Source organism: Candidatus Methanoprimaticola sp. MG2 (assembly GCF_047501175.1).
Taxonomy (GTDB): domain Archaea; phylum Thermoplasmatota; class Thermoplasmata; order Methanomassiliicoccales; family Methanomethylophilaceae; genus Methanoprimaticola.
Genome location: NZ_JBEQWH010000001.1, coordinates 115,344 through 173,014, shown reverse-complemented (window position 1 = coordinate 173,014; position 57,671 = coordinate 115,344). Strand labels below are relative to the sequence as shown.

The 57,671-nt window shown below is 57.6% G+C and carries 45 protein-coding genes and 3 pseudogenes; 20 read left to right on the top strand and 28 right to left on the bottom strand.

Features of this window, described 5'->3' with window-relative positions; genetic code table 11:
- The first annotated feature begins 110 nt into the window (after window positions 1-110).
- From V5D86_RS00780 to V5D86_RS00755, 6 genes are all read left to right on the top strand, one after another.
- Window positions 111-1,118 carry an ABC transporter substrate-binding protein gene (locus V5D86_RS00780; RefSeq protein ID WP_414594793.1) on the top strand — a complete coding sequence of 336 codons (1,008 nt, stop codon included), beginning with the start codon at window positions 111-113 and terminating at the stop codon, window positions 1,116-1,118.
- A 99-nt stretch (window positions 1,119-1,217) separates the two neighbouring features.
- Window positions 1,218-2,327, top strand: coding sequence for a FecCD family ABC transporter permease (locus V5D86_RS00775; RefSeq protein ID WP_414594792.1), 1,110 nt, complete (start codon window positions 1,218-1,220; stop codon window positions 2,325-2,327).
- Complete coding sequence (locus V5D86_RS00770) at window positions 2,324-3,106, top strand: ABC transporter ATP-binding protein (RefSeq protein ID WP_414594791.1); 783 nt, start codon at window positions 2,324-2,326, stop codon at window positions 3,104-3,106. Before V5D86_RS00775 ends, V5D86_RS00770 begins: the two co-directional genes overlap by 4 nt.
- Window positions 3,106-4,143 carry an ATP-binding protein gene (locus V5D86_RS00765; RefSeq protein ID WP_414594790.1) on the top strand — a complete coding sequence of 346 codons (1,038 nt, stop codon included), beginning with the start codon at window positions 3,106-3,108 and terminating at the stop codon, window positions 4,141-4,143. The genes V5D86_RS00770 and V5D86_RS00765 overlap by 1 nt, the downstream gene beginning before the upstream one ends.
- The gene (locus V5D86_RS00760; RefSeq protein WP_414594789.1) at window positions 4,113-5,996 is read left to right on the top strand and encodes a VWA domain-containing protein; all 1,884 of its coding nucleotides are present in this window, start codon (window positions 4,113-4,115) and stop codon (window positions 5,994-5,996) included. Before V5D86_RS00765 ends, V5D86_RS00760 begins: the two co-directional genes overlap by 31 nt.
- A gap of 30 nt (window positions 5,997-6,026) precedes the next feature.
- Window positions 6,027-9,848 carry a cobaltochelatase subunit CobN gene (locus V5D86_RS00755; protein ID WP_414594788.1) on the top strand — a complete coding sequence of 1,274 codons (3,822 nt, stop codon included), beginning with the start codon at window positions 6,027-6,029 and terminating at the stop codon, window positions 9,846-9,848.
- Window positions 9,849-9,979: 131 nt separating this feature from the next.
- Here V5D86_RS00755 and V5D86_RS00750 read toward each other — a convergent pair whose 3' ends face one another.
- From V5D86_RS00750 to V5D86_RS00730, 5 genes are read right to left on the bottom strand one after another with little or no spacing between them, the layout of a single operon-like run.
- Window positions 9,980-11,116 carry an energy-coupling factor ABC transporter ATP-binding protein gene (locus V5D86_RS00750; RefSeq protein ID WP_414594787.1) on the bottom strand — a complete coding sequence of 379 codons (1,137 nt, stop codon included), beginning with the start codon at window positions 11,114-11,116 and terminating at the stop codon, window positions 9,980-9,982.
- Window positions 11,113-12,228, bottom strand: coding sequence for an energy-coupling factor ABC transporter ATP-binding protein (locus tag V5D86_RS00745; RefSeq protein ID WP_414594786.1), 1,116 nt, complete (start codon window positions 12,226-12,228; stop codon window positions 11,113-11,115). Before V5D86_RS00745 ends, V5D86_RS00750 begins: the two co-directional genes overlap by 4 nt.
- Window positions 12,228-13,040, bottom strand: coding sequence for an energy-coupling factor transporter transmembrane component T family protein (locus V5D86_RS00740; RefSeq protein ID WP_414594785.1), 813 nt, complete (start codon window positions 13,038-13,040; stop codon window positions 12,228-12,230). The genes V5D86_RS00745 and V5D86_RS00740 overlap by 1 nt, the downstream gene beginning before the upstream one ends.
- Window positions 13,041-13,050: 10 nt before the next feature.
- Window positions 13,051-13,389 (bottom strand): energy-coupling factor ABC transporter substrate-binding protein, encoded by a 339-nt coding sequence (locus tag V5D86_RS00735; RefSeq protein WP_414594784.1) that lies wholly within the window; start codon window positions 13,387-13,389, stop codon window positions 13,051-13,053.
- Complete coding sequence (locus V5D86_RS00730; protein ID WP_414594783.1) at window positions 13,386-14,072, bottom strand: energy-coupling factor ABC transporter permease; 687 nt, start codon at window positions 14,070-14,072, stop codon at window positions 13,386-13,388. Before V5D86_RS00730 ends, V5D86_RS00735 begins: the two co-directional genes overlap by 4 nt.
- Before the next feature lie 350 nt (window positions 14,073-14,422).
- Here V5D86_RS00730 and V5D86_RS00725 point away from each other — a divergent pair, with 350 nt between their 5' ends.
- Window positions 14,423-15,421 carry a hypothetical protein gene (locus tag V5D86_RS00725; RefSeq protein WP_414594782.1) on the top strand — a complete coding sequence of 333 codons (999 nt, stop codon included), beginning with the start codon at window positions 14,423-14,425 and terminating at the stop codon, window positions 15,419-15,421.
- 26 nt (window positions 15,422-15,447) lie between these two features.
- Here V5D86_RS00725 and V5D86_RS00720 read toward each other — a convergent pair whose 3' ends face one another.
- Together V5D86_RS00720 and V5D86_RS00715 are read right to left on the bottom strand one after the other, a co-directional pair.
- A complete protein-coding gene (locus tag V5D86_RS00720; protein WP_414594781.1) occupies window positions 15,448-16,008 on the bottom strand; it encodes a manganese efflux pump MntP family protein in 561 nt (186 codons plus the stop codon).
- Window positions 16,009-16,031: 23 nt separating this feature from the next.
- The gene (locus V5D86_RS00715; protein ID WP_414594780.1) at window positions 16,032-16,949 is read right to left on the bottom strand and encodes a DUF1848 domain-containing protein; all 918 of its coding nucleotides are present in this window, start codon (window positions 16,947-16,949) and stop codon (window positions 16,032-16,034) included.
- Between the two features lie 117 nt (window positions 16,950-17,066).
- Between V5D86_RS00715 and V5D86_RS00710 the strand changes: the two genes are divergently transcribed.
- Window positions 17,067-17,537 carry a methylated-DNA--[protein]-cysteine S-methyltransferase gene (locus V5D86_RS00710; protein ID WP_414594779.1) on the top strand — a complete coding sequence of 157 codons (471 nt, stop codon included), beginning with the start codon at window positions 17,067-17,069 and terminating at the stop codon, window positions 17,535-17,537.
- Entirely contained in the window at window positions 17,534-18,217 is a 684-nt protein-coding gene (locus tag V5D86_RS00705) for a DNA alkylation repair protein (RefSeq protein WP_414594778.1), read from the top strand. The genes V5D86_RS00710 and V5D86_RS00705 overlap by 4 nt, the downstream gene beginning before the upstream one ends.
- Here the strand turns inward: V5D86_RS00705 and V5D86_RS00700 are convergent.
- From V5D86_RS00700 to V5D86_RS00680, 5 genes are read right to left on the bottom strand one after another with little or no spacing between them, the layout of a single operon-like run.
- Window positions 18,198-18,761, bottom strand: coding sequence for a hypothetical protein (locus V5D86_RS00700; protein ID WP_414594777.1), 564 nt, complete (start codon window positions 18,759-18,761; stop codon window positions 18,198-18,200). The genes V5D86_RS00705 and V5D86_RS00700 overlap by 20 nt on opposite strands.
- Window position 18,762: 1 nt before the next feature.
- A complete protein-coding gene (hypD, locus tag V5D86_RS00695) occupies window positions 18,763-19,848 on the bottom strand; it encodes a hydrogenase formation protein HypD (protein WP_414594776.1) in 1,086 nt (361 codons plus the stop codon).
- Window positions 19,848-20,228 carry a hydrogenase maturation nickel metallochaperone HypA gene (hypA, locus tag V5D86_RS00690; RefSeq protein ID WP_414594775.1) on the bottom strand — a complete coding sequence of 127 codons (381 nt, stop codon included), beginning with the start codon at window positions 20,226-20,228 and terminating at the stop codon, window positions 19,848-19,850. The genes hypD and hypA overlap by 1 nt, the downstream gene beginning before the upstream one ends.
- Complete coding sequence (locus V5D86_RS00685) at window positions 20,149-20,940, bottom strand: endonuclease III domain-containing protein (protein ID WP_414594774.1); 792 nt, start codon at window positions 20,938-20,940, stop codon at window positions 20,149-20,151. Before V5D86_RS00685 ends, hypA begins: the two co-directional genes overlap by 80 nt.
- A complete protein-coding gene (locus V5D86_RS00680; protein WP_414594773.1) occupies window positions 20,853-22,193 on the bottom strand; it encodes a bifunctional folylpolyglutamate synthase/dihydrofolate synthase in 1,341 nt (446 codons plus the stop codon). Before V5D86_RS00680 ends, V5D86_RS00685 begins: the two co-directional genes overlap by 88 nt.
- Window positions 22,194-22,231: 38 nt before the next feature.
- On the opposite strand from V5D86_RS00680, the gene V5D86_RS00675 reads away from it, so the two are divergent.
- Entirely contained in the window at window positions 22,232-23,089 is an 858-nt protein-coding gene (locus tag V5D86_RS00675) for a RimK family alpha-L-glutamate ligase (protein ID WP_414594772.1), read from the top strand.
- Entirely contained in the window at window positions 23,086-23,865 is a 780-nt protein-coding gene (locus V5D86_RS00670) for an ATP-grasp domain-containing protein (protein WP_414594771.1), read from the top strand. Before V5D86_RS00675 ends, V5D86_RS00670 begins: the two co-directional genes overlap by 4 nt.
- Here V5D86_RS00670 and V5D86_RS00665 read toward each other — a convergent pair.
- Window positions 23,844-24,638: an asparagine synthase C-terminal domain-containing protein gene (locus V5D86_RS00665; RefSeq protein ID WP_414594770.1), complete on the bottom strand. Its 795-nt coding sequence runs from the start codon at window positions 24,636-24,638 to the stop codon at window positions 23,844-23,846. The genes V5D86_RS00670 and V5D86_RS00665 overlap by 22 nt on opposite strands.
- A gap of 148 nt (window positions 24,639-24,786) precedes the next feature.
- Between V5D86_RS00665 and nikR the strand changes: the two genes are divergently transcribed.
- Together nikR and V5D86_RS00655 are read left to right on the top strand one after the other, a co-directional pair.
- Window positions 24,787-25,227 carry a nickel-responsive transcriptional regulator NikR gene (gene nikR, locus V5D86_RS00660; protein ID WP_414594769.1) on the top strand — a complete coding sequence of 147 codons (441 nt, stop codon included), beginning with the start codon at window positions 24,787-24,789 and terminating at the stop codon, window positions 25,225-25,227.
- A gap of 764 nt (window positions 25,228-25,991) precedes the next feature.
- Complete coding sequence (locus tag V5D86_RS00655; RefSeq protein WP_414594768.1) at window positions 25,992-28,376, top strand: DNA topoisomerase I; 2,385 nt, start codon at window positions 25,992-25,994, stop codon at window positions 28,374-28,376.
- A 79-nt stretch (window positions 28,377-28,455) separates the two neighbouring features.
- Here V5D86_RS00655 and V5D86_RS00650 read toward each other — a convergent pair whose 3' ends face one another.
- From V5D86_RS00650 to V5D86_RS00610, 9 genes are all read right to left on the bottom strand, one after another.
- Window positions 28,456-28,644 carry a hypothetical protein gene (locus tag V5D86_RS00650; protein WP_414594767.1) on the bottom strand — a complete coding sequence of 63 codons (189 nt, stop codon included), beginning with the start codon at window positions 28,642-28,644 and terminating at the stop codon, window positions 28,456-28,458.
- Window positions 28,645-29,020: 376 nt separating this feature from the next.
- A complete protein-coding gene (gene eno, locus V5D86_RS00645) occupies window positions 29,021-30,289 on the bottom strand; it encodes a phosphopyruvate hydratase (protein WP_414594766.1) in 1,269 nt (422 codons plus the stop codon).
- Window positions 30,290-30,294: 5 nt separating this feature from the next.
- Window positions 30,295-31,218 carry a response regulator gene (locus tag V5D86_RS00640; protein WP_414594765.1) on the bottom strand — a complete coding sequence of 308 codons (924 nt, stop codon included), beginning with the start codon at window positions 31,216-31,218 and terminating at the stop codon, window positions 30,295-30,297.
- Window positions 31,219-31,362: 144 nt separating this feature from the next.
- Complete coding sequence (locus tag V5D86_RS00635) at window positions 31,363-31,512, bottom strand: 50S ribosomal protein L40e (RefSeq protein WP_414594764.1); 150 nt, start codon at window positions 31,510-31,512, stop codon at window positions 31,363-31,365.
- Window positions 31,513-31,564: 52 nt separating this feature from the next.
- Window positions 31,565-31,900 carry a zinc ribbon domain-containing protein gene (locus V5D86_RS00630; RefSeq protein WP_414594763.1) on the bottom strand — a complete coding sequence of 112 codons (336 nt, stop codon included), beginning with the start codon at window positions 31,898-31,900 and terminating at the stop codon, window positions 31,565-31,567.
- Between the two features lie 94 nt (window positions 31,901-31,994).
- Complete coding sequence (locus V5D86_RS00625; RefSeq protein WP_414594762.1) at window positions 31,995-33,485, bottom strand: hypothetical protein; 1,491 nt, start codon at window positions 33,483-33,485, stop codon at window positions 31,995-31,997.
- A gap of 208 nt (window positions 33,486-33,693) precedes the next feature.
- Window positions 33,694-34,629 (bottom strand): sugar phosphate isomerase/epimerase, encoded by a 936-nt coding sequence (locus V5D86_RS00620; protein WP_414594761.1) that lies wholly within the window; start codon window positions 34,627-34,629, stop codon window positions 33,694-33,696.
- 2 nt (window positions 34,630-34,631) lie between these two features.
- Entirely contained in the window at window positions 34,632-35,216 is a 585-nt protein-coding gene (locus V5D86_RS00615; RefSeq protein ID WP_414594760.1) for a DUF4443 domain-containing protein, read from the bottom strand.
- Between the two features lie 204 nt (window positions 35,217-35,420).
- Window positions 35,421-36,644: a methionine adenosyltransferase gene (locus tag V5D86_RS00610; protein ID WP_414594759.1), complete on the bottom strand. Its 1,224-nt coding sequence runs from the start codon at window positions 36,642-36,644 to the stop codon at window positions 35,421-35,423.
- A gap of 89 nt (window positions 36,645-36,733) precedes the next feature.
- Between V5D86_RS00610 and V5D86_RS00605 the strand changes: the two genes are divergently transcribed.
- The gene (locus V5D86_RS00605; protein WP_414594758.1) at window positions 36,734-37,297 is read left to right on the top strand and encodes a CBS domain-containing protein; all 564 of its coding nucleotides are present in this window, start codon (window positions 36,734-36,736) and stop codon (window positions 37,295-37,297) included.
- Here the strand turns inward: V5D86_RS00605 and rnz are convergent.
- Together rnz and V5D86_RS00595 are read right to left on the bottom strand one after the other, a co-directional pair.
- A complete protein-coding gene (gene rnz / locus V5D86_RS00600) occupies window positions 37,284-38,207 on the bottom strand; it encodes a ribonuclease Z (protein ID WP_414594757.1) in 924 nt (307 codons plus the stop codon). The two genes, V5D86_RS00605 and rnz, sit on opposite strands and share 14 nt — an antisense overlap.
- Complete coding sequence (locus V5D86_RS00595; protein ID WP_414594756.1) at window positions 38,207-38,419, bottom strand: hypothetical protein; 213 nt, start codon at window positions 38,417-38,419, stop codon at window positions 38,207-38,209. The genes rnz and V5D86_RS00595 overlap by 1 nt, the downstream gene beginning before the upstream one ends.
- 237 nt (window positions 38,420-38,656) lie before the next feature.
- Between V5D86_RS00595 and V5D86_RS00590 the strand changes: the two genes are divergently transcribed.
- The 3 genes and pseudogenes from V5D86_RS00590 to fen form a co-directional block, all read left to right on the top strand.
- On the top strand, window positions 38,657-40,099 hold the full coding sequence (locus tag V5D86_RS00590; protein ID WP_414594755.1) for an ATP-binding protein: 1,443 nt from the start codon (window positions 38,657-38,659) through the stop codon (window positions 40,097-40,099).
- Window positions 40,100-40,173: 74 nt separating this feature from the next.
- Window positions 40,174-40,836: a ribulose-phosphate 3-epimerase gene (rpe, locus tag V5D86_RS00585; protein ID WP_414594754.1), complete on the top strand. Its 663-nt coding sequence runs from the start codon at window positions 40,174-40,176 to the stop codon at window positions 40,834-40,836.
- Between the two features lie 4 nt (window positions 40,837-40,840).
- Window positions 40,841-41,866: pseudogene (gene fen / locus V5D86_RS00580) on the top strand (flap endonuclease-1); the annotation flags it as partial.
- A gap of 72 nt (window positions 41,867-41,938) precedes the next feature.
- On the opposite strand, the pseudogene V5D86_RS00575 reads toward fen, so the two are convergent.
- The 3 genes and pseudogenes from V5D86_RS00575 to V5D86_RS00565 form a co-directional block, all read right to left on the bottom strand.
- Window positions 41,939-42,331, bottom strand: a pseudogene (locus tag V5D86_RS00575) (DUF3793 family protein); the annotation flags it as partial.
- Between the two features lie 270 nt (window positions 42,332-42,601).
- Window positions 42,602-43,867 carry an ATP-binding protein gene (locus V5D86_RS00570; RefSeq protein WP_414594753.1) on the bottom strand — a complete coding sequence of 422 codons (1,266 nt, stop codon included), beginning with the start codon at window positions 43,865-43,867 and terminating at the stop codon, window positions 42,602-42,604.
- 135 nt (window positions 43,868-44,002) lie between these two features.
- Window positions 44,003-44,329 (bottom strand): PD-(D/E)XK nuclease domain-containing protein, encoded by a 327-nt coding sequence (locus tag V5D86_RS00565; protein ID WP_414594752.1) that lies wholly within the window; start codon window positions 44,327-44,329, stop codon window positions 44,003-44,005.
- 76 nt (window positions 44,330-44,405) lie between these two features.
- Here V5D86_RS00565 and V5D86_RS00560 point away from each other — a divergent pair, with 76 nt between their 5' ends.
- From V5D86_RS00560 to V5D86_RS00550, 3 genes and pseudogenes are all read left to right on the top strand, one after another.
- Window positions 44,406-44,876 carry a VOC family protein gene (locus V5D86_RS00560; RefSeq protein ID WP_414594751.1) on the top strand — a complete coding sequence of 157 codons (471 nt, stop codon included), beginning with the start codon at window positions 44,406-44,408 and terminating at the stop codon, window positions 44,874-44,876.
- Window positions 44,849-45,535, top strand: a pseudogene (locus V5D86_RS00555) (TatD family hydrolase); the annotation flags it as partial. The gene V5D86_RS00560 and the pseudogene V5D86_RS00555, both read left to right, overlap by 28 nt.
- A 61-nt stretch (window positions 45,536-45,596) precedes the next feature.
- The gene (locus V5D86_RS00550; protein WP_414594750.1) at window positions 45,597-46,328 is read left to right on the top strand and encodes a ThiF family adenylyltransferase; all 732 of its coding nucleotides are present in this window, start codon (window positions 45,597-45,599) and stop codon (window positions 46,326-46,328) included.
- Between the two features lie 110 nt (window positions 46,329-46,438).
- On the opposite strand, the gene V5D86_RS00545 is transcribed toward V5D86_RS00550, so the two are convergent.
- Window positions 46,439-56,080 carry a beta strand repeat-containing protein gene (locus tag V5D86_RS00545; RefSeq protein ID WP_414594749.1) on the bottom strand — a complete coding sequence of 3,214 codons (9,642 nt, stop codon included), beginning with the start codon at window positions 56,078-56,080 and terminating at the stop codon, window positions 46,439-46,441.
- Window positions 56,081-57,671: the final 1,591 nt, after the last annotated feature.

Below are 57,671 nucleotides of genomic sequence, written 5' to 3'. Positions count from 1 at the left end.
TGCATAATCATAACTTCTCTTTGAAATTTATACCTAAAACTAAGTTGGATTATTAATCCATATACGTTATATAGATGTTGGATTATTAATCCAACTAAGAGGATAGACTCATGGATAATAAGATTGTAGCAATATCTGCGGTAGCGATATTGTTGGTAGTGGGTATAGCTGCAGGACTCCTATGGAATTCTGATGAACCCGAGGAAGATGGTCCGATCACCGTGACCGCCAACGGAAAAACAGTGACTTTTGACGAACCTGTAGAAAAGATGGTCATATATAGCAAATACATAGCAGAAGCCGTCATACTCATGGGTGCCACAGACAAAGTGGTGGGTGTATCCAAAACAATCGCCAATGATACAAACTATAAACCATACTACTCAAACGCAACGAACCTCGGAGCAAACGCTCCCTCTGAAGGATTCGATACTGTCATCAAACTTCAACCTGACGTCATCATCACGTACAGCACCTACGACAATGACAATGCATACAATTCAGACATCCCTGTTTTGGAGATCGGTGCATCGAAATCCTCAGAAGTACAAACAGATGTCGAGATTCTTGGCAAGATCCTCGGAATGGAGGACAAAGCCCAGAAGATTCTAGATTGGTTCAACAAATACTACGACATCGCAACCTCTGCGAAGAATGTGGACGATACCAGATTCTTGATTGAATCTGCATCGAAGAGCAAACTAACTCTTTGCGGACCCGAATCCACGATGGGCGCGAACCTGGAGCTCATCGGAGGCAATAATGTCGTAACAGAGGGCAAATATCAATACTGGTCTGCCGACACAGTCATACCAACAGACCCCGAAATCATTCTGATTGTTGAATACAATGCGAATTGGAATGAGGAATATCTCGAATCATACAGGGATTCTGTCTGTTCGAGATCCGGATGGGATCAGATATCCGCCGTGAAGAGTGGCGAGGTATATTCGGTATCCAACGACATCTTCGGAGGTATCCGCAGCGTCGTCGGTGCAGTGTTCATGCTATCCCTTATAGATTCGAACTATGCGGACCTTGATGTGGCAGACATCATTGACGAATACAATTCGATTGCGGGAACCGACTTCAACAATAAGCTGGTCTACAAAAACTGAGGAGGAAGGGGGTCCCCTCCCCCTCCTTCGTTCCCTATCGGAAGTGACCTGATGGCAAACCATCTGCACAGTTTTCTTGACATCCTAAGAGGGAAAGGCGTGGATAATACCGCCCGCGGGAAATACCTGAATTCCACCCGCAGGAAGATCATCCTGATCCTATCCCTGACAATCACTCTTGCAGTGGCATCCATCGCCGTGCTGGGAATTGGTGGCGTCAACGTCGATTTCATCAACACGTTCAGAGTGATCTTCCACCCGATATTCCCCGATCATATAGCACAACCAGACTTTCCATACTACACGAACATCATAGTGGACTATCGTATGCCCCGTGTGCTACTGGGCATTCTAACCGGAATGTGTCTCGCGGTTGCGGGAGCGTCGATGCAGGGCATCATGAAGAATCCTCTGGCAGACCCGTTCACACTGGGATTGTCATCGGCAGCATCCTGTGGTGCGGGAGTGGGGATAATTCTGGGACCGACGATACTCGGTTCCCTATATTATTCCAACATATCGTTCTTCGGAGAAGTCGTCGGGGTCAGCTCGCTGTTCATGGTAATGACCGCGTTCGTATTCGGATTGGTCAGTGTGGTCATACTGCTGTCCCTGACAGGCCGCCGTCAGGTCAGCCAATCCACATTGATCCTGACAGGAGTAGTGATAGGATATCTGTTCTCTGCGGTCCTGTCATATCTCAAATACATATCCGACGAGGAAGCACTCAAGGACATCACACTCTGGCTTCTCGGAGGGATGTGGGGGTCCTCATGGAGCGCGGTAATCATCGTCCTACCCATAGCCATCCTGGGCATCATACTGCTGGAGACATATGCGGTGGACCTGAATGCTTTGTCCAGTGGCGATGATGTCGCCAAGAATCTAGGCGTGAACGTCCAATCCCTGAGAAGACGCATCCTGATAATCTCCGCATTAATGACATCGGCCTGCATGGCATTCACCGGGATAATCGGCTTCATAGGCCTGATGGCACCCCATATCGTCCGTATGCTGATCGGGAATGATCATCGCTACCTGATTCCCGTCTCGGCGCTGATGGGCGCATTGATCCTAGTATTATGCGATACGGTGGCCAGAGTCATAGTGGCTCCATCCGATCTGCCTGTAGGGATCATCATGTACGTCCTTGGAGGGATGTTCTTCATGTTCCTCATAAAGAAGATGAGAGGAGGCTACGAGATTTGAAGATAGAAGTGAAGAATCTCGTCCAAGGCTATGGGGACAATATCGTCTTGGACGATATCACTTTCAGTGCGGAGAGTGGCGAAGTCCTGGCCTTGCTGGGACCCAACGGTTCTGGAAAATCCACGCTCATCAAGGCGATATGCGGAATAGCCGACCCGAAGTCCGGATCCATATCCTTCGATGGTACGCCCATCGAGGAGATCGATGTGACGGATCTAGCCAAAATCGTATCATACGTACCTCAATCCACCACGTCAGGAGTCTTCACGACCGTCATGGATACCGTCCTTCTTGGACGCAGACCGTATGTCAGCTGGTCCTATCGTGACAAGGACATCGACATCGCCATAGAATCGATGGAACGCATGCGTGTAGACAAGTACTCCGACCAAAACGTGTCCGATCTCTCTGGAGGACAGAGACAGAGGGTCTTTCTTGCCAGGTCCTTGGCACAATGCCCCTCGTTCTTCATATTCGATGAACCGACCAGCGCATTAGACCTCAAACATCAGATGAACACCATGATCACCATGAACGATCTGGTACACAACGTCAATGCAGGCATGATAATCGCCCTGCATGACATAAACCTGGCCCTGAACTACTCGGACAAAGTCCTGATGATCAAGAACAAGAGGATCCATTCTTTCGGAACCCCTGAGGATGTCATAACCGAAGAGAGCATCAAAGAGGTCTATGGCGTTGAATCCCAGATCGTCCAGACTGACAAGGGCCGCTTCATTCTACCTATGAGACCGTTTAACGAAGGTGATGATTGATGACTGCAAGGAAAACATACCCGTTCGCTGCAATAGTCGGACAGGACGAGATGAAGGAAGGACTTATCCTGAACACAATCAACCCCTCGATCGGAGGAGTGCTCATAAGAGGTGAAAAGGGCACTGCGAAATCAACCGCCGTCAGAGCACTGGCTGCATTGCTTCCTGAAAGAGAGGTTGTCAAAGGATGCGCGTGCGGATGCCAATGGGGCAGATGGGAATCCCTGTGTCCAGACTGCATGGAACGCAGAACATCTGGAGGTCTGGAGATGGACATCCGCGCGATGCAGGTGGTTGAACTGCCCCTTAGCTCCACCGAGGACCGCGTAGCGGGGACATTGGATATCGAACATGCGATAAGTACCGGCAAGAAGAAATTCGAACCTGGGGTCCTTGCCAAGGCCAATGGCAACATCCTGTATGTCGATGAGATAAACCTGCTTGACGACCACATCGTGGACCTCCTGCTGGATTCTGCAGCCATGGGCATGAACTTCATCGAGAGGGAGAGCGTGTCCTACTCCCATCCTGCCAGGTTCATCCTGATCGGGACCATGAACCCCGAAGAAGGGGACCTGCGCCCGCAACTTCTTGACAGATTCGGCCTGATGGTCGACATCAAAGGTGAATACGATGATAGGAAGCGGGCAGAGATCATCCGCAGACGTTTGGCCTTCGAAAAGGACTCCGATGGATTCTGCTCAAGTTATGCGGATCAGAACACGGAGATCAAGAAAAGGATAATCGAAGCCAGAGCCATAATGGACACAATCGAACCGGATGACAGGACCATCGACATGGCAGTCAAGGTATCCCTCCACCTCGGTGTCGATGGGCACCGTGCCGACCTGACCATGGTCAAAGCCGCTTGCACATACGCAGCCTGGCAAGGAAGGGATCAGGTCACACCATACGACGTGATCCATGTATCGGGATTGGTGCTCCCGCATCGTATGAGGCGCAATCCTTTCCAGGATTCCACCCTCGATACGATGGAATTGAAAAGATGGATGGAAGCCACGGCGGAAACCCTATGAGGCACCTCTTTCCACCAGTGGCCGTTGTGAACGGTGACCGCATACTCAAGGCACTTGCCATAGGTCTGATCTCACCGGACATACATACCATCCTCATACGCGGACCTGTAGGCTCCGGAAAATCCGTGATCGCCAGAGGGATCGAGCATATCTCTGGGGACAGAAGGGTGGTCGAGATGCCACCAGGGATAGCCGTGGAGGATCTGTTCGGATCCATGGACATAGAAGTTGCGATCTCCACCGGAAAAAAGAGGGTCTCAGACTCCCTGCTGGAACGTGCGAATGGGAACATCCTGATTGCCGACAACATCAACCTTCAATCTAAGGAGGTCCTCCACACACTTCTGAACGCGGTCCTGGAGGGCAAAGCCGTCGGAGAAATGTCGGGAGTGTCAGTGAACCGCTGCTTCGATACCCTCCTGATAGGCACCATGGACCCTGCAGAAGAGACCCTGGATGAAGTGCTCATGGACAAATTCGACATCTGTGTCGATATGGATCCGATTGTGTTTCCCGAAGACAGACGCGAGGTGATCCTCAGATCCCTGCACTTCGAGAAAGATCCCGGAGGATTCATATCATCATTCTCCGAACAGACCTCCGACCTCATTTCCAAGATAAGATGTGCAGAATGCGAAAAGATCGAAATACCCGAGGGACTGCCGACCATGATCTCAGAGATCAGCAGGGAGATGTTCGTGGAAGGGCATCGTGGCGACATCGCCACCATGAATGTCGCTAGGGCATCCGCAGCGCTGGAAGGACATCCGAAAACTACGCAGGACGATCTGAAATGCGGTGTGATCATGTGTCTACAACACCGCAGACGTGAAATTCCACCCCCACCGGTGGATGAGGAGAACGACATCGAACCTGACGAATCAGAGGTGGACGATCCTGAAAAGCCGAATCAGGAGGATCAAGGGCAATCGCAACCGGATCGCGAGCGTCCTTCCGAACCGGACGATACTGAACATGATGAGAACCATCCGGGCCCATCTGGAGACACTGTGTTCGAAGTAGGCGAGAAGTTCGACGTCAAAGACTACATACCGCCAGAGAACAGGAACAATCGCAACCGCAGATCGGGAAGACAGGACTCCTCCTTATCCAAAGACGGATCTGGCAGAACGATCGGATACATGATACCACGTGGGAAGGTCCGCGATATAGCACTCGTTCCGAGCATACACGCGGCCGCCCCCTACCAAAGGACGAGGGATCACTCCATGGTGACGATAGCTCTCGAAAGGAATGACCTTCGTGACAAGGTCAGGATCAAACACAAGGGGACGACGGTTCTCTTTGTCGTAGACGGATCCGGATCCATGGGTGCCCAAAGCAGGATGGTTGCTGTCAAAGGTGCCATACTGTCGATGTTGGATGATGCGTACAAACGTAGGAATCTGGTGGGCCTTGTCATATTCAAAGGCGAATCTGCCGAAGAGATCCTACAACCGACCCGTAGCATTCTGACAGCATATCGCACCATGGAAGAGCTCCCGGTCGGGGGGAAAACCCCCCTGTATGCAGGCATCCAGGAAGGATACAGGATCCTCAGCAGGGAGGCAAGATCCGGATTGGAGCCGGTTATGGTGATACTTACGGACGGCAGAGGCAATGTCAAACCGGAAGGGTGCACGAACCTGGACACTGCCCTGAAGGACATGGCGGAAGCGATCGCAGAGGCAGGCATCCGCACCATCGTGGTCGATACCGAAATTGGACTTGTCCGTTTCGGCAAAGCGATGACCTTGGCCTCGATGCTGGATGCCACATACATACAGCTGGAGGATCTGGATGCCAAGAACTTGTCAACTTCGGTCAAAATGGCCATGAACGCTTTCGAATGATAATCCGATTTTTCCTTGGAGTGTGATCAGATGAATGACAGAAAGAAGGTTATGACTATCCTCTGGAAGAGCCACACGCCTATACTGGAGCGCATACGTGATAGATTAGGTGTGGTTTTGGAGATCGTCCAACAAAGCACTGACGATAGGACGGGGGAATTCGTCGATGACGTGGTCGCCAAGATGAAAGAGTGCGATGCCGTCGTGATATATAGACAGAACACACAGTTTGGTGCGGACCTCGAAGACCGCATCCTGCCGATAAAGAACTCCATGAGAATCGTGAGCTTCGGGGTCGATCCGACCATGTGGGCCATGACCTCTGTCGATCATAGTCTGGCGATAGACCTCTACAGATACATGCAAGAAGGCGGGGATGAGAACTTCATACGCATGTTCGATGCATTGGAGAAGGGGCTGGGATGGAAATGCGGAGAACCTCTCCCTCCAGAGAACATCCCGTGGCAAGGGATCTTAGACCCGACATCCGGGATCGTATATGACAGCACGGAATCCTATGTCGAAGGGACAGGCATCGATCCCAACAGACCGTTCGTGGGGATCATAGCATCGAGGCCCACATACCTCATGGATGGCCTTTCATTGGAAAGGGAGCTGTGCTCCGACCTAGAGGAACTGGGATTGAATCCTCTGCTGTCATTCGTGTCGTTCTCCAAGAAGGAGGAGTTCGGAGCCATGAGCCATGGCGAGGTCATAAGGAGATTCTTCACACGTGATGGGACGGCCATCGTGGATGCAATGATCAAGCTCTCCACCGGTTTCATCGGAAGCAGCATGACCTCCGACCCACAAGACCCAGACTCGCTGAACCTTCTCAAAGATCTCAATGTACCGATCTTCCAGCCGGTGGTCATGGCCCGTATGTCGGAAGAGGAATGGAGACAGAGCATAGGTCTGACATCCGACATAACATGGCAGGTGGCTTTCCCGGAGTTCGAGGGAATAATCGAACCGATCGTCATCGGTTCGGACGTCGGGCATTCCAGGGACAAGGACAATGTCAGGACATCCTTCCCCGATCGTCGCGAGATGTTCGCCAGACGCATACACAACATCATAAAGTTGCGCCACAAGCCCAGGTCGGAGAGAAGGGTCCTGATCCTTCTAAACAACTTCCCGTGCAACGGTGTGGAAGCCAACGTTGGTAACGCAGCCGGCCTGGACAGTTTGGAGAGCGTGGCAGACATCATGAAGAGGTTGAGAGCAGAAGGATACCATGTTGAGCCACCCGAAGACGGGAAAGACCTGATCACACGCATACTCGACTCCAAAGCATTATCCGAATTCAGATGGACCACCTCTGTCGAAATGAAGAAACATGGAGGCGTCATCCACGAGATGGACCTGGACGAATACAACCAGTACTTCTCCACCCTGTCGAAAAGAACACAGGACGATATCGTCTCCACATGGGGCGTGCCTCCAGGAGAGGGGATGGTCCTCGACGGCAAGATCCTGATCACAGGCATATCATTCGGCAACGTCATCGTCGCGGTTCAGCCAAAACGCGGTTGTTTCGGCACACGTTGCGACGGACAGGTCTGCAAGATCCTCCACGATCCTGCGTGCCCGCCAACACACCAGTATCTAGCCACATACCACTACTATGAAGATGTATGGGGTGCGGATGTGGTGATGCACACAGGCACACACGGAAGCATGGAGTGGACTCCCGGAATGGGCATCGGCATGACACAGGATTGTTATCCAGACATATGCATGCGCAATGTTCCCCATGTATACATCTACAACTCGGACAACCCGTCAGAAGGGCTGGTGGCCAAACGCAGGTCATATGCCACCTTGATAGACCATATGCAGCATCTGATGACCGGCGTGAACCTTTACGGTCCGTTCGCGGAGCTGGATGGTCTTCTCTCCGAATACTCGACGGCAAGGAACGACCCGACCCATTCGGAGGAACTGAGGAAGAAGATCCTCGACAAGGTCCATGAAGCAAATATGGACGATATAGGATTGACGGATGACACGGAGCTTCAAGAGTGCGTCCGCATATGTCACGAGGCCCTATCAAGACTTCGCAATTCTCAAATGAACAAAGGAATGCACATATTCGGCAGGATGCCGACGGGCCCGAACAGGACAGAGGCCGTGAACTCCATCGTCAGATATGGTGAGGAACACGATTCCATCCGTGATTGCATCTCGGACATCATGGGCTTCGATCTGAGTGAACTTTACAGAGATCAAGGGCGCATCGATGAGGAATCGGGCAAATCATATGGAGAATTGATAGAGACGATAGGGAAGAATACCCGCGATTTCGTAGGATGCATCCTGGCAGGACTGTCCGTGGAGGAATCCCTCGCAGATATCGGAATCTCAGCCACACCAGAACAGGTCGAATCATTCTCCAAATACGTGGACATGATCCATGATGTGAACTCCCGTATCGATAATTCCGATGAAATTGGTTCCCTATTGAACGGTTATAATGGAGGGTACATATGTCCAGGACCATCAGGATACATAACCCGTGGAAGATATGACATCATGCCTACCGGACGCAATTTCTACGCCATGGATCCCTATTCGGTCCCATCCAAAACAGCTTGGACGGTAGGTTGCAGGATTGCCAGAGAGACGATTGACAAATATCTGGATGAGGAAGGCAAGATGCCCGAGAGCATCGGCCTGTTCTGGACCATGGGTGAGCTGATATCCACGGGAGGAGAGACCATGTCGGAAATCATGTCCCTGCTCGGTGCCGAACCTATCTGGGAACCGGACGGAAGGGTCAAGAGTTTCCACATCATCCCATTAGAGGAATTGGGCCGGCCCAGGATAGACATCTCAATCAACGTCTCATGTATCCTCAGGGACAACATGATGAACGTCATCGACTTCATCGATGAGGTGGTCAACGAGGTAGCAGGATTGGATGAACCCGATGACATGAACTTCATACGTAAACACAGCATGGAATCGATGAAATCAGGTATGACTCCCGAAAAGGCGAACACGCGCATGTTCGGTGCACCTCCGGGAACATACACATCTGGGGTAAATCTGGCAGTTTTTGCCAGTGCATGGAAGGAAGATAAGGATCTGGCAGACATCTTTGTCAGAGTCAAGGGGCATGGCTACGGTGGGAAGAGGAACGGACAGCCGATGTACAAACAATTCGCAACAGTTCTTTCCAGGAACGACATCGTCTTCGATCGTACAGTATCAGACGAGACAGACATACTATCATGCAGCTGTCATTTCAGCAATATAGGTGGAATGGTCTCTGCATCACGTTACCTGTCTGGGAAAGACGTGAAATCATACTACGGAGACACCAGGGATCCGCGCGAACTGACGATCGGGACTCTCGCCGAAGAATTCCGTAGAGTCATGAGGACCAAGACACTGAATCCGGAGTGGATCTCCGCCATGAAAGAGCACGGATACAAAGGTGCCAATGAGGTTGCCAAACGCGTGACCCGTCTGTTCGGATGGCAAGCCACTACGCACGAAGTGGATGGTTGGCTATTCGATGAGATCGTGGAATCGTTCCTCAAGGATGAGGAAATGCTAGGATTCTTCCAGGAAAACAACCCTTACGCTCTGGAAGAGATGTCCAGACGTCTCCTCGAGGCACACTCCAGAGGACTTTGGGAGACGGATGACGAGACATTGGGATTCCTGCAGAATGTCTATCTGGATATCGAATCGGATATGGAGGAACGTGCAGGCGAAGGGGAATATCAGGGTGGCAGCATTGACATATATGATTCCAAAAGCGTACCCTCATGGAATGAAGGCATGTCCTCTTTATCCGACATGACCTCGAAATTCCGTGAATCCGAGACAAAAACTAAGTGATAAACAGGGCGGTCACTAACCGCCTTTTTACTTCATCCCCTCTCCCTTTTAAATCTCGAACCTGACTTTGTGAATATCATGGAATATGCCGATAATCTATCTGCTATCATAGGTAAGCACTCAATGAACGATTATTCGGACAGGATCGTGTAGTCTATGGGCTCCCCGAAGTCCGACATCTTCCAGATCTTCAGCTTCACCAGGTCTATGCAGTCCGGGTCGCATATCAGCAGGGAGTCCTCCCCGACCAGGACACGGGACATGCATGATTCGAACCCTCCGAATATGAAGTCCACGGGGAATCCGTTGGCGGTCGTCGCCCTGCGCGTGACGGACCCGAATATCCCCACGGAGTCGACCTCCTTGTTGAGCTCCTCCACCAGGTCGCGGTCGACGTGCTCGGACATCGGGAGGACCGTGAGGTTGCCCCTCTTCCCGTCCACCGCTTTGGCGATGAGCTCCGGCTCCGTCTGCGGATACGGCCTGGGGTCCTTCCCGCGCATCTGCGAGACGGTCTGGTTTATCTGGAACATGGAAGGCTGGAGGAGTCCCGCGGAATAGGTCAGGAGCGGATCGGAATAGAACCCCTCCTGCTCCCCGGAGTACACCTTCTCCCCTCCCCTGAGCACGTGGATCTCATCCGCCCACATGTATGCCAGATCCACATCGTGCGTCGAGATCACGATGTCGGTACCGCTGTGATGGAGCTGTTCAGCGAGCTCCATGACCTCCAGGGCCATCTGCGGATCCAGCCCGGCGGTGGGCTCGTCGAGGATCAGTATGTCCGGACCCATGGCGAGTGCGCCGGCGAGGGACAGCCTCTTCCTCTGCCCGTAGGACAGCTGGAGCGAGTTCCTGTCCCTGAGCTCCCAGAGACCCACCTGCTCCAGGGCGATGCGCGCCCTCTCGTCGACCTCCTCCTTGGGAAGCCCCATGTTCTTGGGTCCGTAGGAGGCATCGGCAATGACCGTCTGACCGAATATCTGGTCGTCCGGATTCTGGAGGACGACCGCGACATTGGAGCGGAGGGCCTTGAGCGCCTTCTTCCTGTATGACATGCTCTCGCCGCGATAGAGGACCTCTCCCTTGGAGGGCCTGCAGACGCCGTTCAGCTGATAGAACAGCGTGGACTTCCCGGCGCCGTTGGCTCCGAGGATCGCGGTCTTCACGCCCTTCTTTATGGTGAGCGACACCCCGTTCAGGGATGGCTTGGTGTTGTTGTCGTAATAGAAGACCACCGACCTGGTCTCCAGGATGGGCTCCGTCAAAGTATCACCTTCGGGCTTATGCCGTACGTGCCGAGACTCCTGACGCGCTCCGCCACAGGCTCCGCGATGGACGCATCGCAGTACAGCACCGTGTCTATGCCCTTGACGGCATCGATCATGCACATCTCCACCGCGTCGAAGACGTAGTCCGGATTGATCTCCGAATCCCTCATCGCCTTCTTCGCGGCGAACCCGTACGCCCCCGATGTCTGACCGTCGGCCTTCGAAGGGACCGACCCCTCCGCGACCGGGACGATCCTGACGACCCCGGGCTCGACGCTCCCGGACATCATCCGGGCGAGGAGCTGGCTGTTGGTCTTAGGGTAGGGGATCTCGTCCTGCCCGCGTATCTGCATCATGTACGAGTTCAACGAGAAGGAGTGGGGTCTGCACAGTCCCGCGAACGCGGTCTGCACCGGGTCCCTGAAGAATCCCTCCGGCATCCCCGAGTAGACCAGCCTCCCGAGCCTCAGCACATCGACGTCGTCCGCCCAGGCGTAGGCCAGGTCGACATCGTGGGTTGAGACTATGACACTGGTGCCGGTGAAGCACAGCTGATCTATCAGCTCCATGACCTCCTGGGACATCTGGGGGTCCAGTCCGGCGGTGGGCTCGTCGAGGATCATCACCTTCGGGTTCACCGCGAGGGCGCCCGCCAGGGACACCCTCTTCCTCTGCCCGTACGAGAGCTGCGTGGACGGACGGGAGCGGAATGCCGTCATCCCGACCATGTCCAGGGCATCGGTTATGCGTTCCTCGACCTCGTCCCTGGAGAGTCCGAGGTTCAGGGGTCCGAACGCGACGTCCTCCTCCACGGTGGACGAGAATATCTGCTCGTCCGGGTTCTGGACGACCACGCAGACCTCCGAACGGAGCTCCCTGAGCGCGTCCTTCGAATAGTCCAAGGGAACGCCCCTGTACAGGACCTCCCCGGACTGGGGCTTGAACACCCCGTTGAAATGGTAGAACAGGGTGGACTTCCCGGCACCGTTGGCTCCGAGGATCGCGGTGCGCCTGCCCTCCCCTATGGATATGGACACCTCCTTGACTGAAGGACGCTCCTGACGGGAATTGTACCTGTAGCTGATCTCATGGGTCTCCAGGATGGACATCAGGCCACCCCCAGGAGAGATGCCATGTCGATCAGGCCCTCCGTGTAATGCCCGAACACGTAGATCGCGGCCGCGAGGATGGCGATTGCGACGATCCATTTCAGCCCGACCTTGGCGGGCTCCTTGTAGACCGGGAAGTATCCCCTGTAGTTCCTGCAGTCCAGGGCGACCTGCGCCTTGTCCGATAGGTTCGTCGACTGGACGAATATCCCGACCGCGATGGACGCCACCGTGTTTATCTTGGTGCGGACCCCGTTGAATCCCATCCTGCTGTGCGCGGCATTCCACATCGCCTCCATCCTCTCGAGCAGGAGGAACGCGTAGCGGTAGATCAGGACGACGATCTCCGAGACCTCCACGGGCAGATGGATCTGCCTCAGGGCCAGCGAGATGTGCGGGATGGGGGTGGATGTCGCGAAGGCGAGCATCACGGATATGCCCGCGACCCCCCTGAAGAGGATGAGCCATGCCTCGTTGAAGCTGTCCACGGTCATATGGAAATGCATCCACAGGAAGTCCGTGTCCCAGATGACCTCCCCGGAACTGCCGGAGACGGAGATCATGCCGCATCCGAACACGAGGATCACAAATGCCTCCGCTATGGCGAGGGCTATAATGAAAGGGATTTTGAAATTGGTTGAGTAGGCCATCAGCCCGAGGCCGATGGCCAAGGTGACGAATGGTACCAGCATCGAATCGGTCACGATGTTGATGACCAGTACCACTATCACCAGAAGAAGTTTCCCTAGGGGTGCCCAACCGAGCATCCGAGAGCTGTACGCGAGCGCGTCCATCTGAGTCTGCTCGGACATCGGGACCCACTCATTCCGTCTTATCGGCAGCGGTCACTTCCGTGGCGTTGGAATTCGCTGCCTCCTTCTGACGAGTGTACCTTCCTATGAAATATCCGATGATCACGGCGCCGATGGCTGCCTGCAGTGCGAACAGGAGACTCTCGGTCTCACCGGGGAGCTCGTAGTCTCCCCAGATGCCGGAGGTCCAGGGCTCGTAGTCCGGGTCCTGCTCTCCCACGACGCCTTCCGCGGCATCGTCGGCTCCGCCGAACTCGAATCCTGCACCCGTGCCGTATGCGAGGGTCACTATGACCATGACCGCGATGATCGCGAACCCTCCGATGTAAACCATAGTATTCTTCTTCATGCGGATGAATCCTCCTTCTTCTTTCCGATCTTGGGCGCTCCCATGTCCTGGGCGATGTCGAAGATCTCGGGCTTGTTGTTCATGAGGTAAGTGGCGAACATGAAGAAAAGGATTCCTTCGATGATTGCGAGCGGGATCTGAGTGACCGCATAGTTGGACAGGAAGTTGACGAAGGCGTCGACGGACGCTCCGTGGTCGATGGCCATCTGGAATGCGGTGATTACGTATGTGAACAGGTTGGCGATGAGCGCCGCGCAGAAGAGACTGGCGGGAACGCCCACGTTGGCCCCCCTGAGGACGGACCAGAGCAGGACCGCTATGAAGGGGCCTGCGATACCCATGGAGAATATGTTCGCTCCGAGTGTAGTGAGTCCTCCGTGTGCGAGCAGAAGTGCCTGGAATATCAGGACGATCGTCGCGAGGAACGAGGTGGCGCATACCCCGTACAGGACGGCAGAGAAGCCTGTTCCGGTGGGGTGAGAGCTGGAACCCGTCACGGACGGGAGCTTCAGCGAGGACAAAAGGAAGATGAACGCTCCCGCAAGGGCGACGGTCATCTTCTGCTCTGGGTGCTGACGGACCAGATCGATGATTTTCTTGGCTCCCAATATTACGCACGGGATGGCGATGATGAACCACACCACACACCATTCCGGACTAAGGAACCCTTCCATTATGTGCATTTTTTCACCTTTGAAGCTTCCGAACACCTGACTGGGCGCTCTTCACTTGCCGGATTAACAATTCCAGTACTGATATTTCAATAGTTGGATAATTCATCCAATTGCACAGACACATACAATATATATCATGTATCAGAAATATACCCCCCTCCCGTATACTGGCACAGATTAGTCATTGTCAGAACTATAAAACAGAAAACTGATGTTGTCACGATCCGTATATCAGAAAATGTCCATATCTGCCATGATGCCAGACACCCGTAATAATAAACGTGGGACGTGAAATCCTACGACCCCCCAGTCAGGAAAAATAAGCAACCATATTATAGCCATAGCTGAATCCGACCTACATGGATTTCGTTCCCATGTCCTGCCCGTACTGCGGCAGGGCTGTCGATCCCATCGACTCCAGGAAATACGTTTGTAGCAGCTGCGGAAAGTTCGTCTACACCGACCGCGCGGACGTACGGGCGTTCATACGCCCCAGCGAGATAGAGGACCGCTTCAACGGCATCTTCGAATCCCTCGCCGATGGGAACGAAAAAAAGGCGATGGACATCGCAGGCGACCTCGTCGACTCCACGGACTGCTGCGACCACGACAGCCTCTTCATGAGAGGATACGTCTATGCGCAGATCGGAGAGGACGGGAAAGCGTTCACCGATTGGAAGAAAGGGCTCGAGATGCTCTCCAACGATGTGAACCTCGACGCCTATGTCTGCCTGATGAGCAAGGCCGTCTTCGACATGATCCTCCTGAAGGAGAGGGAGTTTGTCGAGTTCAACGTTCTCGGATACATCGACAAGCTCTGCGAGGAGACCGATGCGTCGACCGGGATGTCCTGCAAGGCATTCTTCTACTACACCGTGTACCGCGACTGCCTCAAGCATGTCACGGAACCGGACATCGACGACGTGAACATCCTGAAGGACATCATACCCAAGATCTTCAAAAGGGTCGTCGCGTACCACCGCGACTGCACGTGCCTGTCCCGCATCATCGCGGAATACCTCGACCACGTGGGATACAAGGCGGAGACGTTCGAAGAGGACGACAACGAGATCCCCCACGTGTACGACCTCATCCGCATCTGCCTGGACGAGCACGTCTCCAGGATGTCCGAGGAGGACAGGATCAGGGTCTTCGACCGCTGGGACGACAAATCCCTCAAGGAGAGCCTCGAACCCATGCTGGAGGCGATGGTGGAGCCGAAGAAGGGCATACTCAGCAAGATCCTGAAGAAGGACGCCATAGACGTCGCCGGACACGACGAGACCATCCACGCGTACGTGGACAGATATCTTCTGATAGACGGGCCCGAAGAGGAACCTGTCGCCAAGACGGAATGATCCGCATTGGGGTGCGTCCTCCGACCTCAGATGAACCCGAGGTGCTCGAACAGGATCTTGCATCCGATGGCTATGAGGATCAGGCCTCCCGCGATCTCGGCCTTGGAGCCGAACCTGTCCCCGAAGACACTCCCGATCCTGACACCCAGCACGCTTATCAGGAACGTCACCACGCCGATGATCAGCGCGGACGAGTAGATCGACCCCTCTGTCATCGCAAGGGTTATACCGACCGCGAGGGCATCGATGCTGGTCGCAACGGCGAGTACGAGCATCGTCCTGAACCCGGTGCTGGCATCTATCCCCTCCTCCTCGCCGGAAAGGCCCTCGCGGATCATGTTGACACCTATTACCGCCAGGAGTATGAACGCTATCCAATGGTCGAAGTCGGAGATCGTGTCGTACAGCGCATCCCCGAGGAGATAACCGATGACCGGCATCAGCCCCTGGAACACTCCGAACCACAGACCGATGACCAGCATGGACCTCACGGTGGGCTTCCCCATCGCCAACCCCTTGCAGATGGCGACCGCGAAGGCATCCATCGCAAGACCGATCGCTATGAGGAATACCGCGACGACGTCCATGTTGCACGGAGAGCGATACGGTATTAGAACTCATCGAGACGCGTGCAGTCGCGTCCGCGCGTATCCACTATGCGGTCCCTGGGCATCACCACACCCCGGAGCAGCTCGGAATCCTCACAGTACAGCCTCGCACGACGGTCCTTCGGGTCCGAATGGTTCGCATAGCAGTACACACAGTCGTGACCGCACGTATCGTAGTCCCCGATGTCCAGGGAGCGGACGCATCTGCAACCGTCCCGGATCGGAACACCTTGTGTCTCATAGGGTATGTTCAGAGAGCGCATCATGGCCGTGTCCATGCATCCCCTCGGCTCGATCCCATAGGCCGACAGGTCCGTCTTGGAACAGCAGCAGCTCAGTGTGAGCCCGTACTCCTCCGCCGTCCTGGAGGCCATCCTGCAGAAGCGGTCCCGCTCGGACTCATCCAATGCGCGGAACATGCCGGCCCTGGACAACAGCTTCCCATAGACGTCCACGAAACTGAACACGCAGCGGTCGGTCCACTCGGACGCCTCCCTGCACATCATGTCGAACTTCCGGGCATGGTATTCCATGCCTATGGTCCTGGTGAACAGGACGGGATCGTACCTCCACACCATCCTGTCCCTCCCGATGCGGTCGGCTATCCCGATGCACGAGTCGTTTATGTCCGCCTTGAACGGGACCCCTGGCTCCAGGTCCCTGCCATAGGGTGTGATGGTAACCTGGAAGACGTACATGTGGCCCATCGCACCCAGTTCCCCCAGGTACGGGACCATCGGTCTCGGGTCCTTGGTCATGAACTGTATGCAGTCCACGTTCCTGCGGGTGAGGTCTATGCGATGCAGCGTTGTGCGGGACACCGGATTCCTCACCAGGCAATGCCCGTCGCGCAGACGATTCATCATCCATCTGGAATGGAACGCCGGGATGTCGGTGCGGCGACTGGCACAGATGATCATGCAAATGAGATGGCACACAACGAAATCATCTTTGCGTCCGGCATAGGTCCATCTGCTGGCACTGCATGTGTCCGCGCAACGGCAGTGACAAATACAGCGAGGAGTCATCCCATCCACATGAGAGATCCCTGCATCCACTCTTTCATCACGATCATCGGCAGCGTCAGCGTTACCGAGGACGGGGAGGGCAACATAACAGGGGTCTTTCTGCCCAATCAGAACCTCCCCCCTATGGACGAGCGCGACTCGGACATACTCGTGGAAGCGGAGGCACAGGTCAACGAATACCTCTCCGGGAGAAGGACGCACTTCGACCTTCCGCTGTCGATCGAGGGCACCGGATTCAGGATGGCCGTCCTGGAGGCGATCTCGGAGATACCTTTCGGGGAGACCCGCCACTACAGCGACATAGCCGTATCGGTGGGAAGCCCCAGGGCATACCGTGCGGTCGGGACCGCATGCGCCGAGAACCCGGTCCCTCTGATAATCCCGTGCCATCGCGTCGTACCGATGACGGGCATAGGGAGATATGCGGGAGGGGTGTCCCTGAAGAGGAGGCTCCTGGACATGGAGTGCGAGAGGAGATGACGGATTACATCGCCGAACTGCACTCGCATGCCGAGCCGAAGCTGGCAGAGTTCTCGTCCAAGCTGAACCCGGGGAAGGGCGACGTCATAGGCGTCCGCATACCCACGATCAGGGAGATCGCGAAGAGGATAGTCAAGGACGATTGGAAGGCATTCCTGGACATAGAGCCGGAGTGCTTCGAGGAGGAGGTCCTGCACGGACTCGTGATCGCGACCGCTCCCATGGAAATCGAGGAGAGGATCGCCCTGACCGATGGGTTCCTGCACATCGTGGACAATTGGGCCACCTGCGACATATTCTGCGTCTCGTGGAAATTCAAGAAAGCGGATGCCGACCGTGCCTGGACCTACTTCTCATCGCTGATCGACTCGGATGACGAGTTCAGGATGAGGGTCTCCGTAGTGGCGAGGTTCAGCCTGTTCAAGGATGCGGGACATTCGAAGAAGCTCCTCGAGGACATAGCCACGCATGACCATCCCGGCTACTATTACAGGATGGGGAGCGCCTGGGCGGTGTCGACGATCTACGTCAGATGCCCGGAGCCGGTGGTGTCCCTGCTGGAATCGGGCCGCGTGGAGACCTGGACCCACAACAAGTCGATACAGAAGATATGCGAGTCCCGCCGTGTGACCGACGGGGACCGCATGTTGGTGAAAGGGCTCAAGCGCAGAGAAGCCTGATCTGCCTCTCTATCTCGTCCGCGTTCTCGTTGCCGACACGGGCGCCCCTGCGCTCCAACCAGGACCATCCGCGCCTCTCGCACTCGTCCCTGAACCTCTCCGACGTGACCGCGATGAGCCTCCCGTCGGGGATCTCGGCCTTCTCGAGGAACATGGCGAACATGTCGTTGGGGACGCACAGGACCACCTTGTCGAACGGCCTCATCAGGAACGCGGTCTGCTCGATGAAGTTGCGGGCCTCGTCCGCCGCCTCGTACTCGGCACGGTTGGACATCACGTTCGGGTAGTCGGTGATCTGGTAGTTCCCCGGGACGAACCCGAACTGAGTCGTTATGACCCCGAACGAGACGTCGCACAGCTTGCTGCCGTCCTCCTTCGTGGCGGTGTCGAGGCGCTTCACGAGGTTCTTGACCTCCGTTACGCGCCCGCCGAACATCTCCCATGGGGTCGCCAGCCTCCCCTTCTCCAGGAATACGGTGGAATCGTTCGTCACTATGAGGATCCTCTTGCCCATCCTCATCTCCGTGTACACGCTTCCGGACATGTCAGAGCCTCTTGGATCCGAGACGGTATGCGATCGAACAGTTCCCCTCGGCGGACACCATGCACGGTCCCATGGGGTTCATGGGCTTGCACACCTTCCCGAACATGGGGCACTGCTCGGACTTGATTATCCCCCTCAGCACGTCCCCGCACTTGCATCCGTGCGCCTCGGCCTCGACCTCGGGGGTCGTACTGAGGATGTCCTCGTGGACCTTCGTGGCGTCATGGCTCTCGAACTCGGGCCTGAGGGCCAATGCGCTCTTCTTTATGACCGGGAACCCGCGCCATGCGCGGTCCACCGGGGTGAACGTCTCCTCCATGAGCCTCATGGCCGCGGGGTTCCCCTCGGGACGTACGAGACGGGTGTACTCGTTCTCCACCTCTGCGCGACCCTCCTTGATCTGCTTGCAGAGCATGTAGATGGACATCAGCATGTCCAGGGGCTCGAAGCCCGCTATGACCTGCGGGACATGGTGCTGCTCGGACACGGGCTCGAACATGGCGGTACCGGTGATGACCGCGACGTGGCCGGGCATGATGAACCCGTCTATGCGGTTCTCCCCGAGGTCGAACAGGGTCTCGATGATCGGGGGGCAGATCCTGTGACAGCTATAGACGCTGAAGTTCTCCGGACAGTCGTCCCCATGGAGCGGCACGCACGTCGACGGGGCGGTGGTCTCGAACCCCACCCCGACGAACACCAGGTCCCTGTCGGGCTGGTCGCGGGCCATCTGGACCGCATCGTCTATGGAGTACACTATACGGACATCGGCACCGTCCGCCTTGGCCGAGAACAGGGAGCCGATCGTCGTGGGCACGCGCATCATGTCCCCGAACGCGGTGACGGTCACGCCGTTCCTGGCGAGGGTGATGGCGTCCGCGATCTCGTTGCTGGTGGTCACGCAGACGGGGCATCCGGGCCCCTGGGCGATCTGCACGCCGACATCGTTCAGCATCTCCTCCAGGCCGAACCTGACGATCGTGTCCTGATGGGTGCCGCAGATGTGCATGAGACGGACGTCGACGTCCATGGCACCGATGTGCTCCAGAATCTTCTTGGCTGTTGCCTCGTCCCTGTACTTGAACATCATTCGACCTCCTCGATATCCATGCACTTGACCGTGCACTCCATGCCCTTGACGACCTTGATGTCCCCCTTGCACTCAGGACAGGACAGGATCGGGACGGAGTGTGTCTCGTAATCCGGGTCGGTGAGCATGCTGACCGGCCCCCAGTATCCGCACGACTCGCATCTGACCTCGACCGGGACGTGCTCTATCACGAGCTCCGATCCCTCGAGGACCGTTCCGCGGGTGACGATCTCATACGCGAACTGCATCTGCTCGTCGCCAAGGTTCGTCAGAGCCCCGACCATGATGGTGACGGAATTAACCTTCTCCAGATTGTACTTGGACAGCTCGTCGATGACGGCATCGACGATACTCGTGACGACAGAAACCTCGTGCATCGGGACGGGTATCCGCCGTCTGGCTTATAACCAATCGGTTCTCGCCCGTCTTCCCCGGACCGTGTTCCTCGTAGTACTTGCAGTACCGGGTGACCTTGCACCGTTCGCAGTGGGGATGGTTCGGGAGGCAAGCGACCTGACCGTGACGGACCAGATAGCGGTTGATGTCGTTCCACCTGTCCTCGGGGGTGATCGCCATCAGGGCGTACTCCGTCTCCTCCGGGTTCCTAGTGCTGACGAGTCCCATCAGGTTCGAAATCCGGTGGACGTGCGTGTCCACGCACACGGACGGGATGCCCATGGCGTACGAGCGGACACAGGCCGCGGTCTTGCGGCCCACCATCGGCAGAGAGGTCAGCTCCTCCGTGTCGCTCGGCACGCAGCACCCGAACTCGTCCCGCAGGACCTTGCAGCACTCGACGATGGCGGCACCCTTCTGCTTCGGGAACCCGGCGGGACGCACGAGCTCCGCCACGACGGACGGGTCGGCCTCCGCGATCTCCTCTATCGAGTTGTACTCCCTGAACAGGTTGTCGGATGCCTTGCGCGTGTTGTCGTCCCTGGTGCGCTGCGAGAGTATCGTCGCTATCAGCACATGGAACGGGTCCGCCGGCCACTCCGGGTTCAATCCCTCCGAATTGCGCCCCGGATATGCTCCGCCCAGGTATTCCTTTGAGAGTATGTCGAGAATCGGGACGATCTTGCTATCCATTTCAGAACCCCCTCCGCCATGCGGAACGAACCGGTCACGAGGATCACCTCGTCCCCCCTGGCGTCCATCGCGGCGCCCATGGCCTCGGTCAACGAACGGTATGTCCCGTCGACCTCATGATACTTGCCCATGGTCTCCGCCACCAGATCCGCGGACATTGCCCTCGGGGAGTCGGGCTGCGTCGCGAAGACCTTGGAGCAGATGGGCGCGAGGGCCCGCGAGACGGCATCGACGTCCTTGTCCGACAGCATCCCGAAGACCAGCACCACCTTCCCGTACAGCTCGGACACGTCCCTTGCGAGGCACACGGCTCCCCCCGACGTGTGGGTCACGTCCACCACGATGGGGTGTGCCAGGAGCTTCTGCATCCTGCACGGCCAGCTGACCTCCTCCAGTCCGTCGAATACGTACGGCTCGATGCGGTCGCGGTAATCCCCGAGGAGCCTCACCGCCTCTATGGCCAGCACCGCGTTCCTGGCCTGATGCCTTCCTGGTATCCCGACCGTGTATGCGAACCCGCGATAGCCTATCTCCACCGAGTTGATGTTGCTCGAGACCACGGAGATCTCGGAGGGGTCCACCCTCAGCATAGGACAGCCGACCTCCTCCGAATGCCTCAGAAGATGCACGAAGACCTCGTCATCGTTCAGGGTGACGCACGGGACGCCGGGCTTCATGATGCCCGCCTTCTCCATGGCTATGCTCTCGATGGTGTCGCCCAGGAACCTGGTGTGCTCCATGCCGATGTTGTTGATCACGGTCACGTCCGGCACTATCACGTTCGTGGCGTCCAGACGGCCCCCCATGCCCACCTCCATGACGGCGATCTCGGTCGAGACGGTCTTGAAGAACAGGAGCGCGGCGGCGGTCAGGACCTCGAAGCTCGTGCACTCCCTGCCCTCCCGGGCCATCGCGTCCGCATGCACGCGGACATCCCCGAGTATCTGCTCCAGGTCTGCATCGTCGATCTCGTTGCCGCAGAGCCTTATGCACTCGTTGACCCTGGAGATCTCCGGAGATATGAACGAGCCCACGGTCATCCCCGACCTCACGAGTATGGACTCGATCATCGCACACACGGACCCTTTCCCGTCGGTTCCCGCGACGTGTATGAACCTTACATGGTCCTGGGGCCTGCCCAACCTCTCCAAAAGCTCGATCTCGTTGTCCAACCCAGGCCTTATGCCTCTCGAGGACAGATTCCCGTACCATAGAACGTTGGGCCCGGCCGCCATCTTCTCCCCCTTCGGCATGACGGCTCGGCTTATATGGGTAACGCCATCCCCGGAGCATGCGCGGCATCTTCGTCTCCAATGCGTTCCTCGAAGGACGCAAGTTCGATGAGCCAGCAGCGATGTTCGGAGAGGCCGCCGAGAAGGTCGGGATCGACCTGGTGGCGACCGACAACTCCGAGCTCATGTCCCCTATAGGGACCATGCCCCGCATCGGTGATGTGGATTTCGTGCTGTTCTGGGACAAGGACGTGAGATGCGCCCGCAACCTGGAGGTCTGCGGCGCGAGGGTGTTCAACCCCTCATCCTGCATAGCCGTCTGCGACGACAAGGCCCTGACGCACCTCGCCCTCAGGTCGCATGGAGTCCCGTCGATAGAGACGATGTCCTGTCCCCTCAGCTTCGGACCCTACGGAGACCTGGGATTCCTGGACCGTGCGTCCGAGACCCTCGGGTTCCCGATGGTCGTGAAGGACTGCTTCGGATCGTTCGGACAACAGGTGTCCCTCGTGAACGACATAGATGGTCTGAGGGAGAGGTCCCGCGGACCCTTCGTCCCGCGCATCCTGCAGAGATACGTGGAGTGCGGACGCAGGGACATCCGCGTGGAGGTCGTGGGCGGGAGGGCCGTCGCGGCGATGTCCAGGGTCGCCCCTCCGGGGGACTTCAGATCGAATGCGACGATAGGCGGAACGATATCCGCCCATTCGCCCACCGATGAGGAATCGGAGCTGGCGATACGCGCATGCGAAGCGGTCGGGGCGGACTTCGCCGGAGTTGACATCCTCCGCTCGGACGAGGGGGATGTGGTGTGCGAGGTGAACTCCAACGCGCATCTGAGGAACCTCCTGGACTGCACCGGCGTGAACGCGGCGGAGATCATTCTGGAACATGTCATGGACAGCGTGAGAGGATGAGGTGCTGGATAGCGTACTCCCGCAAGGACCTGGAGACCAACGGGTTCTTCGCCGATAGGATGGCGGAGCACGGCAGGGACCTCGGGATGGATGTGTCCGTGGTCGTCACGGACGACCTACCCTCCGGGATCCCCGACATTATGATCAACCGCAGCAGGGACTGGGCCCTGGCGAGGAGGATGGAATCGCAGGGGACTGCAGTATTCAACTCGTCCGAGGTGTCCCGCATATCCAACGACAAGTTCGAGACATACCGCATGGCCGACAGACTGGGCGTACCGCACATGGAATGCTCCCTTCCTGGGGAGAGGCTCCCTGCCGGACCGCCGTGGGTGGTCAAATCGCGCACGGGGCACGGTGGCACCGAGGTGTTCCTGACGGACTCGGAGGAAGGGGTCACAGAGCTCTGCAGGACCATCGACGACCCGCTCATCCAATCCACGGCGGACCTCGGGAGGGACATGCGCGTCTACGTCCTGGACGGAAAGGTGCTGGCCGCGGTCATGAGGAGCAGCGACAGGGACTTCCGCGCGAACTACAAGCTCGGAGGGAGCATAGGGCTCTGCGAGCCGACCCCCGACGTCGAAAGAATGGTTGAAGCGGTTTGTTCGGAGCTCCGGCCCACCATGGTCGGGATGGACTTCGTCTTCTCCGACGGGAAGGCCCTGATCAATGAGATCGAGGATGCGGTCGGGACCCGTATGCTGTACTCCCTCACGGAGCTGGATCCCGCCCGCCTCCTCATGGAGACCGTTCACTCGAAGATGTCCCTGTAAATGGAATCCACGAGCTCGGGGTACGTCATGCCCTTCTTCTTCGCGACGCTGCGGACGAGGTCCATGGTACCGGAACCGTACTGGGCCGCCTTCTTCCTCTTGTCCGCGATGAACGGATACCCGAGGTTCCTGGCTATGTCCCTGAGGAGCATCTTCCTGGAGTCGCCGTCCCTGGGCTTGAGCACGTCAAGGTCCATGGCGTTTACCTGCATGGTCACGAGCGGGTCCATGTACGGATAGAAGATCTTCTTGTTGAAGTGGTTCGCGACCATCGTCTCATGGGGGATGGTGGACGTTATCAGCTTCCCGAGGTCCGCCTTCCTCGCCCTCTCCAGCTCGTCGTCCGGGAGACCGACGTACTTGTTGTAGCCGTAGAACAGCTCGTCGGAGCCCTGTCCCCCGATGATGTACTTCTCGTGGACGGTCCTGCAGACGAAGAACATCGGCAGCTCGAAGGACAGCGTCAGCGGTGACGAGGTCCCAGTGATGGTGATCATCTCCTTGAGCCTGGCCTCGATGTTGTCCTCGGTGATAGGTATGTGGAGCCAGGGGAGCCCGAGCTGTTCGGACATCTCCTGTGCCATCACGACATCGTAGGACTGGTCCCTTCCGGACGTGTAGAGCGTGACGGACCTCGCATAGTCCTTGGATATCGCCGCGACGAGACCGGAGTCCAATCCTCCCGAGAAAGCAACGGCGATGTCCTGATCCTCAACGTCATTCCTGATGGCCGAAACAATGGCCCTCTCCAGATTCTCGAACTCAGCCGACATCGGACTATGTATCATCGACCGCCTTTTAAGATGTGCGCATCCGACCGGTATGTCATGCGTCGTTCAGACGTTTGACCTGGATATGGTGCCGTACGTATGCACGACGCCTCACAAAAGTGTTAATATCCTCCGTATCGGATAACCCTTCATGGAAGGTGTGACACGCATCGGCGTCTCTCTCGAACCGGAGCTTCTCAAACAATTCGACGAATCCATCTCCAAAAAAGGGTATGTGAGCAGGTCTGAGGCCATCAGGGACCTCGTGCGCGACTCCCTCGCCGAATCCGAATGGAAGAACGACGACGAATGGATGGTCGGGACCATTGTGACCGTCTACGACCACACCGCGTCGTCAGTCGGCGACAAGCTCACCGACATCCAGCACGACCATCATTCCCTCGTGAACACGTCCGTCCACGTGCACCTGGACCATGACAAGTGCATGGAGATCATGATCTGCGAGGGGAAGCTGAGGGAGCTGAAGGCGTTCGCAGACGAGGTCACATCGATAAAGGGTGTCCTGAGAGGAAGGCTCACCATGGCCGCCCCCAGCACCGGAAACCTTCACCACGTCGGCCACAGGAACTGATCCGGGCTGATCCGTCAGCCCGTCGACCCCCAGGATCACGGTCGACATCATCCTGTCGACCATCCCGTAGACCGCGTTGAGCATGTCCGCCGACTCCGGCGAGGGATAGAACAGCCATGGTTCCGTCCCCTCCGGGACGTCACACTCCATCCTGCATGCCTTCATGACCATGCGGACGTCATGCGGTTCGGCGAGATGCGGATATAGGACGAAGCACTCGGAGAGCCAGATGACGTCGTCGCGGTCCTTGAACCGCGGCATCATCTCGGAGGTCACATCATGGCCTATCGTGATCCCGCGGTCATCGACGAGTTCCATCGTTATGCATTTCGGACGGGGGAACCTTATGTCGCAGAACAGTACGAACACGTCGTCGCGGGACGTGCATGTCACTATCCCCGAATTGTCCATCCTGAGACCGCAGGAAGCGCTCCTTATCGACTCCTCGCATCTGACGACGCTCTCGACCCTGTCACGGGACAGGTGCTCGACCCTCAGGACCCCGGGCGTCTTCTCCAACCCCTCCACGAACGCGTCGAACCTCACGGTTGGAATATACATCCAACTACTATAAAACACAAGTGGAAGCGGTATCGAGGAACCGTTCCCCGGTCATGGATCGGCACAGTCCCACAGCGTCCGAGGAAACATTGCCATCGGGTCCGAAATGCATCCGGAAACCGCAACGGGACGGAGGACGCCTTGTCCGGATGATGGATGAGCCTGCGAAAGTCATTAAAACAACTAATCCTGTCCTGTTCCAGATGAAGAAGCTGATTATCACCGAAAAGGCGAATGCCGCCCGCAGGATCTCGACGATCCTATCCGACGGCAAGTCGAAGTCCACCTCCTCCGGAGGAGTGACGGTGATATCCTTCGAGGCGGGAGGAGACGAGTACAAGGTCGTATCCCTCCGCGGACACATCATAGAGCTGGACTATCCCGAGGAATACAACGACTGGAGCGCCACGGACCCCGCGGAGCTCGTCCACGCCCCTCAGGTGAAGACCGTCAAGGTCAAGTCCATTCTCAATACGATCAAGGAACTGGCGTCCATCGCCGACGAGGTCATCATCGCGACCGACTACGACCGCGAAGGAGAGCTCATCGGGATGGAGACCGTCAAGGAGATCGGCGTCGACCTCGGGTCCGTCAAAAGGGCCAAGTTCAGCGCTCTGACGAAAGGGGAGGTCGAAGCGGCCTTCGCCGACCTTGCGGAGCCCAACGAGAGACTGGCCGACGCGGCCGAGGCCAGACAGATCATCGACCTCTCATGGGGAGCCGTCCTGACACGCCTCATATCGCTGTCCTCTGGACAGATGGGGAAGAACTTCATGTCGGTCGGAAGGGTCCAGAGCCCCACGCTGAAGCTCCTCGTGGACAGGCATGAGGAGATCGAGAAGTTCGAGCCCACGCCGTTCTGGGACATCGTCGGGAAGTTCGGGATGCTGGCGTTCAAGGGCAATCACTCCGAGAACCCGTTCTGGGACAAGGACCACGCGGATGCCATCATGGCCATCGTGGAGGATGCCAAGGTCGGGACCGTCACGTCCTACAACGTCGAGATGAAGGAGGAGTACAGGCCGGCCCCGTTCGACACCACCCAGATGCAGGTCGAGGCAAACAAGATAGGCATCCCTCCTACCACGGCCATGAAGCTGGCCGAGGACCTGTACACCGGAGGATACATCTCATATCCCCGTACAGAGAACACCGAGTACCCCAAGAGCCTCTCGCTCAGGGCCGTCCTGGAGAAGCTGAAGGACGGGGCGTTCAAGAACGAGGCCGAGGAGATCCTGTCCCAGGAGAAGATAATACCGTCCAGGGGCAAGAGGCGTACCACCGACCACCCTCCGATATACCCGACCGCGGGAGCATCCCCCGACAAGATGAAGGGCGACAAGTGGAAGCTCTACGAGCTCATCGTGAGGAGGTTCCTGGCTACGGTCGCGCCCAACTCGGAGGCGGAGATCACCACATGCACCATCGATGTCGCGGGCGAGAGCTTCGATGCCGAGGGGTATGTCCTCAAGAAGAAAGGATGGAAGAAGTACTACGGGAAGTACCTGAAGCCAAACGACGCACGCCTCCCGGCCCTCAACGTGGGGGATGATGTGGACATCAGGTCCATGACGCTCGTGGAATCGGCCACGAAGCCGCCCTACAGGTACAACCAGGGTTCTCTGATCCAGGAGATGGACAGGCTCCAGCTGGGCACGAAGTCCACCAGGCACGACATCATCGGGAAGCTGTACTCCAGGAACTACGTCCAGGGGAACTACATGATCCCTACCCCCAGCGGGATCGCGCTCACGAAGGCGCTTGAGAACCACGGTGGAGGCATCACGGAGCCCGACATGACCGCAAAGCTGGAGGCGGACATGATCAGCATCAGCGACGGCGAGAGGACCCTGGATTCTGTCGTCAAGGAGTCCCAGGACATGCTCTACAAGGTGGCGGTCCAGATCTCGGCGGACTCCGAGGACATAGGGAGCGAGATCAAGGCGGCCCTGCACTCGCAGCAGCACATCGGGATCTGCCCGTCCTGCGGGAACAACCTGAGCATAAAACGCTCGAAGAACGGCAATTTCATAGGATGCGACGGATACCCGGACTGCAAGCGCGCGTATCCGATACCGAGGGGAGCCCTCATACAGACCACGGAGACCACGTGCGAGGTCTGCGGCCTCCCTCATCTCAAGATCATCAGGAAGGGGATGCCCCCGTCCATACAGTGCATAGACCCCAAGTGCACCAGCAACACCGAGAGGAACGATCTCGGACCGTGTCCCACATGCGAGAAGGGAAGGATCAGGATCATGTACTCGAAGGCCGGGAAGCGCTTCGCCGGCTGTTCGGAGTGGCCCGCCTGCACGCAGACGTACCCGCTCAGGCCCAGGGGCAGCCTGTCCTATGCCGGACGCCAGTGCACCATATGCAAGTCGCCCATGGTGAACCTCGGGAACACGGAGGAGTGCATCAATCCCGACTGTCCGGGACGCAAGAAGCCCGCCAAGCCGAAGGCGAAGGACGAGGGCGAGACTGCGGAGAAGGAGAAGAAGACGGTCAAGAAGAAGACGACAGCCCGCAAACCGGCGAAGTCCAAGGCCGCGAAGAAGAGTGATGAGACACAGGACGAATCGTCCTGAAACCCCCTTCATCCCTCAATTTTTCAGTAACATGAATGAGTTATTCGTGTTACTTTTTTGTTTTTCCAGAACGGTGTTCTCAGGGTCGGAAGAGCACCTCGTCCGACTCCTCTATCCCATTGAAATGATCGTTCATCGCATCGATCTCCTGGGAGATCCTCTGGTTGCGGCAGGACGTGCACTCGAGCTCTTTTCCGAGACCGAGCCTCACACGCATCTCCGAACGATCCAGAACCACTATGCGACCGCAAGGACAGTATACACTCATCATAGATGCCTCCGCCATGGTGTCCAATGTGCGAAGATATCCCCTTTGCGACGCGTAGCTAACGCTGTTATATTCCTCTTCTGTCCTCAATCCTCTCCCCCGAGATCGGCGTTATTCCGGTGACCTACCATCCATAGAAGTCATTCCCGAACGCAGTCTTAGGCTAATTGACGTGGGCATATAAGCCTTCCGAGAGTTGGATACAATGACCCTTGGAATGAGCATGGAACATAGCCGTTTTCCAGTGGAAACGCAGGGGTTTTTCAAGTGTTATATTTAAATAGTAAAAATATCGCCCGAATATGGGTATAATCCCATAGGATAACAGATGCCATGATAAGGTCCGGCCCCGGGAACGGGACCGGACCGTTTGGGATCAGATGCTGAACTTGGACAGCCCGGGGAACCTTGCCTTGGACCCCAGTTGCTCCTCGATCCTCAGGAGCCTGTTGTACTTGGCGGTGCGCTCCCCGCGTGCTGGAGCTCCCGTCTTGATCTCTCCGCTTCCCCATCCCACGGACAGGTCTGCAATGGTCGTGTCCTCCGATTCCCCGGACCTGTGGGAGACGACGACGTTGTAGCCGTTGTCGAAGCTCATCTGAGCCGCCTCGCCGGCCTCGGTGATCGTACCGATCTGGTTGACCTTCAGGAGCAGCGCATTGGCAGCGCCCTCGTCGATTCCCCTTCTGAGGCGCTTTGAGTTGGTGACGAACAGGTCGTCGCCCACGATCTGGACGCGCTTTCCCACAGCCTTCGTGAGCTCCGCCGTGGTCGCGAAATCATCCTCGAAGAACGGGTCCTCGATGCTTATCAGAGGGTGGTCCTTGGTGAGCTGCACGTAATGGTCGGACAGCTCCCCCGCGGAGAGCTTCAGCCCGTCCACGTTGTAGACGCCGTCCTCGAAGAACTCGGACGAGGCGGCATCTATGGCGAGGAATATGTCCTTCCCGGGCGCGTATCCCGCATCGGACACTGCGTCCGTGATGGTCGTGAGCGCCTCGTCGACGGTGTCGACGGGAGGGGCGAACCCGCCCTCGTCCCCGATGTTCACGGCACTGACGCCGTATTTGTCCTTCAGGAGGGACTTGAGGCTCATGTAGACCTCGGAAGACATCCTGAGGCACTCCGAAAAGCTCTTGGCGCCCGCGGGGATGATCATGCACTCCTGGATCTTCAGATTGCCGCCGGCATGCTTCCCGCCGTTGATGATGTTGAGCATCGGGACGGGAAGGGTCGCATGGTCCCTGCCGATGTGCTCGTACATGGGGATGCCCTCGGCGAACGCTCCCGCCCTCACGGCCGCAAGGGATACCGCGACCATGGCGTTCCCGCCGAGGTTCGATTTGTTCTCGGTGCCGTCGAGCTCGATCATGGCACGGTCGATCGCCTCCTGGTCGGAGGGGTCCATGCCCACGAGGGCCTTCGCGATGGGGCCGCGGACGTTCTCCACTGCCTTTAGGACGCCTTTCCCGCCGTACCTGGACTTGTCCCCATCCCTGAGCTCCAGCGCCTCCCATGTCCCCGTAGAGGCACCGGAAGGGGCGATCGCCGAGATGGTGTGCCCTTTGACCTTTATCTCCGCCTCCACCGTGGGATTTCCCCTGGAGTCGAGGACCTCTCTTGCCCATACACTCTCAATCTGCATCTTGTTCACTCCTGTATCTTGTATTCAATCGTATTGTGCATAAGGATCGCCATGTCCTTCTTCGTCAGCACGGTCGGGTCGACGGAGATGCCGAAGGTGCACGCCCTGCTCTTCCCGGACATGAGCTGCTGGAGCATCAGGAAGGACATGTTGATGCCGTCCACGGCTATTATCTCGCCGAAGGTGTCGAAGATGACCACGGGGCGCTCGTGCCCCTCGATGAAATGGCGGATGTTCGCGGTCATGGTCCCGAGCTCCTGGATGTCCATCGTGCCGGACTTGCCCCTCCCCGAGAGGGACAGCACCTCTATGGAATCGTAGGAGAAGCGCTCCTTGACCGCCTTGGCCTTGCCGGCCGTGACTATCAGGACGTCGCACTTGTCCTGGATGAACAGGTTCACGAACCTGTAGATGCCGCGCGGGACCTGCTCGAAGATGACGTACGACCTGCCGAAGGTGAGCCCGTCCTCCTCCAGGGTCCCGTCCATGGGGACGTCATCCTTGGACCTCCTGCGGAACAGCCCTTTCTTGGGCTTGTTGCGGGCCTTCTCGGTGGAGACGGTCTCCTCGGTCCTGTCCGCCTCCTGTATGGTGCGGAGGGCGTCTATCATGTCGGACGAGCGGAACGGCTTGTCCATGCTCGCCTTGATGTACGGGTTGTCCGTGGGGGCGAGCTCCGTGCCTCCCTTGAGAAGGATGACCTTCAGCTCCTCCGGGGTACGGTCAGCGCTGATCTCCGACAGGATGTGGAACCCGTCGTCGTCGCCAACCTTGGAGTCCAGGACGACGACGTCCGGATTGAAGTCCGAAACCTTCTGCACTGCCTCGGCGGCCGTTCCAGCGACACGGACGTTGTGTCCCTCGTCCACCAGGATGTCCTTTATGATCTCCTGGATGGCCACATTGTCATCGACGATAAGGATCTTCATTCAATGGCTCCGCCGGACACATGCACATCGTCGTTAATATGAGGTTCGCAAAGGCACTGGTCGTGTGGAACACCATAGCTCACGCTGACTGTTCATTGACCGGCCCATGTGGGCCGTAAGAAAAACAATCCGGCGTAAGCAGAATCACTGCTTCCTGCTCTCTTTGGCCTTGGGCCTGAGATCGCCGCTTCCGCACTTCCTGCATCTGGACGCCTTTTTAGGGTTTGTGGCGTAGCAACTCATGCAGACGGTCTTATCGAGGAGCCTGTGCTCTGCCTCTTTGAAGCGTGCCATTTTTAATTCCTCTGGCCCGAGTAATTAGAGGAGGTATAAAAAGAATAGGTTTTCAACGCTCGACCGTTGAAATCCTGTCTCGATCCTCCCTGGTCCTCCTGCCGCATTTGGGGCAGAACTCCTCGCCCGGAACGAGCTTCGCATAGCACTGCTGGCAATGCGTCCCCTTACCGGCCTTCGCGGCGAGATAGTCTACCGCGCCCCTCCCGAAGATCAGGACTATCAGGACGATGCCGATGATCAGGAAGACGTTCAGGACCGTCGAGAACAGCTGCCCCTCCGGTGTGGAGACGAACAGCGACGAGTATAATCCCAGGCGGACAAGGACGATAATCAGCCATATCGCGGAGATCGCGAGACCAATCCTTGAGAGCGTATCCCCGTTCATGGGACCGACTTCGCACCGGTCTTAAAAAATGTGCCGATTGACCGTTCGTAAAGGTTGACGGCCCCGTCCCTCGGCAGGGACGGGGTCGCCGGTTTCAAGCGAGTGCCTTTATCCCGAGGTCGTCGAGATAGGTCACATCGTCGTCATCGTCGATCTCCTCCCATATGATCCAGTTGGATCCCTTCTGGGTGACGATGATGAACTCGTCCCTGTCGTCCTTGTCGGCGTACTTCATCCCGTTATGCACAGCCCCCTCGAAGCTGTAGCTCGAGTTCAGAGCGCTGTCCGTGATCAGGATGTCGTCGAGGAACTCGTTCGCGGACATCCTCTCGTACTCGACCTCCGTCCTGTTTCCATCGTACTCCGTCTCCTTGACGGTCAGACGGTTCCCGTCGATGGCCACGATCTCGTAGACGGTAGAGTCCCCGTCGTCATCTGCGATCTCGTAATGGTCCCCTACGACGAGGTCCACGCCGTACCTGTTGTCCGCGGGCGCGGAGGGCTTCGCGGGTGCCTCGGAGAAGAGCGATGTCCCGGACAGGTCGTTGGTGGTGGAGTCGCCGTCGCCCTCGATCGCCTGGAACCTGTAGATCACCTTGCCGTCCGAGGATGCCCAGATCTTGACCTTGAACCGGTCGTCGTTGTCATCATCATCGTCGTCATCGTCGTCATCATCATCGTCGAGGTTCTGCATGAACGCGAAGTAGTCGTTGTCCTCGTACACGTTGCAGGCGATGGTCCCGTGTATCGTGTCGATTGTCTCCGTCGAGGAGACGGGGGCGTTGCCATCGTACATGATGAACTTGAGGAACTGGCCCTTCGTCATGGTGATGCCGTCATCATCGAGCATGACCATGTCCCCGCTGATGGCGACGATCGTGGCCCTCTCCCTGTCCAGGTCATCGTCGTCATCGTCGTCCCTCTCGGTGAACTCGATGAAGTCCCCGACCTGCAGGTCTGTCCTTATGTCCGTTCCGACGGACGGCTCCTCGGGGATGACCTCCCCGGAACCGCCTTCGATCATGTTGGTGTCGTGAAGCGTGGTCACGAACGCCTCCTTGGTCCCGAGCGTGGAGTATTCGATCAGGACCTTGTAGATGATGTTGGTACCCTCGCCGATCCACTCGTACGTGGTGACGGTGGTCGTGTTCCCGATGATGTCCGTGTCGGAGTAGATCCAGCACTCCACATCACCGTAGGTCGATGTCTTGAGGGTCTCGGTGCCGAGGTACTGTCCCTCGATCTCCCCGTTTATGACGCAGATATCGTCGAGGTACTCATCCTTCTGCATCGTGTCCGTGGTGGTGGTCCCGCCTTCGGTCGTCTTCACCACCACCGACGTGCCATCGACATCGATGACCTCGCGGGTGATGGAGGAGTCGTTGTTCGCACCGGTGGTCTGCACGCTCTGACTGCTGTAAGACGTTGCCAGGGTGTAGGAGTCGCCCTTCTGGACGTCCGTCCCTATAACGTTTCCAGAGGGTGCATCGTCATTGTCGCCGAGCTTGTCTATCGCGACGTATCCAACGACCGCGACAAGAAGTACGGCCACAACGGCAATTGCTGCAACCTTGACTGATGTCATAGGTTGACACATCGGCATTCGTCGACTTAAAGATGTTCCGCTAAAGAGGAAGATCGATGACTTCCCGGCGATCCTGGCATATCATATATTTAATGAACAGGCGAAAAAGTACGAATATGTTATGGGATCGGTCGGTCGACAATTGACTTATACGAACATGATAAAAACAAGTTCGACCATTCGCAACTTCCGCATTGCCCACGGCCGTTCACGGCAGTAGGGAACGTTGCTTGCGGAAGTCCTCGAGTATGCCCGCCTCCGAGCCGGGCATCTCGTGGATGACGTAGTCCGGCCTCAATGCATCGAGGAGCTCCCTGCACCTGACGGACGTGAACGGGAGGTGCCGGTCGATGTTCATCACATGGGAGTTCGCGTCCGCTATGAACCTCGATGCCGGAGGCTCGAAGTCCCTCTCCTCGAACGTCGTGCGGTACGCGTAGGTCGCGCTCCAATGGAAGTGCACCCCTGTTATGCGCCCGATCAGGTCATCGGAATATCCGGAGAAGACGTCCAGCAGCCTGTCTATGCCATCGGTCTCGGAGACCGTGGGGAGACAGGCCAGCATGTGGCCGGTGTCGATGCATATCCCCCAATCGTCGAACTCCAACCTGTCGCGGAGGATGTCGAACCCCCTCCCGTCCAACAGCCTCAGTCCCGGCCACCACAGGTTCTCGAAGAGTATCCTGAACGGCGGCTCCCCGCCGTGCATCCCCCCGACCACGGTGTTCATGAGATCGCAGAGCTCACGGACGACCTCGTCGTCCGAACGGGTGTATCTCCTGTGGAAGATCTCCTCTATGTCGGCGTTGCACGCGTGGAACACCCCGTGCGCCGGTCTCAGGACCGATGCCGCGTCTATCGCCCTCGTCACGTTCGTGACGACGTCCTCCCTGCCCCTGCCGTACATGAAGTAGAGGGAGTCCTCCTCGGACATGTCCGCCGGACGGTCCTGCCATGCGGCGAGCCAGTCGGGAGCGTACGGGAGGTGCACGGTCTCGGTCAGGTCCGCATATGCCATGTCGGGCGGCCCGTAGGACGTCAGGAGCTCGAGCCCGTCGCACCCCATCCCGCCCAGCGTGGCCCCTGGATCGTCGCCGAAAAGTGAGAGGTCCTGATAGACCGAATATGACAGAAGATGGCGCATCTTCAGAACATCTCTAGCGCGGCCGTGAGGGCGGCCTCGACCGCGGACGTGACCGTGTCCCCGCCGCCGATGATCAGGGCATCGTCCTGCGTCAGCTCGGTCTCCTTCCTTATGCGGTAGGCGACCTCGGGCATGTTCTCGTCCAGGTTCCAGTCGGGAGGCACCATGAGCTTCCCGTCGCGGATGACGATGGTCGTGCATCCCTGTCCCCCGACCTTTATCCCGGCGTCCCTCTGCTCCATCCCGTTGTTGACGCGATTGGCGCAGCCGAGGACGATGACACCCTGCTGGAACTTCCCTACGACGCTCCCCTCTACGAACACATCGACGGGCCTTATGGGGATGTTGTTCAGGAACGATATCCCGGCTTTGGTGATCGTGATGCCGGTCTGGCGGATCTCGATGAACTCCCACTCCTTCAGGGTCTCGATGATCCTCCTCATGCTGCCCTCTCCGACCCCCACCTCCTCCGCAAGCCTCTTGCGTCCGAGACGCCTTCCGCTCGAAAGGACATATAGGGACCAGTAGACGTTGGCGTCATTGAAACGGAACATCGGTCCGAACTGGGGCTCGTCGATTATCTTCATCACATACTGAACTAGGATGTTAGATTATAACGTTGTTGGAGCAATCCTCCCATAACGTCCGAATTCGTCCATACGGTAGATCTGGAAAAAGGATACCCAGGCGATGCACGGGGGCATCCGGAAAACCGATGGGAAGGATGGTCCCCGGCCTTCGCCGGGGATGGTGATGGTTTGGGGCCCGTTCTCCGAACGGGCCGTCCTGGATCAGAACGTGCGGACCTTTCCGCTCGTGATCATGTCGCTGACCTTGTCGACGTTGTCGAGCCAGTCGGCGGTGATGGCCTCCGCCTCGGACCTCCACTTGGAGAGGTTCGGGTTCTTCTCGGCATCGGGCAGGACGATCTGCACGGACGCGTTGAGGGGCTCGGAGACGGGCTTCCCGATCTGAGAGAGCAGCCTGACCCTGATCTCGGCCTCGTTGGTGACCTTCTTGGCGACATCCTCGGCGATGAGCTTGGACATGATGTTGTAGATCTTCCCGATGTGGGTGATGGGGTTCTTTCCGGAGGTGGCCTCCATGGACATGGGCCTGTAGGGCGTGATCAGACCGTTGCACCTGTTGCCCCTTCCGACGGACCCGTCGTCCCCCATCTCCTGGGAGAGTCCGGTGCACGTGAGGTAGTAGACGTGGCGGTCGTAGTCGTCCCCGGTGTTGATCTCGAGGTTGAACTCCATCTTCTCGTCGCCGATGATCTTCAGGGCGTTGTCGTAGACCTTGTTATACATGTCCTCGCACACGGCCTTGTACGCGGTGGCATCCTCGACGTGCTTGTCGATGATGGCGCAGGCGATGGTGGTGGTCAGCTTGTTGCCGACCCTGGAGGTCATGACCTTGACGTCCTGACCGGTCTCGGGCAGTGCCTCCTTCATCTTCCCGTTGATGTACTCCTCGGTCTCGAGGGTGATCCTGTCGGTGATGGAGTAGGGCGCGTATCCGACACCGAAGGAGGTGTCGTTCGCCATGTGTCCGGATGCCTTGTAGACGCCGGTGAGGTCGTCGGATCCCATTCCCAGCTTGGCGTCGAGGATGATCTCGGAGTCGACGTCGAGGTTGGGGAAGGTCTTCTTCAGGTACTCCCTGGCGGCCTTCAGGGCGACGGGCTTGCAGGGCAGGGACTTGAGGTCCTCCCCCTCTCCGACGTGGGTGGTCGCACGTCCGACCAGAAGGATGTATGCGGGATCGATGATGGCCCCTCCGCCGAACCTGGGGGCGGCGGCCCCGGCGGCGATCTGGGTCTCGTCGGTGTTGTGATGGAGGACGTGTCCGAACTCCTTCTTGTACATCTTGCAGAGGGCGCGGGAGACCTCCTCGGCAAGTGCGTCAGCGACACTGTCGGGGTGTCCGATTCCTTTGCGTTCAACGATCTCGATGTCCTTCATGGGGACGGGGATCTCGTTGAGACCCTCGACATAGATATTTTTGGCCATTTGCAGTAACCTCTGGATGTTATGGAACGATTCGATGTATATAACTAACATGGCATAAAATATTCTTATAGGAATACGATAGCCCCAGCGTGAAATTCCCTCCCATATCCGAGATCAAGCGCCTCAGGAAGTCCCTCGACATAACCCAGGCATCGCTGGCGAAGGAGTCGGGAGTGAGCCAGAGCACCATCGCAAAGATCGAGGGCGGACGCATGTCCGCCTCCTACGGGACGGTGGTGAAGCTGTTCGAGGCGCTGGACAGGATCAAGAGCGGTCAGGCGAACGATGCCAAGGCGATAGACTTCGCGTCGCAGGACGTAGTGTCCGTCGAGAGCACGATGCTCGTGCACATGGCGTCCGACCTTATGAGGAGGGCCGGATACTCGCAGCTGCCGGTCATCGACAAGGGTGTCCCGGTGGGCAGCATATCCGAGAGGGTGATCTTCGACCTCCTGAGGAAAGGGTTCACCATGGACGAGCTGTCCCGCACGGAGATAAGCAGGGTGATGTCGGACCCGTTCCCGGTGGTCTCGGACACCACGTCCATCTCCACCGTGACCGGGCTGATGGTGGACAGCAACGCCGTCCTCGTCTCCAAGAAGGGTGTGATCGTCGGGATGATCACCAACTCGGACATGCTCAAGCTGGTCTGACGTCCCTGGGACGGACCCCGTCCCTCCCGATCTCGAACAGGACGAGGTCGTCCGCCGTGTACGAGTTCGGGAAGACCGCCCTGGCCTCCTCCTCCAGCTCGCCGCGGTCCTCGTACCTGTGGCTCACGTGGGTCATTATGAGGCTCCCGACGCCTGCGGCCCTCGCCACCTCCGCCGCCTGGAGGGCGGTGCTGTGCCCGTGCTCCTCGGCGTTGCGGGACTCGGTGCTCATGTATGTGGCCTCGTGGATCAACACCGTGACGCCCCTGGCGTTCTCCGCCGTCCCCTCACAGGGACGGGTGTCCCCGGTGTAGCACACGCTGGGTCCTGGGACCTCCGGGCCGACGACGTCCTCCGGCGAGACGCCGTTCACGGTCTCGCCCCTCTTCACGCGGGCCATGTCCGGACCGTCCCTGAGCCCGAGCCTCAGAGCCTTCTCGCGGTCCAGCCTCCCCGGCCTGTTCGGAGCCCTCAAAACGAATCCCAGCGAGGCTATTCCGTGGTCGGTGCCGAAGCATGAGCACTCGAACCCCTTGACGGAGAAGCGCTCCCCTCCGTCCAGCTCCACCACATCGAGGGGGTACGAGGTCTCTCCCTCTGTGATGGTCATAGTCTGGTCGACGAAGAGCCTCAGCCCCGGCGGACCGTACACGGTGAGCGGCTCCTGCCTGTTGGAGAGCCCCATGGTCTGGAGCAGGCACGGCAGACCGAACACATGGTCCCCGTGGAGATGGGTTATCAGGATCGCCCGGACCTTCATGAAGGAGAACGGGGACCGCATCAACTGGCGCTGCGCCCCCTCCCCGCAGTCCAGAAGGACCACGTCCGAGCCCTCGCGGACCGCGATGCAGGACGTCGACCTGTCTCTGGACGGGACTGCGGCCGACGTCCCTAGGAAAAGTATGTCCATCAGTATACCTGGTCCAGCTCCCTGTCCTGCTTGGTCTCCTTCTTGTACTCCTTGTAGTGCTCCTTGCAGAGGTGGACGCTGCGGAGGTCGGGGGACTTGAGGGCCAGTTTGGACCTGGACGCCTGTTTGATGTTGATCGAGCGGTCCGCGGGCTTGTCGCATCCCTGGACGTCGCATGTATCGGCGGCGGTGCCGTGCTTTGCCAATGCCATGTCCGACTGGATTGGATTAATTCGTAGATAATGGGTTCGAATGTCTGTTCGTGGGACCAGGAAGGGTATGCCCCGTCGGAGACTTTCACTGTTTTCATTTTTGCAAAGAAATTTTCAATTTGCATCAGATTTTTTCATTTTGCAAAAATAATTTTCATTTTGCAAAAGATATTTGCAATGTTTGCAACATTATACGCGCATGAAAATCATTATAAGCAACAAGGACAACTGATGACTATGGTCGAAGAAAGTGAGGTCTACTCTTCAAGAAAGGAAGGAGTCTACTTTGAAGCCAAGAAGAGCAAAGGACGGCTCACAGATGACTTCTGGCCTACATACTCGGCATTTGCCAATACTTTCGGAGGAACGATAGTACTGGGTTTGGAGGAGGATCCCAACGACAAGAAAAAACTGATTCCTGTCGGCATTAAGGACACCGACAAGATCATAAAAGACCTATGGGACCAGATAAACAACCCCCAGAAGGCCAGTGTCAACATACTCACCGACAACGACATCAAAGTTGTGGAGGAGGATGGCAATGACCTCATCGTCATCACCGTTCCCCGCGCCGAACGGAGAAAACGCCCCGTGTTCGTCAACAGCTCCCTGAACAACGGGACATACCGTCGCAACGGAGAAGGGGACTATCATTGCTCCCTGAGTGAAATATCAGAGATGATGAGGGATGCTAGCAACGACCCCCCGGACTCATTGCTATGTACCAAGGTACTCCTGAAAGACCTCGACTCCCGCAGCATAGACGCATATCGCCAGATATTGAACAACAGAAACCCCCAACATCCGTGGAACAAATTGCCGAGCGATGAGTTCCTCAGGGTCCTGGGGGCCGCAGAGAAGGATGAGAATGGCAACATGGTCCCGACAATAGCGGGATTGATGATGTTCGGATTCGATTATTCCATCAGGCGCGAGGTCCCCAACTACATGTTGGATTACTTCAGGTATGTGAGTTCCAACCAAGACTGGAGGGATAGGATCACGACGGATTCGGGGGAATGGTCGGGGAACCTTTTCGAATTCTATAACATGGTATCGGTGCGCCTGCAACTGGAGAACGACAGACCATTCGAATTGAACGGAGACATCAGGAACGACGAGAGCGAGATCCTGAAAGCGGAAAGGGAAGCTGTGATGAATGGCATAACCCATGCGGACTATGGAGTCCCTGGAGGGGTCAGGATCGAGCTCAGGCCCGACAGACTGGTGGTACGCAACCCCGGGACATTCCGCATACCCATCCGCACAGCAGAGGCAGGAGGGGTCTCGGACCCACGCAATCCGAACGTGATGAAGATGTTCATGCTCATCGGATTCGTCGAGAGAGCGGGGAGCGGCATATCCAGGATGAGGGATGCTTGCAGATCGTTGGGGATAGCCATGCCCGTCATCGAGGAAACCATGGAGCCTCTGGCAGTCACGGTCACGATGGGGATCAATCCGACCGCCACGGGCCAAGTCCCCAAGAACAGTTACACGGACATCCTGCAGTACCTTAAGATGAATCCGGATGCCATGCTCGAGGACATGTCGAAGATGTTCGGCCTCTCTGTGAGCACGATGTCCAGAAGGATCTCGAAACTCAAAAAGGACGGGGCTCTCAAACGCGAAGGCCCTGGCAGGGGGAGATGGGTCGTGAACACGGACATGGACCAATGACATCACATCCGGTCAGGACATACCGGACCGCTCCGATGGCAACCCATAAAAACCGACACCCGTATGAACGAGCGATGACGATAGTATCCCCCTCGATCCTCTCCGCGGACTTCTCCAGACTCGGTGCCGAGGTATCGAGGGTAGACAAGGCCGGGGCGGACTGGGTCCATCTCGACGTCATGGACGGGATGTTCGTCCCGAACATCACGTTCGGCCCCCCGGTGATCAAGGCGGTCAGGGGATGCTCGGACAGGTTCTTCGACGCACACCTGATGATCGAGGACCCCGCAAGGTACGTGGAGGCGTTCGCCGACGCGGGATGCGACGCGATAACCGTGCACGTGGAGGCCAAGGGCGACATCGACGAGGCCATCGAGCAGATCGAGGCCAGGGACATCATGGTCGGTGTCTCCATCAACCCCGAGACGCCCGTGGAGGACATCGTGCCCTACCTGGACCGCGCGGACCTCGTCCTCATCATGACCGTCCACCCCGGGTTCGGGGGACAGTCCTTCATATCCGAGTGCGTCCCCAAGATAAGGCACATCTCGGACTGGGCCAGGGAGCACAACCCCGGCCTGCGCATATCGGTCGACGGCGGGATAAACGACAAGACCGCGAGGACGTGCGTCGATGCCGGCGCGAACGTCCTGGTCGCCGGATCGTTCCTCTTCAAGAAGGCGGACATGGCCCCCACCATCAAGGAGTGGCAGGCCCTCGGACCCGACGCGGAGTGATCCGATGGGAGTGAACCTGTCCCCGATAACGGAGGCGAGGCCGATCGAGCTCGCGGAGCTCCGCGGGAAGACCGTCGCCATAGACGCGTACAACACCATATTCCAGTTCCTGTCCATCATCAGGCAGCCGGACGGGAAGCCCCTGTCGGACGACCAGGGCCGCGTGACGTCGCACCTCTCCGGACTGCTGTACAGGACCGCCAACCTGATCGAGAACGGCATCGAGCCCTCGTTCGTGTTCGACGGCAAGCCCAACGAACTCAAGGCCGGGACCATCGAGGAGCGCATAGCCAGACGCGAGAAGGCCACCCAGGAGTACCAGCGGGCGCTGGAGGAGGGCGACCTGAAGAAGGCGTTCTCCAAGGCTCAGCAGACCTCCAGGATGACCCCGGAGATCCTCTCCACGTCCAAGGAGCTCCTCACGCTCATGGGGATACCGGTCGTCCAGGCCCCCAGCGACGGTGAGGCCCAGGGAGCGTACATGTGCGCCAAGGGCGACGTGTACGCATCGGCATCCCAGGACTTCGACTCCATACTCTTCGGTGCGCCGCTCCTCGTGAGGAACCTCACCGTGACCGGGAGGCGCAAGGTCCCCGGGAAGAGCGTCTACAAGACCGTCCAGGCCGAGGTCATCGACTCGGAGAAGATGCTCGGGGACCTGGGCATAACCCGGGAGCAGCTGGTAGACGTCTGCATCATGATCGGGACCGACTTCAACCCCGGGGTGTCCGGGATAGGCCCGAAGAAGGGCCTGAAGCTCATACAGAAGCACGGGAACCTGGAGAACGTCATAGAGGCGAACGGCTACGACATCCCCGGATACGAGGATGTCCGCGAGATCTTCCTCAACGGACCGAGGTCGGACGACTACAGCGTCAAGGCCGGGGCGTTGGACTTCGACGGCGTCATCGACATGATGACCGGCTACGGGTTCTCCGAGGACCGCGTCAGGACCGTCCTGAACAAGATCGAGGCCTCCCGCAAGGCGGAGTCCGACAGAAGGAAGCAGCGCTCGCTGGACAGCTGGTTCCGAGACCGTCGCCAGGGACGCCAGGGCATGGCCCTCGGCGAACCTCCTGCAGCAGTCGTCGCGGCACCTGCGGTACTCGGCGAACCTCCGCTCGGCCTCGACGACGTCGCCGTAGACCTTCCAGCATCCGATGCACCGGCTGCATCTCCCGGAGTTCTCGATGTAGCCCCTCACGTCCTCCACCGGATAGTCCAGGAACACGCCCACCTCAGGGGGCATGGGACAGCACAGGAACCTGGCCGCCAGCTGGGACACCATGCCCTCCGGACCGGTCTGCGCGTATCCGTATCCGCGGAGGAACTCGCGCACGTCCGGCTCGGAGAGTCTCCTGCCCAGGATGTCCGGGCGGTAGACGTACACGAGCACGCCCTTATTGTCTATCGAGATGACGGAGACCCTGACCCCTTTCGGTCTCAGCGCTCCGTCTATGGACTGGATGCCATGGGGCCCGTCCGTCCTGAACATGCTTCCGCACTTCAGGCCCGCCAATGTCGGCGAACAGTGGCGGACTATGCGTTCCTGCAGATCCTCGTTGTGGTTATCGGTATCGCATGTCTCTGTGCTTGGCTCAAGGTTGTCGGGTACTATGTCGGAAACACCCCTGCGGGAACTGGCGACGGACTCGGACCTCATGGTAATTAGGATATCCTAAATTCAGTATTTAATCTTTAGGTATGCCTAAAGACAATGATGTGTCCGAAGCCGCCGATCGGTACGGACATTCCCCCGCTTGGATCAGTCCCTCAGACAGGTGATGGGTATCACATGGACGCCGTCCCTGCGGGTGTAGCGTGCCCCGGGGAGTCCGCAGATGACCGCGAGGACCTTCGGTTGCCTCTCGAACCTTCTGGACATTCTCAACAGATGCTCCGCGGCCCTGTCCACCTGGTTTAGGCCCAGCTTTATCTCGAATGCTCCCCAGGAGCCATCGGGCATCTCCACGACTGCATCGATCTCGTTGCCGTTGTCATCCCTGTAATGGAACAGTCTACCGCCCGATGATGAGGCATAGATGTCCAAATCCCTCTCGCATAGGGATTCGAAAAGAAAACCAAACGTATTCAGGTCGTTCTTCAACTTCTCTGGTGTGTTCTCCAATGCGGCAACAGCCAAAGAAGGGTCTGTGAGATGCCTTTTTGGAGATTTGCCCACACGAACTGATGAGCGCAGATTAGTGTCGAATGCAGGCTGATCTCTTACCAGGAACAGTCTCTCCAGACACTCTGTATAGCGTGACAGCGTCACGGGTGTGATCGACTCCTTATCATAGTTCTCCATGTCTTGGATGATCCTCCTGTCGCTGACGACGGTGCCCTCGTTACGTGCCAAGGACCTGATGAACATCCTAAGTTTCCTGGAATCTACGGAACCTCCGTTCACACGCCTCACATCTTCATCGATCATCTTCGACAGGTAGTCACGATTGTGATCCATCGCATCACGTATATCGGATCCGATGAGAGATGGCCATCCTCCACGGACGACCAACCCTATGAGCGTGTCCAGGTCCGTCCTCTCAGGAGAAGCGTCCACACCGCCACCCTCGAACAGACCGCTCAATGATACCGTACCGTCGGAATCGCCTGATTCGTACAATGACATGGTACGCATGTCAACATCCCCTATCCTTCCGGCACCGCTATGCCTGGTCCTGTCGATGGAAGGGACGGACGAACCGCACAGGATGTACTTGCCCTTCCTCCCATCGAGGTCCACATCGAACCTCACGGCATCCCATATCTCAGGCACATCCTGCCATTCGTCTATTAAATGTGGATATTCGCCCTTCAATGCATAGGACGGGTCACTCTCGCAGATCCTACGTGTGGCGAATCCATCAACATGATCCTGCAAAAATGTGACACTGTTACTGGCATTCAACGACGACCATGTCTTACCACAGTACTTGGGGCCTCTGACGTTTACGGCACCGAACGATCCCAGATACCTCCCTATGGTCGCATCTATGAGTCTCGGTCTGTACCCGTCAGGAGTGAGCATACGTTCGAATATGTTCTGTAAATATTTAAAAATACAGATTTGTTATACTGAGTGATACAGATTTGTTATACTGAGTGATACAGATTTGTTATACTGAGTGGTCTGACCTGCATCCACGATCAGATCGCGTGTCGTTCACATGTCTACGTAGACGATGTGAGACTTCTTCGAATGGAACGCCACACCGTACAGGAGCGTCCTGCCGGACATGTCATGCATGTAGTCCTTGTCGATGATCTGCCGCAATGCGGATTCGGAATCCCTCTCCATGTCCTTCTCGCTGTCGCTCCTCTTGAGCTCCATGACGATGTTGGGTCCCGGGCCCCTGATCTTCCTGAAGATTATGTCAGCGAACCCGTCTCCCGATTCCAGGCGGTCCCCATGAATCCAACGAATTCGAAGATTATTATCTGAATAATAATTATCTAGGAAATTATCATCTGTGCCCACATCTCGAATCATATCAGTCCGACAAAGATGAAATCCGATGGGGCGCTATCATCCATGAGATGGGCCCGGACCCATGGGAGCGACGAAGATGAGATTCATGAATTCCCTGCTGGTGGTGACCGACATGGACAGGTCGGTCGAGTTCTACGAGGAGGTGCTCGGGCTCCTGGTCGTTACGGACCTGGGGGCCAACAAGGTCCTGACCGGCGGATTGGCCCTGCAGACCGCCGACACCTATCGCAACTTCATAGGCAGGGATGTGTCGTTCGGTGCCAACGACGCCGAGGTCTACTTCGAGGAGGAGGACTTCGACGCGTTCGCCTACAGGTTGGACGGGATGCGGATCGAGCTGGTCCATCCCGTCAAGGAGCACTCGTGGGGGCAGCGCGTGGTCCGTTTCTACGACCCGGACAGACACATAATAGAGGTCGGCGAGAGCATGAGGGCGGTGTGCCAGCGCTTCCTGGACAGGGGCATGACGAGGGAACAGGTCGCAGAGCGCATGGACGTGCCCCCCGAGTACGTCGACGAATGCCTGCAGCGACATCCGGACGAGTGAGAACGATGACCGGCCTGAGACTCTCCGACGCGCACCTCCATCTGACCAGCGGGATACCGGACGATGCGTACCCTGACCTCGACCGTGCGGAGCTCATCGCGTCCTGCACGTCGACCTGCGGGGAGTGGGACTCCCTGAAGAGAGTCGAAGACCCCAGGGTCAGGAGGTTCTACGGGGTGCATCCCTGGCATCCGGAGGAGTGGGCCCCGGAGACCGCGGACAGACTGGTCTCCCTCCTGGAGGAGGACCCCCGTGCGGGGGTGGGCGAGATCGGCCTGGACTCCAGGCACGGAGACATAGATGAACAGGTCGGACCGTTCACCGAACAGCTCCACATCGCATCCGAGATGAATCGCTGCGTCACGATCCACATGGTGAGGTCGGAGGAGACCGTGCTAAGTATCCTGAGGAAGGAACGCGGGAACTGCGGACCGGTGATCCTGCACTCGTTCAACGGGCCGGAGAGCTACATCAGACCATTCGCCGAGGCGGGGTGCATGTTCTCGATATCCCCGAGATTCCTGTCGAAACCGGAGGGGAGAGCCAGGTGCATCCTCTCCGCGATACCCGGGGACAGGCTCCTGGTCGAGACGGACGCGCCGTTCACGCCCAAGGACTTCCATGGGATGTCCGAGTTCATTGGGAGATTATCAAATATCCTCGGCAGATCCCCTGAGGAGCTGTCGTCCCTGACGACGGAGAACGCGAGGAGGGCATTGGATGAGCGAGGACATCAGCACCAGGACGGGGATCCTCATAGGCGACGAGGGGGTGGAGAGGCTCAGGTCCGCGTCCGTCGTGCTCTGCGGCGTCGGAGCGGTCGGAGGATACGCGCTGGAGGGCCTGGTCCGTGCGGGGATCGGCAGGATAAGGGTGGTGGACGCGGACGTCTTCTCCGAGAGCAACCTGAACCGCCAGATACTGGCGACGGTGGACACCGTCGGCAGGGGGAAGGCCGAGGTCGCCTGCGAGAGGGCCCGCAGCATCAACCCGTCAGTCGACATCGAGGGCGTGGGGTCCATAGTGTCCGCCGGGACGGTCCCGGACATACTGTCCGGGGGATTTGATGTGCTAGTGGACGCCATCGACACGATCGAGCACAAGTCCGCACTCCTGAGGGCGGCGTCCGAACAGGGCATCAGGACGTTCTCGTCCATGGGCGCGGCGCTCCACATGGACACCACGAGGATCCGCATAGCCACGTTGAGGAAGACCAGCGTCTGCCCCGTCGCGGCCAACGTCAGGAAGAGGCTGAGGGACGTGGACACGTCGAACATCACCTGCGTCTACTCGGAGGAGCCGCCGCTCGTGAGGCCGGACGAGAGGGATGCCCACGGGAAGAGCGTTCTGGGATCCCTGCCGACGGTCCCGGCGATATTCGGGATGACGCTGGCCAACGAGGCCATACGCTTCATCCTCTCAAGGGAACGACCGGAGCGGTCGGTCCTTTGACATACTCATCTGATCTCTAGAAGGAAGGGGGCCCCGCACGGATGCGGGGCCGTGTTTTCACCGGTCCCTTTCGGGACCGATCAAGGTGTCCGGGGGGTCCCCGGACGGTTTCAGGACCTGTCCTCCCCGTCTCCGGAGGAGGGCTTCCCGCGGAAGTGGTACCATGCGAGGCCCATGACCGCGACGGTGACGACGAGCGCCGCGATGTCCCATGCGCATCCGTGCAGGGCGACGACGACCGCATCTACGACCAGAGCGGCGACGGTCGCGGCCCACGTGAGCAGGTCGAATGGACCCTCCCTGTGGACCAGGAACAGGAATGCGACATAGACGACCAGCACCAGCAGGACCGCCCATGCGTAGCATCCCTTGCCGTCATCGGTGCCCTCCCCGGGCACGGGCTCGGGTTCGGGATCGGGCCCGGGTCCGGGGGACTCGGTGCCCTCCTTCACCAGGAACGGCCCGTACACCAGCGTCTCGCCGGTGACTGGGTCCACGACCTGGATCGTGACGTAGTAGTCGTTCTCCGGGCTCAGGTTGTCCCATGTCAGGACATCGCCGTTCCCTTCGACCCAGGGGTTCCCGTCGGGTCCGAGGACGACGTTGCCGTCCTTGTCGGTTATCTGGTACTTGGCGCCGGTGTCGGTGTCGATGGACACGGAGCTGTCGCCCTTGTCGGTGACCGCGTGTCCGGGGACCTTGGGGGTGGTGACGGTGCTCTCGACCTTCTCCTTGCCGTCCTTGTCCTTGCTCACGACGGTGTAGTCCTGCCCGGGCTCGAACGGTCCGAACACGATGTCCTTCCCGGACGATCCGGAGGACCAGTCGCCGACGATGTTGCCGTCCTTGTCCATGACCGCGTACTCCTTGTCCTTCTCGGGGGTGACGGTGATCACGACCTTCCCGTCGACGATGTCGGTGCCGACCTCGGTGGTCGGCTTGGACGGGTCGGTGCCGCCGGACCCGGAGCCTCCGGAGGAGGGGTTGTTCGGCGACACGGGCGTGTCCTGGTATCCGAGGGCGTATGTGGAGAACTTCTCCGCGACTACAACGATGTACACGATGTTCCTGTCGGCGGAGTACTCGATGTAATAGCATTCGCCACCCCACCTGTCGGCATAATACTTGTTGCTGACCTTTCTGATGTCATCGATGTTGGTCTGCCCGTTACCGGTGTGTTCGCGGTAGAGCTTGATGTGCTCGGGACCCTTGTCGCCGAGACTGTCCCACATCGCCTTGCTGACCTCCATGTAGAAGGTCATCAATCCACTGGTGTTGGGTATGACGAACTCCTCGGACACGTTGTCTTTGGTCACTGTCTTGGTTATGGTGACATCGACGAAGTCGACCATCGTGATATCCTGATCCTTCGCCTTGTTGCTGATGCTATCGATGACGTTACTGTCCTTCTGGACCGTGGCATTGAGTGTGATCGTCACGTGAGATCCGTTAGCGGTCTCACCCGTGTTGGTGACGGTCTCCAGCTTCTCCGGAACGACGGGAACCTCTCCGGTGACCTGGGTGTTCAGGTTACCGGTTCCAGTCGAATCAGACTCGATGACAACACTAACATCGACATCCCCTCCGATGACGGTCACCTTCGTCGTGACAATCTTGTCGTTGTACTGGACAACGACGTTGTACACTCCTGGGGAGACGCCCTCGAACCCGATAACGCCATTTGTGTCAGTGACACCGAATGCCAGGGACTCCTCCCCACGCATGATGGAGACCTGAGCGCCGCTTGCGACACTTCCGCCCTCAGTCTTAACGGTCACTTCGACCTTGTATTCCGGAACAGTGACGGTTGAACCTCCAGTTCCGGGAGAACCGCCTGCACCTCCAGATCCAGGAGTACCGCCGGTTCCAGACGAGGAATCGCCCCCGTCGCCTCCGTTGCCTCCCATGAGGTTGCTGTCACCATCAGAAGTTACGTTATTTCCTGCGGAAACTCCTCCGTTCCCACCAATACCGCCGGTTCCAGACGAGGAATCGCCCCCGTCGCCTCCGTTGCCTCCGATGACATCGGACCCTTCGACACTGACATCACCGTCTACTGCTTCCGGACCTTTGATACCAGGACCTCCGTTGCCTCCGTTGCCTCCTCCATTGCTACTGTTGTTTTTAGAACCGGATGAACCTCCGTTGCCTCCGTTACCGCCAGTAACGGTTGAATCAATGACCGTTCCAGTACCAGCCCCCGGGTCGAGTCCGGCTCCGCCGTCTCCACCGTCGCCTCCGATATTTTCCTTGGAAAAACCACCGGCCCCTCCGTTGCCTCCGGTCACGGTGGATCCTCCGTTGATGATGGTGTCCTCGGACCCGGAGACGGCATCGCCTCCGGCTCCGCCGTCGCCACCAGGACCAGTGGTCCCGTTACCTGCGGAACCTCCGTTGCCTCCGACGACATTGGAACCGTTCACCTTGACGTCGTCGCCGTTGACACCGGCTCCGCCGGCTCCTCCGTTGCCTCCGATGGTCCCGTTACCTGCGGAACCTCCGTTGCCTCCTATGACGTCCGCGCCTCCGGAGACGGTGACATCTGTCTCGGGGCAGTCGATCGCCCCTCCGCCTACGCCTCCGTTGCCTCCGGTACCGGAAGCGGAGGAACCTCCGTTGCCTCCCTTCCCTCCGGTCACATCGGATTCGTTACCGCTCACGGTGACGTTCTCGGGGCCGTTGTCGTTGTTGTTGCCTATCGCAGGGCCTCCGGCTCCACCGTTGCCTCCGGCGCCGGCCGTGTTGTTGCCGCCGTTACCGCCGTTGCCTCCGACAAGGTCCCCGTCGTCGACGGTGACCGAGCCCATCCCGTTCTCGCCGGGGTTGATCGCCGCACCGCCGTTACCGCCCGCGTGCCCGGCGGAACCGCTGCCGCCGTTCCCGCCGGTGACCTTACCGCCATTGCTCACGGTGACGTCGCTGGTGGAGTCGATACCGGCTCCGCCTGCGCCTCCGAGTCCGTTCGGGTTGTTGCCACCATTGCCTCCGACGACCTTTCCGTTATCGGTGACGGTCACAGGGATGTAGGTCTCGATACCGGCTCCGCCTGGTTTTCCGGCGGATCCGTTGCCTCCAGTGACGGTGACTCCGTCCCCGATGGTTATCGACCCGTTCGTGGGCCCAGCTTTATCCTTAGTACCGTTCGCGTCTATCGCAGGCGCACCGTTGCCTCCGGTGACATTGCCGGAGCCGGTTATGGTGAGGTCCGTTCCAGATCCGCCGGAGCCGGTCATGATGATGGCCGACCCGTTCTCGTTCTTGATGGTGTGTCCGTTGAGGTCTATCTCCACCTTGCCCCACGTGTCGGGAATCGTAATAGGTCCCGCTATGTCGCCCTTGATCTCCACGACATAACCGCCGGTCTCGGGATCGAATGTGACCTTGACATTCTCATTATCGTCGAAAGCATCCTCGATATCGGTCTTGGTCGTATCGATGGTTGCACCGTTGCTACCGCCAGAGCCTCCATCAGTACCATCACCTCCGGTGCCTCCAGAGGAACCGGTCCCGCCGTTTCCACCGTTACCTCCCGTGACGCCACTCTGATCGCCAGTGACGGTTCCAGTGCTTCCGGACCCTCCGTCTCCGCCGTTTCCTCCGGGTGTATTCGTGGATCCGGATCCTCCCTGGCCTCCGTTTCCTCCGGTGACCGTGGACCCGGTCTCGACATTGGTGGTTCCGCCGGAATTGTCGACTGCAGCACCTCCCTGGCCTCCAGCACCTCCGGTGACTCCGGTTCCGGTTCCCTGACTCGATCCTCCGGTGCCACCGTTTCCTCCGGTGACCTCGGAGTTGGACCCTATGTCCACGCTGGCCCCGGGCACATCGATGGCGCCTCCGCCGTTTCCTCCGGTGCCGCCAGATCCGCCCGTGGAGGACCCTCCGGTGCCACCGTTTCCTCCGGTGACCTTCGAGTCGTCCACCACGATGCTGCCGGAAGTTCCGGATTCAGGCCTCGATATAGCCGCGCCTCCGTTTCCTCCGGCACCTCCAGTACCAGTGCCTTCAGTCTCGCCACCGTTGCCTCCGGATCCACCGATCACCTCGGAGTCGTTCTTGATCGTCACATCGGTCCCAGTTCCAGGGACGATTGCGGACCCTCCGTTTCCACCAGAAGTGCCCGGCGATCCGGATGCGCCGTCACCTCCGGCTCCGCCGACGACCTTTCCGTTGTCGACCGAGACGGGCCCCAATGTACCTTTGTCACTCGGCTTTATGGCAGGACCTCCGGCTCCACCGGCACCCGTGCCGTCGGAATCGCCTCCGTTTCCTCCGATGACCTGTCCGCCGTTGCTGACGTTCACGGTGCTGTCGGACTCGATAGCCGCGCCTCCGGCTCCGCCATTGGTGCCGTCGCCTCCGATGACCTTGCCATCGTTGGTGACGGTCACGGGGATGTCCGTGACTATCCCGGCACTGCCCGGGGATCCCGATCCTCCGATGACGATCGCGCCGCCCTCGACGGTGATCGATCCCTTTGAAGGTGCACTATCACTGCCGTTTCCATCCGCATCAATGGCGGGTGCACCGGATCCTCCGATGACCTGTCCGCCTCCTGCGGAGTCCTTGATGACCAGGTCCGTACCGGCACCATCTTTGGAACCGGTCATGATTATCGCGGACCCTCCGTTGCCGATTATGTCGTTGCCGTTGAGGTCGATCTCAACGTCTCCCCAGGTGTCGGGGATTTCGATGGGGCCGCTGACATCGCCGTTGAGGTCGATCTCGAAGCGTCCGGTGTCGTGGTTGTACTCAACGGACACGTTGCCTCTGATTTCTTCCTTGATCTCTCCGATGATCTTGTCGATACCGGCCTGATTCGTTCCATTGGATCCAGTGGCTCCGGTTCCGCTGGTTCCGGTTCCGGTCCCACCGGTTCCTCCGGTCCCACCGGTTCCCGTGCTGGAATCTCCACCGTTACCGCCGGTACCTCCGGTGACGTTGCTCTCCTTGTCCACAGTGGTGGTTCCAGAACTTCCGGATATCCCGGCCCCACCGGTTCCTCCGGCACCTCCGTTGGTATTGCCCTTTCCGTCGCTTCCGTCTCCTCCGGACCCTCCGGTCACTTCGGAGACACCGCCGACGTTGACGTTGTTTCCTCCGGATATCCCGGCCCCACCGGTTCCTCCGGCGACACCGTCGCCCTTCCCGTCACCGCCGTTACCGCCGGTGACCTTGGAGTCGTCCACAGTGATGTTTCCGGAGTCTCCAATCACACCGGAACCTCCACTACCCGGTGTTTTGCCTTCAGAACTTGTGTTGTTACCGGATCCTCCGTCTCCTCCGGAGACCTCAGAACCGTCCGTGATATCTATGTCCCCTCCGGCGGTCACTCCGGAACCGCCGTTACCTCCGGCGCCCGTGGTGCTGTCCCCGCCGTCGCCTCCGGCGACGGTTGAATCGGATACAGAGACAGATGTGTCATTACTAGTGCCGACATCTATCGCCCCGCCTCCGTTTCCTCCGCTGCCAGAGCCTCCGGAATCTCCTCCGGAGCCTCCGGTCACGACGGAACCGTCGGAGACCACTATGTTGCCCGGACCCTTTGCATCGTCTTTAGGATCGATCGCGGCCCCGCCGTCACCGCCCTTGCCAGAATCGGAGTCCCCTCCGGAGCCTCCGGCGACCGTCCCGTTCTCGATGTTGATGTACTCGTCCCCATCCCCGTTGGGAGTGATGGCGGCACCTCCGGATCCTCCGGTCCCGGTCGTACCCTTGCCACCGTCACCACCGACGACCTGTCCGCCGTTGCTGACGGTGACATTGCTGGTGGAGTCGATACCGGCTCCGCCGTTCCCTCCACTGGTTCCGTCACCTCCACTACCTCCGGTGACCTTTCCGCCGTCGGTGACGGTCACAGGGATGTCGGTCTCGATACCAGCGCCTCCATTGGTTCCGTTGCCTCCGGAGACGTTGACGTCCTTCCCGATGGTTATGGACCCGTTGGTGGGTGCACCGTAAGTTCCGTTTCCATTCGCATCTATCGCAGGCGCACCGTTGCCCCCGGTGACATCGCCGGGGCCAGTTATGGTAAGGTTCGTCCCGGATTCACCGGAACCGGTCATTATGATAGCGGGACCGCTATCCTTTCCAATGATGTCGTTGCCATTGAGGTCGATCTCGACGTCTCCCCAGGTATCGGGAATGAGGATGGGAGTGCCAGTTATGTCCTTCTTCAGCTCCACCTTGAACCCATCGTCGGTCTTCGTTACAGTGGCATATTCGTTGGATATGCTAGAACCATTGACTATGCCGTTTGTCCCGGTGACCGTGATGAGGATGGTCTCCAGGAACGCCTTGTCGACCAGACCGTCGATAGCGTCCTTGGCCCCCTCCAGATCGCCGTTGAGAGGAACGTTGTTGATTTCATTGATTATCTTGTCTATAGCTGCTTGAATGGTCAGATTGCCTCCGGCAAGACCCCCGATCTTCTTGATCGCCTCGATCTTGTAGTCCTCGAGCAGTGATTCCTTGATATGGTTCAGAGGTTCGGAGATGTTCATCTGTTGCTGCTTACCATCTATGATGAATGTGGCGTTGCCGCTCTCATCAACCTTGAAATCGGACGCTGGTATCCCATCGTTCAACGGCCTCACGTTGCCGTCCTTGTCGATGTACGACGTGCCCGGACCGCCATGGATGTATCCCCTGTCGTCCGAGCACAGTATGTAGTATGTGAACTCATGGATGACTTCGTCGACGCCATTCTCTGTCGCAATCACCTGTATGTGCGCCTCATTGCCGACGAATACCCTGTTGTTGCCAACCGTCTCGTAAACAGAAATTTCAACCTTGTTTTCTGAACCAAACGAATATGTCTCCTTCCCACTCCCGACCGTTATTTGGACCTTCAGACCCGTGGCTAGTGACCCACTGACCGTCGCCTTGTCAAGAACCGTCTGGACCACATCGATACGGCCCTGGTACACAACGGATTCACCACCGGCGGATGTGACGAAATACGCCTTATCGGGGCCCCCGTCGGTCACATACGTCGAATCGACACCGGTGACGACCTCGGTCGAGAATGTATGATTGGCAGAGCTCATATCGAGCTTCAGGGCGGAATCGGGAGTGCCTGTCAGAGCGATCTTCGAACTTCCCGATATCAATCCGAACGAGTCCTCGTACCCTCCAATCTTCGAAGCGTCCATCGAAAGAGTTCCATCGTTCACGACGACTCCGCTCCCGGTCTTCGTCACCATGTTACCGGAGATCGTCCCTCCGCCAAGGGTCGCATTCGTACCAGACTCTACGAAGATCGCTCCCCCGTACACGGCGAAGTTGCCGGATATGGAACCTCCGTTCATAAAGAAGATTCCGCCGCTTGCGACGTATATCGCTCCTCCCTTGCCGGTATCATCTAGGGATCCATTGCTGGTCGTCACGAAGTTGCTGATCTCGGCATCCTTACCGATCTCAGTATCATTGCTGATGGTGAGCTTTCCACCACTTGCGACATTGACCGCACCCCCGTTGCAGACACGCTCCGTTCCGGTGCCGTCGAGATTCACGCCTGTGAGTGTGAGGTCTCCGCCCGAGGCCACCTTGAATAGACTGTTGTTCCCAGCATGAGAGATCGTGTAGCCTTTTCCGACGATAGTGACCTTTTTGCTTATATCATAGGACTCAGAGGTGGTTATGTCCATCAGGATCTCGATCGTCGAACTGCTTCCAGTCACTGCATTGATCGCATCTTTCAGCGTTTTGTAACGGTCGGATCCGATCTTGGCGACGTACGTCACGATGTCGTCTGTATTCTTGGCACCGACAGCCATCCAGACTGTATCATTCTCGGGTGTATGGGCTACCGTCTTATTGGCGTCATTCCTGTCACGACTCTCGCTATCGACATCATATACGACACCGTACGCCTCGCCATTGTCGGAGAAGAGATGCTTGATGTGCCCCTTTTCCGTAGCACCAGTCGCGACCTTCACGTCCGATGCCCCCGTGGGCTGGACCGCGGTCGTTATGACCACACGGCTGCCCTCTGCCAGGGCGCCTCCGACCGTGAACGTCAGACCCTTTTTGACATAGAGGTCGCTCTTGATCTTGTCGCGAAGGGCCTCGTTCCCTTCGATTTTCAGCGGAACCTTAGCATAACTCCCGCCGATGGTCAACGTACTGTGTGCGTACCAGGTGGCGACACCGCCGTCATTGCCCGTGATGGTACCACCGACTATCGTCGCCCTTCCATGGGCGTGGACTATGATGCCACCAACACCGGACCCTATGGGGATCTTGTTGTCCCTGATCACTCCGTCGTTGATGAACACCCCGTATCCATCGTCGTTGTATGCGGTCGCTATGGCACCTCCGCACACGGAGGTGTTGTCCTCGATGATCCCGCCGTTCATGGTGAACTTGCTGTTCCCGATGACTGCGACTCCCCCGGCGGCCAGGGCGGTGCCCGGACGTTCGTAGTCATTGTTGTCCGAGATCACGGCGCCATCGTTCATGATCAGCGTCCCGGCATCGGTCTTGTCCTTCCCGACCCAGACCCCGGTGCCCCCGTTGGTGATGATCGTTCCTTCGTCCAATGTCAGGGTCGCACCCTTGGTGACCAGGACGGAACTGCTCTGAGTCTTGCCGTTGCCGTCGATGGTCAGATCGGTGAATGTGACACTGACATCTTTTCCAGAAACTATCACCAGATCGGAGTTGGAACAGTTCCTGATAAGGGCGTGACCGTTGCCGTCCAATGTGAGGGACTTGTAGATCGTCACGGGAGCCTTCAGACGGATGTCGGAGAGGAGCCTTATCCCCTCATGAGCACTAGAGTTGAACTTCCCTATCGCATCATCGAGCGTCCGATGGGTGCTGACCACGTTCCCGCTCTTGTCGTATATCACGGCGACGCCGCCGGAATCCATCCCGGCAGCGACCTTGGTCAACCAGACCGTTCCATTCGACACTGTGTGACCTGCAGGATGCTTGACGGTACCTCCCATGGTGACATACTCCGAACCGTTATCATAGGCTATGCCGTGAACGCTGGATATGTCGGAATGGACATAGTTGTAAACATCCGAGCCGCTTCCAGCAGTACCGACCTCTACCTCGGTCATGGAGGCCAGGCCGTTGACATAGATGCCTATGCTGGCGCCCTTTCCCAAACCTCCACTGAAGTCGATGGTCTGTCCGTTCTGGAGGAACACGTTGGACATGCCGCCGTTCATCGACGTCCCCCTGTTGCCGTCGATCACGGCGGTGCCTGAGATCTTCACCTTGTTCGCATCGTTTTTGGAATTCGGGGTGGAGTTGTCGTACACGCCCCCTCCGTACACGGCGGAGTTGTTCTTGATGGAACCACCGGACATCTCGAAGGTGGACCCTCCGTTCTGGTGCAGGAATATTGTACCCTTCGCGCGCGGGGAGTCCTTACCGTTGCCCTCGATGGTCCCGCCTGTGATCTTCAGCGTCGTACTACCATGTGTATCGGTATCGAATGCACTGACATAGAACACAGTCCCCTCGTTCGCTGTGGAGTTGCATCCCGTGATCGTTCCGCCTTCCATACTGAAGGTAGACCCATTGACAAGTCTTATCGGGCCGTAGGCAGACTTCAGATTCTCGATTATGGAACCACCCTTCATCACGATGGTCCCCTTGTATGGGGTCGCGGCATCCTCAAACCCGATCACGAAGTACTTGGAGGTGATAGTTGAGGTGTTGGATGTATTATTGATATTGACAATCTCGGTATTCGACCCGATGGTCAATGTACCGCCCTTGACGATGATGTTCATCTCGACAGGATCGTTATCTTTTCCACCTATGATTACCTGCTCAAGAGTGAGAGCCCCTATGACCCTAATATCGCCTACAAACTGACTCCTCCCTCCAGCCGGATTTGTTGTAGGGCTATCATAATCTTGGGCCAAATCCGAACGAATTTTCAAATTCTTCTCAGCCGGTACGACAATACACTCTTTAATCATGCTTGCTTCAGAACCATCATAATTTTTCGTGAGAATGACGGTATCCTCGTACCAGGCGGCATCGATGGCATATTGCACCGTTGCGAATTCGACATACTTCTTAGTATCCGCGATGGACATATCGACCATCGCAACAGCAGTTACAGGCATCACAGAATAAGGCTTAGCATCACATGGTTGTTTGTACAACTTATTCACATAGTTTTTCGGATCTATTACATTCCATGTGCTGCTCCTGACCTCAAGTCCATCAGTACCATCGTCTGTCGAAGTGTCTGTCAGAGTGTTACACCCATCTCCAACGGTGGTTCCACCATCGATAAGTACAGAACCCCCACCACCCAACATGAGCACATCGGTTCCTATCGTACATCCATATAATTTAGTCGTGCTACTTGAATTGTCACCTGAATTGTTATTGACTGCACGTGATCTGAATGTAGAACCAGTACCTGTACTATCGCCGAATATCACATTGTATGCAGTAAACGACCCTGATGCTGACACTGCAACACAAGCTGCAGTAGCACCTGATGAGGACTTTACAGTACCGTTGTAAAGAATCAGACTACCATTGACAACAAATGTATCTGTGGTCCCGTCTATAACATCCCCTTTCTCATCCTTAAGAACCGTAGTTGTTGACGTTACTGACTGATTGTTGAGATTTATGAATATCGTCTTTCCAACCGGTATCGTGATGTATCTACACTTTCCGTCATATTCATTCGCCACATCGCTCAAGGTTAATCCTTTATTCAATATGATGTGTAGTTTGGTTACACCTTCTTTATTAATCTCATCTTGCAATTTTTTGGGGGTATCAACATTACTCCCAGTTCCACCGTAGTCAACATCAACCGCACTAGCATCCGCCTCGGAGTCCGATACCCCGAGCATTATTCCCGACACCAGGAGAAGCATCACTATCGCTACTGATGTCATCAAACGTCTATCACCAATGGTCCTAACCACGGTTATCTCCCCTAACCTTCGACCATCTTCGCCGATTCTATATAACGAAAACGTGAAAAGGGGGGGGGGAAACCGCTGTTAACCACACATGGACTGGATGTATGTGCCAGGACATGCGGGATGACATGCCAATGGACCTGGATCCAGACACATATGAACACCCTCCCGCCCGACGATCCGGTCCGGGAATGCGCATACTATCAGACCCGGTCGAAGTCATTCGGGACCTTATGGCGACCACATGCAATGCCATTGCTATAATGTATTTTCATAGCTACTATGCAATATGTGAAATTGTAGTGATCTCGCTACAGAAAACCTGCTAAATTGCAGTGAACGATCGTACCCGAACATCGACACGCGATCACAGTAAACATAGGAACGACACGATCCCGAATCGATGGAGGGACAGGAACACAAGACC

Excerpts from the sequence above, each read along its gene's own strand:
- V5D86_RS00780 (WP_414594793.1), top strand. The coding sequence starts at position 111 with ATGGATAATAAGATTGTAGCAATATCTGCGGTAGCGATATTGTTGGTA.
- V5D86_RS00765 (WP_414594790.1), top strand. The coding sequence starts at position 3,106 with ATGACTGCAAGGAAAACATACCCGTTCGCTGCAATAGTCGGACAGGAC.
- V5D86_RS00760 (WP_414594789.1), top strand. The coding sequence starts at position 4,113 with ATGGATGGAAGCCACGGCGGAAACCCTATGAGGCACCTCTTTCCACCA.
- V5D86_RS00755 (WP_414594788.1), top strand. The coding sequence starts at position 6,027 with ATGAATGACAGAAAGAAGGTTATGACTATCCTCTGGAAGAGCCACACG.
- V5D86_RS00745 (WP_414594786.1), bottom strand. The coding sequence starts at position 12,228 with ATGTCCATCCTGGAGACCCATGAGATCAGCTACAGGTACAATTCCCGT.
- V5D86_RS00740 (WP_414594785.1), bottom strand. The coding sequence starts at position 13,040 with ATGTCCGAGCAGACTCAGATGGACGCGCTCGCGTACAGCTCTCGGATG.
- V5D86_RS00735 (WP_414594784.1), bottom strand. The coding sequence starts at position 13,389 with ATGAAGAAGAATACTATGGTTTACATCGGAGGGTTCGCGATCATCGCG.
- V5D86_RS00730 (WP_414594783.1), bottom strand. The coding sequence starts at position 14,072 with ATGCACATAATGGAAGGGTTCCTTAGTCCGGAATGGTGTGTGGTGTGG.
- V5D86_RS00725 (WP_414594782.1), top strand. The coding sequence starts at position 14,423 with ATGGATTTCGTTCCCATGTCCTGCCCGTACTGCGGCAGGGCTGTCGAT.
- V5D86_RS00720 (WP_414594781.1), bottom strand. The coding sequence starts at position 16,008 with ATGGACGTCGTCGCGGTATTCCTCATAGCGATCGGTCTTGCGATGGAT.
- V5D86_RS00715 (WP_414594780.1), bottom strand. The coding sequence starts at position 16,949 with ATGATCATCTGTGCCAGTCGCCGCACCGACATCCCGGCGTTCCATTCC.
- V5D86_RS00710 (WP_414594779.1), top strand. The coding sequence starts at position 17,067 with ATGAGAGATCCCTGCATCCACTCTTTCATCACGATCATCGGCAGCGTC.
- V5D86_RS00705 (WP_414594778.1), top strand. The coding sequence starts at position 17,534 with ATGACGGATTACATCGCCGAACTGCACTCGCATGCCGAGCCGAAGCTG.
- V5D86_RS00700 (WP_414594777.1), bottom strand. The coding sequence starts at position 18,761 with ATGTCCGGAAGCGTGTACACGGAGATGAGGATGGGCAAGAGGATCCTC.
- hypD (WP_414594776.1), bottom strand. The coding sequence starts at position 19,848 with ATGTTCAAGTACAGGGACGAGGCAACAGCCAAGAAGATTCTGGAGCAC.
- hypA (WP_414594775.1), bottom strand. The coding sequence starts at position 20,228 with ATGCACGAGGTTTCTGTCGTCACGAGTATCGTCGATGCCGTCATCGAC.
- V5D86_RS00685 (WP_414594774.1), bottom strand. The coding sequence starts at position 20,940 with ATGGATAGCAAGATCGTCCCGATTCTCGACATACTCTCAAAGGAATAC.
- V5D86_RS00680 (WP_414594773.1), bottom strand. The coding sequence starts at position 22,193 with ATGCCGAAGGGGGAGAAGATGGCGGCCGGGCCCAACGTTCTATGGTAC.
- V5D86_RS00675 (WP_414594772.1), top strand. The coding sequence starts at position 22,232 with ATGCGCGGCATCTTCGTCTCCAATGCGTTCCTCGAAGGACGCAAGTTC.
- V5D86_RS00670 (WP_414594771.1), top strand. The coding sequence starts at position 23,086 with ATGAGGTGCTGGATAGCGTACTCCCGCAAGGACCTGGAGACCAACGGG.
- V5D86_RS00665 (WP_414594770.1), bottom strand. The coding sequence starts at position 24,638 with ATGTCGGCTGAGTTCGAGAATCTGGAGAGGGCCATTGTTTCGGCCATC.
- nikR (WP_414594769.1), top strand. The coding sequence starts at position 24,787 with ATGGAAGGTGTGACACGCATCGGCGTCTCTCTCGAACCGGAGCTTCTC.
- V5D86_RS00655 (WP_414594768.1), top strand. The coding sequence starts at position 25,992 with ATGAAGAAGCTGATTATCACCGAAAAGGCGAATGCCGCCCGCAGGATC.
- V5D86_RS00650 (WP_414594767.1), bottom strand. The coding sequence starts at position 28,644 with ATGAGTGTATACTGTCCTTGCGGTCGCATAGTGGTTCTGGATCGTTCG.
- eno (WP_414594766.1), bottom strand. The coding sequence starts at position 30,289 with ATGCAGATTGAGAGTGTATGGGCAAGAGAGGTCCTCGACTCCAGGGGA.
- V5D86_RS00640 (WP_414594765.1), bottom strand. The coding sequence starts at position 31,218 with ATGAAGATCCTTATCGTCGATGACAATGTGGCCATCCAGGAGATCATA.
- V5D86_RS00635 (WP_414594764.1), bottom strand. The coding sequence starts at position 31,512 with ATGGCACGCTTCAAAGAGGCAGAGCACAGGCTCCTCGATAAGACCGTC.
- V5D86_RS00630 (WP_414594763.1), bottom strand. The coding sequence starts at position 31,900 with ATGAACGGGGATACGCTCTCAAGGATTGGTCTCGCGATCTCCGCGATA.
- V5D86_RS00625 (WP_414594762.1), bottom strand. The coding sequence starts at position 33,485 with ATGACATCAGTCAAGGTTGCAGCAATTGCCGTTGTGGCCGTACTTCTT.
- V5D86_RS00620 (WP_414594761.1), bottom strand. The coding sequence starts at position 34,629 with ATGCGCCATCTTCTGTCATATTCGGTCTATCAGGACCTCTCACTTTTC.
- V5D86_RS00615 (WP_414594760.1), bottom strand. The coding sequence starts at position 35,216 with ATGAAGATAATCGACGAGCCCCAGTTCGGACCGATGTTCCGTTTCAAT.
- V5D86_RS00610 (WP_414594759.1), bottom strand. The coding sequence starts at position 36,644 with ATGGCCAAAAATATCTATGTCGAGGGTCTCAACGAGATCCCCGTCCCC.
- rnz (WP_414594757.1), bottom strand. The coding sequence starts at position 38,207 with ATGGACATACTTTTCCTAGGGACGTCGGCCGCAGTCCCGTCCAGAGAC.
- V5D86_RS00595 (WP_414594756.1), bottom strand. The coding sequence starts at position 38,419 with ATGGCATTGGCAAAGCACGGCACCGCCGCCGATACATGCGACGTCCAG.
- V5D86_RS00590 (WP_414594755.1), top strand. The coding sequence starts at position 38,657 with ATGGTCGAAGAAAGTGAGGTCTACTCTTCAAGAAAGGAAGGAGTCTAC.
- rpe (WP_414594754.1), top strand. The coding sequence starts at position 40,174 with ATGACGATAGTATCCCCCTCGATCCTCTCCGCGGACTTCTCCAGACTC.
- V5D86_RS00570 (WP_414594753.1), bottom strand. The coding sequence starts at position 43,867 with ATGCTCACTCCTGACGGGTACAGACCGAGACTCATAGATGCGACCATA.
- V5D86_RS00565 (WP_414594752.1), bottom strand. The coding sequence starts at position 44,329 with ATGATTCGAGATGTGGGCACAGATGATAATTTCCTAGATAATTATTAT.
- V5D86_RS00560 (WP_414594751.1), top strand. The coding sequence starts at position 44,406 with ATGAGATTCATGAATTCCCTGCTGGTGGTGACCGACATGGACAGGTCG.
- V5D86_RS00550 (WP_414594750.1), top strand. The coding sequence starts at position 45,597 with ATGAGCGAGGACATCAGCACCAGGACGGGGATCCTCATAGGCGACGAG.
- V5D86_RS00545 (WP_414594749.1), bottom strand. The coding sequence starts at position 56,080 with ATGAACATCATCGTCAAGGGCGGTACATTGACCATCGGGTCGAATACC.